Consider the following 47,516-nt stretch of genomic DNA (forward strand, 5'->3'; position numbering starts at 1 on the left):
TCCAGCGTTGGCGGTGTTCGATGGTCATTTCCCGCAGGTGGCCATTCTTCCCGGCGTCGCCCAGTTGCACTGGGCAATCCATTTTGGCCGCCAGGCGTTCGCGCTGCCACCACGATTCCTGCGCCTGGAAGCATTGAAGTTCCAGCGGGTGGCGCATGCCGGTGATACCGTGCAGTTGCACCTTGAGTACCAGCCGGCGCGGCAGAGCCTGGGCTTTCGCTATGTCTCCGAACATGGTCCGCATGCCAGCGGCCGGGTGGTGTTTGCCGAGCATGGCTGAGCCACACGCCAGTGCTGCGACTGCGGTGATCGCGGTCATTCCGGTGTTCGATCACGAGCATGCGATCGCTGCGATGGTCGACGGCGTGCTGGCTGCCGGCTTGAACTGCATCGTGGTCGACGATGGTTCCGGACCGGCCTGCGCACAGGTGCTAGATGCGTTGGCGGCGCGGCATGCCGGGCGGGTCCGACTGCTGCGCCTGGCCCGCAACAGCGGCAAGGGCGGGGCGGTGCTGGCCGGCTTCCGCAAGGCCGGCGAACTCGGTGTCCGCCACGTGCTGCAGATCGATGCCGACGGCCAGCACCGGACCGCCGATATCCCACGCTTCCTGCAGGCATCGGTGACGCATCCGCACAAAGTGATCTGCGGGACCCCGGTCTACGATGACAGCGTGCCCAAGGGCCGGCTTTATGGCCGTTACCTGACCCATGTCTGGGTCTGGATCAATACACTTTCCCTGCAGATCCGCGATTCGATGTGCGGGTTCCGCATCTACCCACTGGCACCGGTGCTGGCCCTGATCGAACAGGAGCCCATCGGCCAGCGCATGGATTTCGATGTCGAAATCATCGTCCGTCTGCACTGGCGAGGTGTTGGCGTACTCAACCTGCCGACGCGGGTGACGTATCCCAGCGATGGTGTGTCGCATTTCGACGTGTGGGCCGACAACGTCCGCATCAGCTGGATGCACACCCGGCTGTTTTTCGGCATGTTGCGGCGACTGCCACGGTTGCTGGCGCGTCGGGTCGCGGACCGGGTGGATGCATGAAGTCCAACCAGGCCAGGAGCAGTCCGTTGAAGAGCAGCCCGGTGGGGAGCAGCCAGGGCGAGCACTGGGCGGAAATCTCCGAATCGACATCGGTCTGGGGCATTCACCTGCTTGGCGCGATCCATCGCTGGTTCGGGCGCTGGCCGTTCCGCCTGTGCGTATACCCGGTGGTGCTGTTCTACTGGATCAGCAACCGGCGCGCGCGGGCGTCATCGCTGCAGTACCTGCGTCGCCTGCATGCCGCCGAGCCGCGGGCGTTGCCGCGTGCCCCCGGCCACTGGCTGAGCTATCGGCATCTGTGCGTGTTCGCCGAAACCCTGCTCGACAAGATCCTGGCCTTGTCGAAACGCTATCCGGAACAGCACATCCAGGTCGAACGCGACGTGATGCTGGCTCGGGTGGCCGAAGGCAAGGGCGGGGTCATCATCACCGCCCATATCGGTTGCCTGGAACTATGCCAGGCACTGGCTGACCGGGTGCCCGGTTTCCGCCTGACCGCGCTGGTCCATACCGTGCATGCCGAACGTTTCAACCAGGTCCTGCAGCGCTGCGATCCGGAAGGCAAGGTCACCCTGTTGCAGGTGACCGAGCTCGGCCCGGCCCAGGCGATCATGCTCGGTGAGCGGGTGGCCGCTGGCGAGTTCATCGCCATTGCCGGCGACCGGGTGCCCTTGCGCGGCGGTCGCAACACCTGGGCGCGTTTTCTTGGTCATCGCGCCCCCTTCCCGATTGGCCCCTACGTGCTGGCGTCGACATTGGGCTGTCCGATGTACACCATGGCCTGTCTGCATCGTGGCGATGGCTACCACGTGCGCTTCGACCCGTTCCTGGACAAGCTCAAGCTGCCACGCGCCGATCGCGAGCAGGCGCTGGCCGGGTACGCGCAGGCATTCGCCGACTGGTTGCAGCAGCAGGTCGCCCAGGCCCCGCTGGACTGGTTCAATTTCTTCCCATTCTGGGATCAGGTTTCCGATGACAGATCCAACCACTGAAATCCCGGTCGTCCGCTTTGGCGACGTGCCGCTGACCATCGAAGATGTCGGCAGGCTGTCGCGCAGGCAGGCGCAGGCCGTACTGCACGATGACTCCGGCTTCCGCCAGCGCATCCGCCGCGGGGCTGATTTCCTCGACCGCCTGTTGCGCGAGGACGGCGTCATCTACGGTGTCACCACCGGCTATGGCGATTCGTGCACCGTCAATATCCCACCCTCATTGGTCGCCGAACTGCCGCAGCATCTGTACACCTACCACGGCTGCGGCATGGGCCGGCTGCTGGATCCTGAAGAGACCCGTAGCGTGCTGTCCGCGCGGTTGGCGTCGCTGAGCCGAGGCATGTCCGGGGTCAGCGTCGAGTTGCTGGAGGGCCTGGCGACACTGCTGCGACACGATGTGTTGCCGCTGATTCCGGCCGAAGGTTCGGTTGGCGCCAGCGGCGATCTGACCCCGCTGTCGTATGTGGCGGCGGTGCTGTGTGGCGAACGCGAGGTGCTGTACCAGGGGCGGCAGCGTGCCGCCGCCGAAGTGCTGGCCGGGATCGGCATGCAGCCGTTGCGGCTGCGACCGAAGGAAGGTCTGGCGATCATGAATGGCACCGCGGTGATGACCGGGCTGGCCTGCCTGGCCTATGAGCGCGCGGCATACCTGGCGCGCGTGGCGACCCGGCTGACCGCGTTCAACGTGCTGGCCAGTGACGGCAACGCCCATCATTTCGATGAAATCCTGTTCGCGGCCAAGCCGCATCCTGGCCAGAGCCGGGTCGCCGCACGCCTGCGCCAGGACCTGCACAGTGACCGGCCACCACGCAACGAGCAGCGGCTGCAGGACCGCTATTCGCTGCGCTGTGCGCCGCATGTGATCGGGGTACTGGAAGACGCATTGCCATTCCTGCGCCAGTTCATCGAAACCGAGCTCAACAGCGCCAACGACAACCCGCTGATCGATCCGGATCGCGAGCAGATCCTGCACGGTGGCCATTTCTATGGCGGCCATATCGCCTTCGCGATGGATGCATTGAAGACCGCGGTTGCCAATGTCGCCGATCTGCTGGATCGGCAACTGGCGCTGCTGGTGGATGCCCGCTTCAACCACGGTCTGCCGGCCAACCTGTCAGCCGCGCAGGGGCCGCGCGCGGCAATCAACCACGGTCTGAAGGCGCTGCAGATCAGCGTCTCGGCGTGGACCGCCGAAGCACTCAAGCAGACCATGCCAGCGTCGGTATTCTCGCGTTCGACCGAATGCCACAACCAGGACAAGGTCAGCATGGGCACGATTGCCGCGCGCGACTGCCTGCGCGTGCTGACCCTGACCGAACAGGTCGCCGCGGCGATGCTGATCGCCGCCCGCCAGGGCATCGAACTGCGCCAACGCCAGCAGCACGCCGCGCTGCTGGGCGACACCGCCCGGCAGATGTTCGAAGATCTGCGTGACCGCATCGCACTGATTGAAGAAGACCGCGCCCTCGACGGCGAGCTGCATGCGCTGGTGGCCGCGCTGCGCCGGCGCGACTGGAGTCTGTATGAGCAGTAATCCTGCCGCCTGCTGGGAGTTCAGCCCGGCATTCCACGACTGCGATCCGATGAACGTGGTCTGGCATGGCAATTATTTCCGCTATCTGGAAAACGCCCGCTGCCATCTACTGCGCCAGCATGACTACGACTATCCGCAGATGCTCGAAGGCGGGCACCTGTGGCCGGTGGTCGATGCGCGGATCAAGTACATCCGCCCGCTGCGTTATGGCCAGTCCCTGCAGGTGGATGCGGAAGTGGTCGAGTGGGAGAACCGGCTGAAGATCAATTACCGCATCAGTGACCGCGACAGCGGTGAGCTGTTGACCCGCGCCCATACCATCCAGGTGGCGGTGGACGTGGCTTCAGGCGAGATGCTGTATGTGTGCCCCTCGATCCTGTGGCAACGATTGGGAGTGCAACGACAATGAGTCTTTCCACACGCGTGTTTGCAGCCTTGCTGTGGCTTGGCCTGGCGGGCCCGGCGCTGGCTTCCGGCGCCGATAATCCGGTCGCCGTCGATCTGCAGCAGGTACAGCAGCGCATCGCCCAGGTCGCAGTGTTGAAGGGCAACTTCAGCCAGCGCAAGCAGGTCAGCGGGTTCTCGCAGGCATTGCGCTCGCAGGGACATTTCCTGCTGGCGCGCGACAAGGGCGTGATCTGGACCACCACCGAGCCGTTTGCCTCGGAGATGGTGGTTACCCCGGATCAGATTTTCACACGCCGCGCCGATGGCAGCCGGCAACTGGAAGTGTACGCGCGCCAGCAACCGGCACTGCGTTCGATCAACGATCTGGTATTCGCGCTGGTGGCCGGTGACGTCTCGCAGCTGTCTTCCCGCTTCGAGGTGCAGGCCCGGTTGGGCCAGGGCAATGCCTGGGAACTGCGGTTGACGCCACGTGCCGCGCGGTTGAAGCAGGTGTTCCGCAGCATCGCCCTGAGTGGTGACCGCCACGTGCGCAGCGTGCTGCTGGAAGAGGCAGGTGGCGACAGCACCGCCATCGAGTTCAGTGACATGGACGACAGCCAGCAGGCGCTGGATGCGGACGAGGCGGCACGCTTTGAATGAAATGAGCGGCGCGTCGAGCGGGCTTGGCTGGCGCTGGTTGCCGGCGCTCTGGCTGTTGCTGGTGCTTGCGGTGGGCTGGCATCAGTGGAAGTTCTGGCAGGCGCCGCGCATCGACAGCAATATCCTGGCGATGTTGCCGCAGGATGCCGACGACCGCCTGTTGTCGGACATCACCGCCCGCATCGCCGATGCCAGCGCACGCCAGGTGGTGGTATTGCTGGGCGCACCGACGGCGGCGCAGGCGCTGCAGGCCCAGCGAGCGTTTTTGGCGGATCTGGATGCGTCGGATTCGCCGCTGCAGGCCAGCGGCCCGGACGCCGATTGGCTTGCCGAAGCAGAGGCGCTGTACACGCCGCACCGCCGCCAGTTGCTGACCGGTGCCCAGCGGCAACGGCTTGAGCAGACGCCGCCGGAAGTGCTGGCGGAAACCTCGATGGCGGTGTTGTTCAGTCCGGTTGCCGGCAACCGGATGACCGAATGGTTGGATGATCCGCTGGCATTGTGGCCGCAATGGTGGCAGCAGCGCGCCAGCGTATCGGGCATGCGGGTTGGCGAGGATGGCCTGCTGCTGGCCCGGGATCAGCACTGGGCGGTGTTGCAGTTCGAGACCCCTGGTCCTGCGTTCCGGCTCGATGGCCAGCCGCGCATCGGCCAGGCACTGGATCATGCGTTTGCCGCCGCCCACAAGCAGGCGCCAACGCTGACGATGCTGCGTGCCGGCGTGCCATTGCATGCCGAAGCGGCGGCCAGCCAGGCCAACCGCGAAATCAACACCATCGGCTGGGGCTCGCTGGCGGCAGTGCTGCTGCTGGTTTTCCTGGCCTTCCGCAGCCTGCGCCCGATCCTGCTGGTGGCGATGTCGCTGCTGCTCGGTTGTGCGATCGCACTGTCGGTGACCGCGCTGGTGTTCGGCCAGGTCCATCTGCTGACCCTGATATTCGGTGCCAGTCTGGTCGGCGTGGCCGAAGACTACGGCATCCACTGGTTTGCCTCGCGCCAGTCGGCGCCCGCCCAGCCGCGACTGCGGTTGATGCGCAGCCTGCTGCCGGGCCTGCTGCTGGCGTTGTTGACCAGTTCGGTTGCGTACCTGGCGCTGGGCCTGCCGCCGTTTCCCGGCCTGCGGCAGATGGCGTTGTTCTCGGTGGTCGGCCTGGCCGGCGCCTTCCTGACCGTGGTCTGCTGGTTCCCGTGGCTGGATACCGGCATTGCGCGGCAGACACGGTTTGCCGACGTCATCGGTCGTTCGCTGGCGCGTTGGCCACGCATCGGCAGCGGCCGCGGCTGGAAGATTGGCATCGTCGCGGTGTTGCTGCTGGCGGTGGCCGGCCTGGCGCAGCTGCGTTTCAACGATGACTTACGCAGCCTGCAATCGTCACCGCCGCAGTTGCTGCGCGAACAGGCGGACATCGGACAGTTGCTGGGCATGCCCAGTCCGGCCCAGTTCTATCTGGTCCGTGGCCACAGCGCCGAACAGGTGCTGCAACGCGAAGAAGCCCTGACCGCGCGCCTGCAGACGCTGCAGGCCGAAGGCAAGATGGGCGGCTACCGGGCGATCAGCGACTGGTTGCCGTCGGCGCAGCGGCAGCAGTCCAGCCTGGCCTTGAGCCAGCGGGTTGAAGGGCAGGTGATTGAACAGGTCGCCGCGGCGTTGGACGAAAAGCTGCAGGCACCGGCCAGGCAGGTGCCGCCGCTGGATCTCCCGACGTGGTTGCAGGACCCGGTCTCGCAACCGTTCCGGTCATTGTGGCTGGGCACACTGGAAGATGATCAAGGCGGCCAGGCCATGGCGTCGGTGGTGATGGTCGATGACCTCGGCGAGCCGGGAACCCTGCAGCAACTGGCGCAGCTGGGCGACGATCTCGCTGGCGTGCGCTGGGTCGACCGTACCGCCGACTTCTCCCTGCTGCTGGGCAAGTACCGGCACCGGATGAGCCTGCTGTTGCTGCTGGGCGTGGCATTGGTGGCGGCAGTGCTGTGGTGGCGCTACCGGCGCCAGGCATGGCGGGCACTGCTGCCGACCCTGCTGGCGATGCTGCTGACGGTGGCAGCGCTGGGCTGGCTGGGCCAGCCATTGCAGTTGTTCAATGTGCTGGCACTGATGCTGCTGCTCGGTATGGGTATCGACTACGGCATTTTCCTCAGCGAACATCGCGGCGACCCGTCGGCCTGGCTGGCGGTCTGCGTCGGCGCTGCCAGCACCTGGCTGTCGTTCGGGCTGCTGGCGCTGTCGGCGACGCCGGCGTTGCGTGCATTCGGGTTGACGCTGTTGCTGGGCATCGGCCTGGTCTGGCTGCTTTCGCCGCTGTTGCGGCCCCTTTCCGTGCAGGAGGCACACACCCCATGATCATCCATCCACATTGCGCGAAGACGGACCGCCGACCATGACAGTGCGCACTGAGTCCACCGAGGTCGTGATCATCGGCGCCGGCCCGGCCGGCGCGGTCGCCGCCGCGCTGCTGCGCAAGCAGGGACGCAAGGTGCTGATCCTGGAACGCGAGCAGTTCCCGCGTTTCTCGATCGGCGAAAGCCTGTTGCCGCAGAGCATGGAATACCTGGAAGCCGCCGGCCTGCTGCGTGACGTGGTCGAAGCAGGTTTCCAGTACAAGAACGGCGCCGCCTTCGCCTGCGGCGACAAGCGCACCGAGTTCGACTTCCGGCAGAAGTTCTCGCCCGGCTGGGGCACCACCTACCAGGTCGAGCGGGCCAAGTTCGATCAGGTGCTGGCCACGGCGGTGCAACGGATGGGTGCCGAGGTCCGCTACCGGCACGAGGTGCTGGCGGTGGAGCCGGGCCAGCGGCCACGGCTGCAGGTGCGTGCCGCCGATGGCGAGGAATATCAGGTTGAAGCCGACTTCCTGCTCGATGCCAGCGGTTTTGGCCGGCTGTTGCCACGCCTGCTGAAGCTGGAATCACCGTCCAACTTTCCGGTCCGCGGTGCCTTGTTCACCCATGTGCAGGACAATTTTCCGGCTGGGGAATTCGACCGCGACAAGATCCTGATCACCACCCACCCGCATCATGTCGACGTGTGGTTTTGGACGATCCCGTTTTCCCACGGGCGCTGTTCGCTGGGCGTGGTCGCCGAGCCGGCCTTCCTTGACCGCTATCCGGGCGACGATCTGCACAAGCTGCAGGCGATCGTCGGCGAAGACGCGCATCTGTCGCATCTGCTGGCCAATGCGCGCTGGGATCTTCTACCCGTGCGCCGGATCACCGGCTATTCGGCCAATGTCAGTGCATTGTGCGGCCCGGGTTACGCGCTGCTCGGCAATGCTGGCGAGTTTCTGGATCCGGTGTTCTCATCCGGCGTCACCATCGCCTTCAAATCGGCGCAACTGGCCAGCGAGTGCCTGCGTCGCCACTATGCCGGCGAGACCGTGGACTGGCAGCAGGACTATGCGCTGCCGCTGCAGAAGGGGGTCAGGACCTTCCGCCGTTTCGTCGAAGCCTGGTACGAGGGCGGCTTCCAGAAGATCATCTACCACCCCAACGCGCAGCCGGATATCCGCGACATGATCTGTTCGATCCTCGCTGGCTACGCCTGGGACGAACACAATCCCTACGTCGCCGACAATGGCCGGCGGTTGAAAGTGCTGGAGGAAATTTGTTCCGCTTGAGTTTCTGCCTGTGCGTGTTGCTGGTCGGGTGTGCCACGCAGGCGCCACCGGCGCCGGTCGCCGCCGCCGATACGCTGCCACCGTTGCGGCTGTCACCGGCGTCGCTGGGCCGCAGCCTGTCGCTGCAACAACGGTTGACCTTCCTGGCCGATGGCAGGCAGCGCAGTGTCGAGGCCCTGCTGGAAGCCGATCCGCAACAGGTGCAGCTGCTGGTGCTGGCGATGGGGCAGACCGGTTCGCGCCTGCGCTGGGACGGGCAGACGCTGCAGGAACAGCGCGCAGCCTGGCTGCCGCCCCAGGTGCAGGGTGCGCGGGTGCTGGATGATCTGCAGCTGAGCCTGTGGCCGGCCCCCGCGATACAGGCAGCGTTGCCGGCCGGCTGGCAACTGCAGGCCGATGGCGACCACCGCGTCCTCAGCCATGACGGCCAGCCGCGCTGGACCATGCAGCGGCTGGCGGCGGACACCATCCGTCTCGACAACCTGGTGCAGGGCTATCAGTTGACCATCGAAACCGCCGCCGAAGCGGTGCCCAGCGACGTGCCAGCGCAATGAATCGTCCTGCCGTGCATCTCAATGAACTTGGTATCGTCTGTGCGCTGGGCGAAGGTCGACAAACGGTCAGTAAGGCGTTGTTTGCCGATGATGCCCCGCGCGGGGTCAGCGTCAGCGACGTGCTGACGCCCGGCCGGCCGTTGGCACTGGGGCGGTACAGCGGCGCAGTGCCGTCGCTGCAGGATTGCCCACTGCCGCTGCGCAGCCGCAACAACGGATTGCTGCGACTGGCGCTGGCGCAGATCCGGCCACAGGTCGATGCGGCCATCGCGCAATATGGAGCAGACCGTGTCGCCGTCATCGTCGGTACCAGTACCTCCGGTATCGGCGAATCCGAAACGGCGCTGGCCCAGCTGCGCCAGCGCGGGCAGTGGCCGGAAACCTTCCATTACGGACAACAGGAAATGGGCTCGCCGGCGCGCTTCGTCGCCGCTGAAGCCGGCATCCACGGACCGGCGTGGACCATCTCGACCGCCTGTTCGTCCAGCGCCAAGGCGCTGACCTCGGCCGCGCGACTGCTGCGCGCGGGGATTGTCGATGCGGTCATCGCCGGTGGCGCCGATTCGTTGTGCCGGTTCACCATCCAGGGTTTCAGCGCACTGGAATCGGTATCGGCCGAGCGCTGCAATCCGTTTTCCCGCCATCGCGCCGGCATCAACATCGGCGAGGGCGCGGCGCTGTTCCTGATGACCCGCGAGCCGGGCCGGGTGCGGCTGTCCGGCTGGGGCGAAAGCGCCGATGCCCATCATATTTCCGCGCCGGAGCCCGAGGGCAGGGGCGCGATTGTCGCCATCAGCCAGGCGCTGCAGCGGGCGGGGCTGGCGGCGGCCGACATCGACTACGTCAACCTGCACGGCACCGCCACGCCGCAGAACGATGCGATGGAAAGCCATGCACTCGCGCGGACGCTGGGGCTGTCGGTGGCCGCCAGTTCGACCAAGCCGCTGACCGGCCACAGCCTGGGAGCAGCCGGTGCGATCGAAGCCGGACTGTGCTGGCTGACCCTGGTCGACAATCCCCACCAGCATTTACCGCCACACTGGTGGGATGGCCAGCGCGATCCGGATTTGCCGGCTTTGCAGCTGGTCAGTCCCGGTCAACGGGCGACCTCGCCGATCCGGCATGTGCTGAGCCAGTCATTCGCTTTTGGCGGCAGCAATGCCGCGTTGTTGCTGTCCGCCGCCTGAGATGGAACCGATGCACGAAATTTCCCACTACCTGCCGCATCGCGGCACCATGCTGCTGATTGATCGACTGCTCGAATGGCAGGAGGATCACGTGGTAGCGGAACTGCGGGTGCCCGCCAGCGGTCCGTTCCATGAAGACGAGGGCGTACCGGCCTGGGTCGGCATCGAATACATGGCGCAGACCATCGCCGCCTGGTCGGGCAACCGCGCGCGCAACGCCGGCGATGTGCCAGGCATCGGTTTTCTGCTCGGCAGCCGCCGTTATCTGGCTCACGTCCAGTATTTCCGGGCGGGGGCGGTGTTGACGGTGGAGGCCAGGCGCGAGCTTATGGGGGACAATGGGCTGGGGATGTTTGCCTGCCGCATACTGGAACAGGGCACGGAAATTGCATCGGCCAACGTCTCGGTATTCGAGCCGCCGGATCCGATGGCGTATCTGGAAAACAGCAAGCAGCCGGCGCAGCCGCATCAGGGCTACCGGATTTGAACAGCCGGCAGGCAAGCCGCCGGTCACGATCAATGCATGTGCTGATCGTGAGTGAATGAATGGAGCAGTATCGAGTGGAGCAGTATCGAGTGGAGCGGGATTGAGTGGAGCAGGCATTGGAATCAGTGGGAATCAACAATCAAGGTGCAGCGGCGGCTGAAGCCCGCACGGTGCTGGTCACCGGAGCCAGTCGTGGCATCGGCCGTGCGATCGCCTTGCGCGCCGCCGCCGATGGTTTTGATGTGGTGGTGCATTGCCGCAGCCGCCGGCAGGACGCGGAAGCAGTCGCCAGCCAGATACGTTCGCTGGGACGCCAGTGCCGGGTGCTGGTGTTCGACGTGGCCGACCGCCAGGCCTGCGCCGATGCGCTGCTGGCCGATGTCGAAACCCACGGTGCCTACTACGGTGTGGTCTGCAACGCCGGCATCGCCCGCGACACCGCGTTTCCGGCGATGAGCGGGCAGGACTGGGATGAGGTCATCCACACCAACCTCGATGCCTTCTACAACGTGCTCAATCCGCTGGTGATGCCGCTGGTGCGGCGGCGCAAGCCCGGCCGCATCGTCACCTTGTCGTCGGTGTCCGGACTGGTCGGCAACCGTGGCCAGACCAACTACAGCGCGGCCAAGGCCGGCATCATCGGCGCGAGCAAGGCGTTGGCGCTGGAACTGGCCAGTCGCCAGATCACCGTCAACTGCGTGGCGCCGGGTCTGATTGATACCGAAATGGTCAATGAAGAAGTGTTGCAGGAAGCGCTGAAGCTGATCCCGGCCAAGCGCATGGGCACGCCTGACGAAGTAGCCGCCACCGTGGCGTTCCTGCTGTCGGCACAGGCCGGTTACATCACCCGTCAGGTGATTTCGGTGAACGGGGGGCTGGTCGGATGAGCCAGACCCAACGACGCGTGGTCGTCACCGGTGGCGGTGCGATCAGTCCGCTTGGCCACGACTGGCCCAGCGTGCACCTGCGCCTGCGCGAGTGCCGCAACGCGGTACGACGGATGGACCAGTGGGACATCTACGAAGGATTGAACACACGTCTGGCCGCGCCCGCCGAAGATTTCGAGCTGCCGGCGCATTACAACCGCAAGACCACCCGCAGCATGGGCCGGGTCGCGATGATGTCGGTACGGGCCAGCGAAATGGCGCTGGAGCAGGCCGGCCTGCTCGGCGATCCGCTGCTGCGCAGTGGCGGGGTCGGGGTGTCGTACGGATCTTCGGCTGGCAGCCATGATGCGGTCGCCGAGTTCGGACGCATGCTCAACGAGCACACCACCGAAGGCATCAGCGCCACCACGTACCTGAAGATGATGAGCCATACCGCGCCGGTCAACATTGGCGTGTTCTTCGGTCTGGCCGGGCGCGTCATCACCACTTCCAGCGCCTGCACTTCGGGCAGCCAGGGCATCGGTTCGGCCTACGAGGTCATCCGCGCCGGCAAGCAGGTAGCGATGCTGGCCGGTGGCGCCGAGCAACTGGACGCCACCGCCGCGGCGGTGTTCGACACCCTGTTCGCGACCAGTGTGCGCAACGACCAGCCGCAGACCACGCCGCGGCCGTTCGACAGCCAGCGCGATGGCCTGGTCACCGGCGAGGGCGCCTGCACCCTGGTGCTGGAAGAGTACGAACACGCACGTGCCCGCGGCGCCAGCATCCTTGCCGAAATGGTCGGCTATGGCAGCAACAGTGATGGCCAGCACGTGACCCAGCCGAGCGCGGCGACGATGGCCCAGGCCATGCGCCTGGCCTTGGACGATGCCGGCCTGTCAGCGCAGCAGATTGATTACGTCAACGCCCACGGCACCGCCACCGACCATGGCGACATCGCCGAAAGCCACGCGACCGCGCAGGTGTTTGGCGCGCGGATTCCGATCAGCTCGATGAAAAGCTACATCGGCCATACCCTGGGCGCATGCGGCGCACTGGAGGCATGGGCCAGCATCGGCATGATGCGTGAAGGCTGGTTCGCGCCGACCCTGAATCTTGAACAGCGTGATCCACGCTGTGCCGAACTCGACTACATCGTCGGCGAAGGCCGCGAACTGCAGGCCGAGTACGTCATGAGCAACAACTTCGCCTTCGGCGGCATCAATACCTCGATGATTTTCCGCCGCTGGCACGACTGATTTTTCCAACCCAAGGAGCAACACCATGAAACGAATTCTGACCACCACGCTGCTGATCCTGCTGCTGGCCAGCCCGCTGGCACAGGCCCGCGATACCCGCTTGGAGCTGTCGCTGCAGGAACTGGTGGATTCGCCGCAGGCCAAGGAAGTGGGCATTGATGGCAGCGTCAAGTTCTACCTGGCCGGCCAGTCGCACCCGGCGGTGGCATCGCGGATGAGCGAGGACATGGCCAACCGCAAGACCAATGCCGCCAACAAGTCCGATGAGGAAGCCTGCCGCTGGGTCACCTTGGGCATCCTCAAGGCGTTCCAGGACAAGGCCAAGGCACAGGGCGCCAACGCGGTCATCGACATGTACAGCTATTACAGGCAGAAGGAATTCAAGAGCCCGACCAGCTACGAATGCTACGCGGGCACCTTCGTCGCCGGTGTCGCCCTGAAGGGTACATACGCCAGGATCGGCAAGTAAATCCCTGCGCCGCGATTGCGGCCAGCGTCTCCAGCAGCCGTCGCGTCGAGCGCGACGGCTGTCTTGTTTCCGGCACTTGCCGGCGAGCTCGGTCGTCGTCACCCGCATTGCCGACAGTTGAGCAGGGGGTTCGGCGGCGGTCAGGTTTCCAGCAGCGGTTTCGATTATCCTGCCCGGCATGCGCGCGTCCCGTCCCTGGCTGTCCCTGTTGCTGGTCCTGATGCTGGTCTTCAACGGCATCGCGGTGGCCGGCGCATCGGTGTCGCCGCATGCCAGCGCCGGTGCTGCGGTCGCCACTGCCACCGCGATCGATCACGCGGGCATGGACAGGGCGATGGCGGATTGCCATGAGCAAGCGTCCGCGAAAAAGCCGCTGCCGGCTGCGACTGCTGGCGGCGATTGCTGCCAACCACAGGACTGCGATTGCGCCTGCGCCCAGCATGTCCCGCTGAGCCATAGCGGCATTGCCTGGCAGCTGGCTTCACCTGGCCACGCCGGTCCGGTGCATCCGCTGCACAACGGCCTGGCACCGCCCGCGCGGCTGGCCATCATCCGGCCTCCGATCGGCTGACATCCTTCGCGCCATCACGGCGCGTCGTTGCTTCACGTCCGTCCGTGCATGCAGCAGCCTGCGCGCGGTCGTGGTCTGATTGATGTCATCCATGGAGTCTCACATGTCTTCTCTTCCTACTGGCGGCCGTTACGGTGCCGCCAGCTGTTCACGTCGCCGATTCGTGCAGGGCCTGGCCGCTGGTGGCGTGATCGCCGGCCTTGGGCTGGCTCCCGGCAGTGCCTGGTCTGGTGCGCGCGCGCCGCGCATGCAGCAACTCAGCGGCGATCAGTTCGATCTGGTCATTGGCGAAACCCCGGTGGACTTCACCGGTCGCAGCCGCACCGCGATCACCGTCAATGGCTCGCTGCCGGCGCCGTTGCTGCGATGGCGCGAAGGCAGCCAGGTCGAACTGCGGGTCAGCAACGCCTTGCCGGCCGGATCCATCCATGGCCATTCGACCTCGATCCACTGGCACGGCATGATCCTGCCGGCCAACATGGATGGCGTGCCGGGCCTGAGTTTCGACGGCATCCACCGTGGCGAAACCTGGCGCTACCGGTTCGATGTCAACCAGAATGGCACCTACTGGTACCACAGCCACTCCGGTTTCCAGGAGCAGGCCGGCCTGTACGGCGCCATCATCATCGACGCCGCCGAGCCGGAACCCTTCAGTTATGACCGAGAACACGTGGTGCTGTTGTCGGACTGGACCGATCTCGATGGCGCCGCGCTGTTCAACCGGCTGAAGAAGATGGCGGCCTATGATAATCATTCGATGCGCACACTGGCCGATTTCGCCGCCGATGTCGGCCGCTCCGGATGGACGTCCACGCTGCGGGATCGCGGCGCGTGGGGGCGGATGCGGATGACCCCGACCGACCTGTCCGACGTCAACGCCAACACCTATACCTACCTGATCAATGGCACCACCGGCCTGGGCAACTGGACCGGGCTGTTCCGCAGTGGCGAGAAGGTCCGGCTGCGCTTCATCAACGGCTCGGCGATGACCTATTTCGACGTCCGCATCCCCGGTCTGAAGATGACCGTGGTCGCCGCCGATGGCCAGTACGTGCATCCGGTCAGCGTCGACGAGTTCCGGATTGCGGTCGCCGAGACCTTCGATGTCATCGTCGAGCCCAGCGGCCAGGACGCCTTCACCATCTTTGCCCAGGACATGGGCCGCACCGGCTATGTCAGCGCCACGCTGGCAGTACGCGAGGGCTTGCGGGCGCCGGTCCCGGCGCTGGATCCGCGACCGATCCTGAGCATGGACGACATGGGCCATGGCGGCCATGCCGGTCACGCTGACATGCAACACGCCGCCGGTCACGACATGGCATCGATGAAAGGCATGGAAGGCAGCTGCGGTGGCCACATGCAGATGCCGATGCCATCGGCTGCGATGCAGACGCATCCGGCCAGCGAACAAGGCAATCCACTGGTCGACATGCAGACAATGTCACCGACGCCGCGGCTGGACGATCCCGGCATCGGCCTGCGCGACAACGGCCGCAGGGTGCTGAGCTATGCCGATCTGAAGAGCACTTTCGACGATCCCGATGGTCGCGAACCCGGCCGCGAAATCGAACTGCACCTGACCGGGCACATGGAAAAATTCGCCTGGTCGTTCGACGGCATCAAGTTCGCCAGCGCCGCTCCGCTGCGCCTCAACTATGGCGAGCGCATGCGCATCGTGCTGGTCAACGACACCATGATGACCCATCCGATCCATCTGCACGGGCTGTGGAGCGATCTGGAGGACGAGAACGGCCGCTTCCAGGTGCGCAAGCACACCGTTGACATGCCACCGGGGACCCGCCGCAGCTACCGGGTCCGTGCCGACGCACTGGGGCGCTGGGCCTATCACTGCCATCTGCTGTACCACATGGAATCGGGGATGATGCGGACGGTGGAGGTGCGCGAATGAGCCTGCCTCCATATCCGCGGCTGGTTGCGGGTGTACTGCCGCTGCTGGCGGCATTGTCGGTGCCGGCCTGGGCCCAGCAACACACAGAGCATCAAGCGCATCAGTCCAGCTCCACGCCTGCCGAGGCAGCGGCCCACGATCACGCAGCGCATGCGCAGCCAACCTTATCGTTGTCCACGGATCCGGGCGAAAGCCATGCCGGTCACGGTGGACAGGAAGCAGCCAAACCACTGACGCCGATCCCGTTGCCCAGTGACGCTGATCGTGCTGCCGCATTCGCACCGCTGGCGCCGATGCATATGCACGGTGACGGCCTGCACAGCTACTGGCTGACCGATCGGCTGGAAGTCTGGGATGCCGATGAAGGCCGCGGTTGGGGCTGGGAAACCAGCGCCTGGGCCGGTTCCGACCTCAACCGTGTGTGGCTGCGCAGCGAAGGCGAAAGCGTCGATGGCAAGCTCGAGTCGGGCAACCTCGAACTGCTGTACGGACGCAGCGTGTCGGCCTGGTGGGACGTGGTCGCCGGCATCCGCCATGACTTTGGTGAAGCCGCCTCGCAGGACTTCCTGGCCATTGGCGTGCAGGGCCTGGCGCCGTACAAATTCGAGGTCCAGGCCACTGCCTACATTGGGGAAGACGGGCAGGGCGCGTTCAATTTCGAGATCGAATACGACACGCTGCTCAGCAACCGCTGGATCCTGCAGTGGCAGGCGGAAGTCGAACTGTACGCCAAGGATGATGCGGCTCGCGGTATTGGCCAGGGCCTGGCCAGCAGCGAAGCCGGTGTGCGCCTGCGTTATGAAATCAGCCGCCAGTTCGCCCCGTACATCGGCGTGTCGTGGGAGCGCCAGTACGGCAACACCGCTGACTTCAGTCGTAGCGAAGGCGCCGACCGCGATGCAGTCCACTGGGTTGCCGGGGTCCGGTTCTGGTTCTAAAGCGGTTGCAGGCAACACCCTGCGGCGGAGCACGGTGCCTGGCACCGTGTTCTGGACCTGCGGAACCGCCACTACTACGACGACAAGAGCCCAGCCGGCGGCGTTGCGCGGGGCAGGGGGAGCCGCAGGATCCGGATAGCTGAGCTCACCGGTGTGGCGGCCCCGCCGCGATACCGGGTGGTCGATACGGTCGATTCGCGCGGGTGCGGGCAGGCCTTGCGCAGGGGGTGTCCGCAGTGGGTGCGTGTTTACGGTAACCAGTCGCCGCCACAGAGCCGCCGACAACTTGTACTATCGCAGCGGGGGGCGCCTGCATGCGGGGAAAGCAGCGGCATGCCGCGCACCTGATCATTGATCCTCGTTTCCCACCTTCATTCGCTGAGAAGCATCCATCCATGCCAAGCGCACCTATTCCGCAAGCTGCCCGTCCATCGTCATCCCTGCCCGAGGTCACACCCCGTGCGGCGCTGGCGGTGGTCACCACCATCTTCTTCATGTGGGGCTTCCTGACCTGCCTCAACGACATCCTGATTCCGCACCTGAAAGCGGTGTTCGAACTCAACTTCGCCCGCGCGATGCTGGTCCAGTTCACCTTTTTCGGTGCCTACTTCCTGATGTCGCTGCCGGCCGGTTGGCTGGTGGCGCGGCTGGGCTACAAGAAGGGCATCATCGCCGGACTGGTGATCGCCGGCATCGGCGCACTGGGCTTCTGGCCGGCGGCCGAACTGCGCATCTACGAGGCCTTCCTGGCGGCGTTGTTCGTGCTGGCGACCGGCATCACCGTGCTGCAGGTGGCGGCCAATCCGTATGTGGCGCTGCTGGGACCGGAGCAGACCAGCTCCAGCCGGCTGACCCTGGCCCAGGCACTCAATTCGCTCGGCACCGCAATCGCGCCGTGGATTGGCGGCATGCTGATCCTCGGCAACACCGTGCAGAGCGCCGACCAGATCGCGGCGATGCCGGCGGCCGAGCAACTGGCCTACCGCGCCCAGGAAGCGCATTCGGTGCAGGGGCCATATATCGGCCTGGCGGTGGTGCTGTTCCTGCTGGCGGCGTTCGTATACCTGTTCCGGCTGCCGGCGCTGCGCGGCACCACCGAGCAGGCCGACCCGGTCAAGCACACCCTCGGCGATGCACTGCGCCATCGCCACGTGCGCTTTGGCGTGCTGGCAATCTTCTTCTACGTCGGTGCCGAAGTCGCCATCGGCAGCTTCCTGGTCAACTACCTGTCGCTGCCGTCGATCGGCAATTTCAGTGAGCAGCAAGCCTCGCGCTACGTCTCGATCTACTGGACCCTGGCGATGGTCGGCCGCTTTGCCGGCTCGGCGATCATGGTCCGCTTCTCGCCGCGCAAACTGCTGGCGCTGTTCGCGACAGCCAACATCGTGCTGCTGGCGGTGACCCTGCTCGGCAGCGGCGCGGTGGCGATGTACAGCGTGATTGGCGTCGGCCTGTTCAACTCGATCATGTTCCCGACCATCTTCGCCCTCAGCATCGAACGCCTCGGCCCGCTGACCAGCAAAGCCTCCAGCCTGCTGATCATGGCCATCGTCGGCGGCGCCATCGTGCCGTACCTGCAAGGCGTACTGGCCGACCGCATCGGCCTGCACGCCTCGTTCCTGCTGCCGCTGCTGTGCTACGGCTACATCGTCTTCTACGGCATCTCCGGCTCACGCCTGGACCCGGCCACGCTGCCGCAACCGCAAGTGGAACCGGAACCGGAAGCGCAGACGGTCTGAAAGAAAAACCCCCAACCGTTGCCGGTTGGGGGTTTTGAACCGGAACCACAGACCGACAGAAACACAAAGGGCCTGGAGGCTATCCAGGCCCTTTGTGTTGGTGGCGGGTCAGCACCCCGCACCAAACGACTATTGAAAGTACGGAATTGAAACGCTGCGGGCTGCTGCGAATCCGTGCAAACCGGGCCAAAAGCCTGCCGATGTGCTATTCGGCACCGGACGTTCGAACAGGTTTTTCGCTCTGATGGGTCACCGAAAAGGCTGCTCAACCTCATCCGCTCTCCGAAGCCAGTTCAAATCCGGAAGCGGGAATCGAAGCCGCGTCCGATGCCACTACCAATAATCCCCCTACTTACACCCATCCCTAGGACAAGGTGATCCGCGATGCGGCGAATAGTGTCCACATTCACCGCACAAGCTGCGGAGATTGACTTGCGCATGCGGAGATTGCGCCCCATAATCTCCGCATGAATAGCGGCGATTACAAATACATCTGGCAGGCCAGCGACTGGCCGGCTTGGCGCTTCGACCTGGCGGTACTGGCTGGACCCATGGCCGAGGTCAGTCGTGCCCAGGGTCTATTGATGGGGCGTCTGGCCGACGTCGGCCTGGCATTACGTGACCAGGCGATCCTCGCGGCGCTCACCGAGGACGTAGTCAAGACCAGTGAGATCGAGGGCGAGCAACTCAACGTCGAATCCGTGCGTTCGTCCATTGCCCGCAGGCTGGGCGTGGACATCGGCGCGCTCGCTCCGGTAGATCGCCACGTCGAGGGCGTGGTCGAGATGGTGCTCGACGCCACCGTCAACTGTCATGCACCGGTGTCGCGTGAACGTCTGTTCGGCTGGCATGCCGCACTGTTTCCCACCGGCTACTCAGGTCTTTCCAAGCTCAAGGTCGGCGGCTGGCGTGACGATACCAGTGGCCCGATGCAGGTGCTGTCTGGCCGGATTGGCCGACAGCGTGTGCATTTCGAGGCACCGCCAGCTGACCGTTTGGAAGTCGAAACCAGCCGTTTCCTCGACTGGCTGAATGGCACATCGAACGAACCGCCGCTGCTCAGGGCCGGCCTCGGCCACCTGTGGTTCGTCACCTTGCACCCGTTCGATGACGGCAATGGTCGTATCGCCCGGGCTATTGGCGACCTGCTGCTGGCGCGTGCCGACGGTAGCCCGCAGCGCTTCTACAGTTTGTCGGCGCAGATCCAGCGCGAGCGCAAGGCGTACTACGACATCCTGGAGCGGACGCAGAAGCGTTCGATGGACGTCACCGAGTGGCTTGCGTGGTTCCTCGATACCCTCCATCGCGCCGTCGACCAGGCACAGCACACGCTCGATGCCGTGCTGACCAAGGCGCGGTTCTGGCAGCGCTGGGCGACCACGCCTTTGAACGAGCGACAGGTGAAGTTGCTCAACAAACTGCTCGACGGCTTCGAAGGCAAGCTCACCAGCAGCAAGTGGGCGGCCATTGCCAAGTGTTCGCCGGACACGGCTCTGCGTGACATCAACAATCTACTGATGCGGGGCGTGCTGCGCAAATCGGATGCGGGTGGGCGCAGTACCAGCTACGAACTGAACGATCTGCCGGAGTAGCTGCGTTCCCAAGAATTACCTTGGCTCGTCGGCGGAACAGCGCCTTCATGGACTCCTGCCAACTCATTCGGAAGGGGACCAAGATGGAAGTCGTATACATCAACCAAAAACAACTGACCGCACCCGCTCCTGGATCAGACGATCCAGCGCCTTATGGACCTGCGGCCGAGCCCAGCGAACACGGCATCCTTCAGTTCCTCGACCTCCGCCGCGAAGTTCTCCAGCAGGTATTTCCTAAGCAAAGGGTGCTTAGTCATGTCCGGTGAGCCACGGTAATCGTCGCCCTTGACGAACACCGGATAGCGCAGAAGGGAGGTGGTCTGCACCAGTTGTCGCGAGCTGGAGAACATGCCGAATCGCTCAGGCCGAGCCACTTGTGAAAGCCGCAATGGTTGAGCTGATTGATCAGGTTGCTCCGCAACGGATCGCCACTGAAGGCGCCGACGCTCTTGGCAGCCTGGATCGCTTCCGTGCTGGACTTGCCCGCCTGAAGTGCGCGCCGCGCCTCGTTGCTGGCATTGACCATCTGGGTGGGGCCCGGCGTGATCCCGACCAGAACGTCCTTGCACCGGGGTTGATTACGCGAATGGCAAATGCATATCCGCACCACGATCCATACAAAGACAAAGGCCGCCATAAAGGCGGCCTAAGTTGCTGATTTAACAGCGTTTGTTGGTGGAGGTGGGCGGAATCGAACCGCCGTCCGAAGGTACTCCATCCCCGGCACTACATGCTTAGCGTTCCGTTAGATCTCGTCGCCGGGCAGCACGGCACGCAAAGCGCACCCGGAAACCAGCCTGTTTCGGTTAAGCCATGACTGACAGGCAGCCGTCACAGCCGGTTCCGTGATAATGACCCTACATCCACGAGCACGGGCACAAGTGGGTTCGGGGCTTACGCCTTAAGCGGCGAGAGCGTAGTTGTCGTCGTTGGCAACTAAAAGTTTGCTACTGGATTAACGAGGAAAGTCGCCCCCTCGGCATGCGCCAAGCAATTTCGCAACCCCCGTCGAAGCCAGTGCACCCCCGGGAATCAGATTTCGCTGACCGACACAGTGTAGGGGCGGGGATGGCTGCTCACAAGTGTGCGGGCGGTACCGGTCACGGCGGCTTCACCTGATCCACCATGGCCTGCGACGGTTGGCCGATACGTTGGCCTGGACGACAGCAGCAGGAGCGACCCCCATGGCAGCCAGGAAGACCCCCTCCAAGAACGCCCGCAAACGCACGCCCAGCAAGGCTGGCACGTCCGCTGGCGGCACCACCGGCGCGGCGGACAAGCGCGCAGGGCCGCGCACGCCGGCGGCCAGGCCAGGGCGCAAGACGGTGGACAAGCCCGCCGCGAAAACGCGTCGCCGTGGCGGCAGCACCAAGGCCAGCGCAGAAGCCGTCGACGCCAGCACCTCGCCAGCAGCCTTGATGACGATGGCGCAAGGGCAGGCCCGCACCGTCATCTATGTGCACGGTATCGGCAACAAGCCCCCGGCCGAAGTGCTGCGGCGACAGTGGGACAACGCCTTGTTCGGTCGCGGCATGGGCGAACGCACGCGCATGGCTTACTGGGTCAACCGGGTCCGCTACCCGACCCCGGAACCGGGCACGGCGGGTGAGCGCGATGAGGGACCAATCCTCAACCAGGCCGAAGCACGCGTGCTGACCGCGTTGGGGCTGGACCCGGCCCAGCGCAATCTGGACGAGCTGGCCGACGAGATCGCCGACAGCGAGCGGGAACGCCTGTTGCTGCAGCAGATGCTGGCCGAGCTGGAGGTATCGGCGCCACTGCCGGGTTCGCCAGCAGCCAAGGGCGTGGCCGGCTTCCTCAACCGTGCCCTGTTGAAGATGATTTCGGCGGCGTTGTTGCAGGACGTGCACGACTTCTTTTTCGTCAAGGCGCGACGCGAGGCAATGCGACAAAGTTTGAAGGAACGGATGAATGCGGGTGGCGGGCCATTCGTGGTGGTCGCGCACAGCCAGGGCTCGATGATCGCCTATGACGTGTTGCGCGAACTGGCGGCCGAGCAGTACGAGGTGGCGTTGTTCGTCACCCTGGGCTCGCCGCTGGGGCTGCCCAGCGTGCGCAGCATGTTCAAGCAGTGGAGCGGCAAGCGGAAGCTGCAGTTTCCCGCCTGCGTGCGGCGCTGGGTCAACGTCGCCGATCATCTGGATCCGGTGGCGCTGGACGAGGATCTGGGCAACGACATCGCCGGCGCCAACGGGCGCTTTGTCAACGTCGATGGCGCACGCATCAATCCGGACTGGCAGCAGAATCCGCATTCCGGTTCCGGCTATCTGTCGATCCCGCAGGTGCGCAAGGAAGTGCGTGACGTGGTCGGCGTCGGCTTCGATCAGCCGGTCTCCAACACGGTGTTGCTGAAGGACCTTTCCGACCGGCTGGAAGCGATGGGCCCGGCGCACCGCCATGATGTGTTGATCGAACTCGACAAGCTGGCGCTGGATGGCGAGGTCGACCAGGTACGCGCGGCATTGCTGGCGCGGATCCGGCAACTGGCGCGGCAGACCACCGGCCTGTCCGGCGAGCAGCTGGACGATGTGATCGAACTGGAAGACAGCCTGCATCGCTTCGTGTCGGCGCGGTTGACCCGCTTTGAAGTCGAAACCCTGCGCAATGACTACCAGCAACTGAGTTTCAAGCGGCTGTGGCGTGATGCGGCCAAGAGCGCTCTGCTCAACCAGTCGCGCAGCGTCATCCATGCCGATGCCGCTCAGGCGTCGTACCACGCGCTGGGACAGAAGATTGGCTGGGCGGTACTGGACACCGGCATTGCCGCCGATCATCCGCACTTCCATTCCGCCGGCCAGCATGATGTGGTCCTCGCGCAGTGGGACTGCACCCGCCGCGGCAAAGCAAAAAAACTGCAGCGCGGCGATGGCGAGGTGTTCGCGCGAATGGATCGCAATGGCCATGGCACCCACGTCGCCGGGATCATCGCCGGCCAGTGCATCGCGCCGATACCCGGCCAGCCGGATCCGCTGCAGTTCTGCGGCATTGCCCCGCAGGCCAGCCTGTACGGGTTCAAGGTGCTGGACGACAACGGCAATGGTCGCGATTCGTGGATCATCAAGGCGGTGCAGCAGGTCGCCGAGATCAACGAGCAGGCCGGGCAACTGGTCATCCACGGCATCAACCTGAGCCTGGGCGGCTACTTCGATGTCGAAAGCTATGGTTGCGGATTCACCCCGTTGTGCAACGAGCTGCGCCGGCTATGGCGACAGGGCGTGGTGGTGGTGCTGGCGGCCGGCAACGAGGGACTGGCGTGGCTGGTGCAGAGTGATGGCCAGCCGTATCCGCTGAATGTCGATCTGAGCATCGGTGATCCGGCCAACCTGGAAGAAGCCATCGCGGTTGGCTCGGTGCACAAGAGCAACCCGCACTCGTACGGGGTGTCCTATTTCTCCTCGCGCGGTCCGACCGCCGATGGCCGTGGCAAGCCGGACGTGGTCGCGCCGGGCGAGAAGATCATCTCGGCGCATTACGATTTCCGCGCCGACGATCCGGGCACCTGGGTGGTCGAGATGAGCGGCACCAGCATGGCGGCGCCGCATGTGTCGGGACTGGTGGCCGGGTTCCTGTCGGTGCGGCGCGAGTTCATTGGTTTCCCCGACCGGGTCAAGCAGTTGCTGCTGCAACACGCCACCGATATCGGCCGCGACGCTTACGCGCAGGGCAGGGGCGTGCCCAACCTGATGCAGATGCTGGCGGCGACCTGAGTTACCGCCGCCGGACTCAGGCGTCGCGGTTGTGGCGACGCATGACCCGTGATTTCTCGCGTTCCCAGTCGCGGTCCTTGCTGGCCGCGCGTTTGTCATGCGACTGCTTGCCCTTGGCCAGCGCCAGCTCGGCTTTGACCTTGTTGCCTTTCCAGTACAGCGCCGTGGGGATGACGGTATAGCCATCGCGCTCGACCTTGCCGACCAGAACGTCGATTTCACGCCGGTGCAGCAACAATTTGCGGGTGCGCCGGTCGTCGGCCACCACGTGGGTGCTGGCTTGCAGCAGCGGGGTAATCTGCGCACCGAACAGGAAAATTTCACCGTTGCGGATGGTTGCGTAGCTCTCGCCGATGTTGGCCCGCCCGGCGCGAATCGCCTTGAGCTCCCAGCCCTGCAACGCCAGTCCGGCCTCGAAACGTTCCTCGAGGTGGTATTCGTGGCGGGCGCGTTTGTTCAACGCGATGGTGCCGGTTGCTTTATTCTTGTCAGGTTTCTTGGCCATCCGTCCATTGTCGCCGAAGGCGTAAATACAAGCGAGTCCAATGCCCATCATTCGCAGAAGTGCACTGGTCGAACATGCCGCCAGCCGGATGTTCGACCTGGTCAACGACGTTTCCGCCTATCCGCGCCGGTTTGACTGGTGCAAGCAGGCGCAGGTCCAGGAATCCTCCGACAAGCACATGGTGGCACGGCTGGACCTGGGCCTGGGCGCGCTGAGCACCTGGTTCACCACCCGCAACACCCTGGACCGCCCGCATCGCATCGACATGCAGCTGGTCGACGGACCGTTCCGCAAGCTGCACGGGCAATGGGATTTCCATGCGCTCGACGAAAGCGCCTGCAAAGTGCTGCTGACGCTGGAGTTCGAGCCCGGCAGCCGGCTGCTGTTGCCGGCGATGACATTGGGTTTCCAGGCGCTGGCCGACCGGATGGTCGATGATTTCGTCCGCGTGGCCGACCGCGCCGACGACGAATGAGCGCTCGTGCTGGAGATTGAAGTCATCCGCGCCTGGCCGCACCGGCATGAGGCGCGGCAACTGCGGTTGCCAGCCGGCACTACCGTGGCCCAGGCACTGGCCGCCTGCGGCTGGGCTGATGACCCGGAAATCAGCGGTTACGCGGTGTTCGGGGTAGCGGTCGATGCCGACAGGGTGCTTCAGGCTGGCGATCGTCTGGAACTACTGCGACCGCTGCAGCTGGACCCGAAGGAAGCGCGCCGGCGCCGCGCCAGCAAGCCGCGCTGAGTAACGCGCCGGCTATTGGCAGGGCTGCTTGCGGATGGGGTTGCTGGCACTGGCAGCGGCGTGGCCGGACCACGGCGCCGCGGCCCGGTCAGACCGCGCAGTCGGGTCATGCATGCATTCGATGGAACAGAAGGCCGGCCAGTACGACCGGCAGCACGGTCAGCCGCCGCGACCCTTCTTTTTATCCTTGGCCAGGTTGGGGCCGAACTTGCGCACGTCCCTGCTCAACTCCAGGTCGTTTTCCGGGAAGTATTCGCCTTCCCAGTTGCTGACCACGTCATTCTCGAAGAACACCGTGAGGTTCTTGACCTCGGTGGTGCCGCGGCGATTGGTGCGCTCGCTGGCGGTGTAATCCCAGCGCTGGGCGTGGAACGGATCGGCCACCGACGGCGTCCCCAGCAATGCCTGCACCTGCTGCTTGCTCTGGCCTTTCTGCAACTGGGCCACGTTGCTTTCTTCGAGCAGATTGCCCTGGTAGATCGGTTGTTTGTACAGGATGCCGCAGCCGGAAGTGGCGGTAGCTAGGACGGCGACCAGCAGGAATTTGCGCATGAGAGGCATACAGAATGAAATCACACCGATGATACACTTCCCGCGACCGCCGCAACCAAATGACAGGCAGCTGGCGCTAAACCGACTATGAACGGAGACGCCAATGGAATCTCAAGACCTACGCAAGGTTGGCCTGAAGGTCACCCACCCGCGGATGCGCATCCTGGAGCTGCTGGAAGCCAAGGCCTCGCGGCACCTGACCGCCGAGGACATCTACCGCCAGTTGCTGGATCACGGTGATGAAATCGGCCTCGCCACGGTCTACCGGGTACTGACCCAGTTCGAAGCGGCGGGTCTGGTGCTCAAGCACAATTTCGAGGGCGGCCAGGCGGTTTACGAGCTGGACCGCGGCCATCACCACGACCACATGGTCGATGTCGACACCGGCAAGATCATCGAGTTCGAAAGCGTCGAAATCGAGAAGCTGCAGCAGGAGATCGCCGACAGGCATGGCTACATCCTGGAAGAGCATTCACTGGTGCTGTACGTACGCAAGAAGCGCTGACCCGCCCCGTAGAGCGGAGCTTGCTCCGCTGCTTTTTGACGCTTCTTGAACAGGGTTCCGGTATTCCGCCAACGGCAGCGGAGCAAGCGGCGTTTTTGCGCGACGTTGCAGCAGCGGAGCGAGCTCTGTTTTCCGTGATTCTGCGCTAGCGGAGCAAGCTCCGCTCTACGTGATCCTGCGGTAGCGGAGCAAGCTCTGCTCTAGGTGATCCTGCGCTAGCGGAGCAAGCTCCGCTCTACGTGTCCTACGCTAGCGGAGCGAGCTCCGCTCTACGGCGGGGAGTGGGCTCAGGTGGCTGCCGCCAGCAGTTTGCGGGCCGCGGCGTGGGCTTCCTTGCTGACTTCGACGCCGCCGAGCATCCGCGCCAGCTCCTCTTCGCGCTGCTTGCTCGACAGCGCTTCAACCGCACTCTGGGTCATGCCTTCGACTGGTGCCTTGCTGACCCGGTAATGGGCGTGGCCCTGGGCGGCGACCTGCGGCAGGTGGGTCACGCACAGCACCTGGCGCTTGGCGCCGAGGGCGCGCAGCTTCTGGCCGACGATCTCGGCGACACCGCCGCCGATGCCGGAATCGACTTCGTCGAACACCATCGTCGGCACTGCATCCAGCCCCAGCGCGGCCACTTCGATGGCCAGCGAAATGCGTGACAGTTCACCGCCGGAGGCGACCTTGCGCAGCGCCCGCGGCGGCTGCCCGGCGTTGGCGGCGACCAGGAATTCCACCCGCTCGGCGCCGTTGGCATCGGGGCGCTCGCCCTCTATCGGCTCCAGCTGGATCTCGAACCGGCCACCGCCCATGCCGAGCTCGGCAATCAGCGCGGTGGTATCGGTGGACAGCGATTTGGCCGCGGCCTTGCGCGACTTGCCGAGCTTGTCGGCGGCCGCGCGCCATTGCTGCTTGGCTGCTTCGATCTCACCGTTGAGCTTGTCCAGCCGCTCACCTGCGCCGCGCAGGCTTTCCAGCTCGGCGGCAATGCCATCGCGGTGCGCCGCCAGCTCGTGCAGGGTGATGCGGTGCTTGCGCGCCAGATCATGGACCCGGCCCAGCTTGCGTTCCATCGACGCCAGTTGCGCCGGATCGCTGTCCAGATCGTCGCGGACCTGCGCCAGCAGGGCCAGCGCCTCATCGAGCTGGATGTTGGCGTTTTCCAGCAGTCCGTCGACATCGCTGAGCCGGCGATCGTGTTCGACCAGCCGCGCCAGCTCGTTGCGGGTCTGCTGCAGTTGCTGGCCCAGCGAAGGTTCCTCTTCACCGGACAGCCGCGCGTAGGCCAGGTCGCAGGCTTCGATCAGGGTGCTGGCATGCGCCTGCCGTTTGTGGCTGGCGACCAGCGCGTCGATCGCGGCCGGCTCCAGTTCCTCGCGTGCCAGCTCGGCCAGCTGGTGTTCCAGATAGTTGATGCGGTCGGAGACATCGCCCTGGCCGGACAACTGGTCGCGTTCGCGCAGCAGCTCCGACCACTGGCGCGCGGCCTGGGCCACCGCCACCCGCAGTTTGTCGTTGCGGGCATAGGCGTCGAGCAGCTGCAACTGGCTGGGCTTGGCCAGCAGCGCCTGATGCTCGTGCTGGCCGTGGATTTCGACCAGGGTGGCGGCCAGTTCCGAGAGCTGGGTCAGGGTCACGCTGCGGCCGTTGATCCAGGCCCGCGAACCGCCATCGGCGCGGATCACCCGCCGCAACTGGCAATGGCCGTCCTCGTCCAGCTCGTTGTCGCGCAGCCAGCGCAGGGCAGGGGAGGCGTCGGCCGGACTGAACTCGGCCGACAACTCGGCGCGTTCGGCGCCATGGCGGACCACGCCGCTGTCGGCGCGCAGGCCGGACAGAAAGCCCAGGGCGTCCACCAGCAACGACTTGCCGGCACCGGTTTCACCGGAGATGACCGTCATCCCGGCGCCGAACTCCAGTTCGGCGGCACGGACCACGGCAAAATCCTTGATCGCTAGATGAGTAAGCATGGGGCGCGATTGTACGGCCTGCCGGCGCATTTGCTGAGACTGGCGGTGAGGGTCAACTGGCGGATCGCGGGCAGCAGCCCTTTCTTGCAAAGCGTCGCCGGCGGCGTTATCTAGAGGACATGAACGATGCCCACGCCCGCCTGGACCCACGCGCCCGCCAGCTGCTGCGCACGCTGATTGGCCGCTACATCCATGATGGCGAACCGGTCGGCTCGCAGACCCTGCTGCGGCATGCCGGGCTGGACGTCAGCGCCGCGACCATCCGCAACATCCTCGCCGAGCTGGAGGAAGTAGGGCTGCTGAGCTCGCCGCACGCCTCGGCCGGGCGCATCCCGACCGCGCAGGGCTACCGGGTCTTCGTCGACAGCCTGTTGCAGGTCAAGTCACTGGGCAACAGCGAAGTGGCACGGCTGCGTTCGGAGCTGCCTGCCGGCGCCGGCACCCAGGCGCTGCTGGGCAGCGCGTCGGAGCTGCTGTCGGCGATGACCCATTTCGTCGGCGTGGTCAGTGCGCCCAAGCGCGAGCAGTTCGCCTTCAAGCACATCGATTTCGTGGCGCTGGATGGGCGCCGGGTGCTGACCATCCTGGTATTTGCCGACAACGAAGTGCAGAACCGGGTCATCGAAACCCGCGAGGTCTACGAGCGTTCGCAGCTGGAACGGATTGCCAACTACCTCAATGCCCATTTCGCCGGCCGCCCGCTGACCGACATCCGCGCCAGCCTGCTGCATGACCTGCGCGCCACCCGCGCCGAGATGGAAGGGCTGCTGGCGCAGACCCTGGACCTGGCCGAGCAGACCCTGGCCCCGGCCGGCGATGACATGGTCATGGCCGGGCAGACCAAGCTGATGGGGGTGCAGGATCTGTCGGACATGGACCGCCTGCGCGAGCTGTTTGAAGCCTTCGCCCGCAAGCGTGACATCCTGCAGCTGCTGGAGCGCACCATCCAGGCACCGGGCGTGCGCATCTTCATTGGCGAAGAGACCGGACTGGCGCCACTTGAGAACGTCTCGCTGGTGACCGCGCCGTATGGTTCCGGCGGCCAGGTACTCGGCGTCCTCGGTGTCATCGGGCCAACCCGGATGGCTTACCAGCGGGTCATCCCGGTGGTCGAAGCCGCCGCCAATATCCTTGGCGCAGCCTTGAAACCGGAAACCACGGCCCCATAGGTGGTTACATCACGCGGCAGGAGTCGCTGCGATGGAACCTGACATGAGCCAAAACGAACACGATTCAGACCTTGATCCGACCACCGGCGAGCCGGCCACCGACAATCCGCTGCAGTCGGAGCTGGAGACGCTGCGCAACGAACTGGACCAGTTGCGGGCTTCGTTCCTGCTGGAACGCGCCGACCTGGAGAACCAGCGCAAGCGGCTGGCCCGCGATGTCGAGATGGCGCGCAAGTTCGCCAACGAACGCCTGCTCGGCGAACTGCTGCCGGTCTTCGACAGCCTGGATGCCGGGCTGACCGCTGCCGGCAGCGAAGCCAGTCCACTGCGTGATGGCCTCGACCTGACCTACAAGCAACTGCTGAAGGTGGCGGCCGACAACGGCCTGAGCGTGATCGATCCGACCGGCCAGCCGTTCAATCCGGAACAGCACCAGGCCATCAGCCAGACCGATGCCGCCGGCGTGGCGCCGGGCAGCGTGGTGCAGGTATTCCAGAAGGGATATGTGCTCAACGACCGGCTGCTGCGGCCGGCGCTGGTCGTGGTCGCCAAACACGACTGACGCGTCAGCGGCGACAGGCTGGTTTTTTTGACCGGCCCTGAATCACCCGCCGCACGACGCTGCCATCGCCATACAAAAGGGCAGCGCCGGCTTGAATGTTCCACGCCGGCCCCCACATAGCTTCCATCAGCCGGGTTGTACCGGCCACAGACAGACATCACGGAGTCATTCACATGGGTAAGATCATCGGTATCGACCTGGGCACCACCAACTCGTGCGTGGCCATCATGGACGGCGGCAAAGCCCGCGTCATCGAAAATTCGGAAGGCGATCGCACCACGCCCTCCATCGTCGCCTACACCAAGGACGGCGAAGTGCTGGTGGGTGCCTCGGCCAAGCGCCAGGCGGTCACCAATCCCAAGAACACCTTCTACGCGGTGAAGCGCCTGATCGGCCGCAAGTTCACCGACGCCGAAGTCAAGAAGGACCTGGACCTGGTCCCGTACAGCATCCTCGCCCATGACAATGGCGATGCCTGGGTGGCGACCAGCGAAGGCCGCAAGATGGCACCGCAGGAAATCTCCGCCAAGGTGCTGGAGAAGATGAAGAAGACCGCCGAAGCCTATCTTGGCGAGACCGTCACCGAGGCCGTGATCACCGTGCCGGCCTACTTCAACGACAGCCAGCGCCAGGCGACCAAGGATGCCGGCAAGATTGCCGGTCTCGACGTCAAGCGCATCATCAACGAGCCGACCGCCGCGGCACTGGCCTACGGCCTGGACAAGGGTGACACCCAGGATCGCAAGATCGTGGTGTACGACCTGGGCGGCGGTACCTTTGACGTTTCGATCATCGAAATCGCCAACATCGACGGCGAGAAGCAGTTTGAAGTGCTGGCCACCAACGGCGACACCTTCCTCGGTGGTGAAGACTTCGACGCCCGCGTCATCGATTACCTGGTCGAGGAATTCCAGAAGGACCAGGGCATCGATCTGCGCAAGGATCCGTTGGCCCTGCAGCGCCTGAAGGATGCTGCCGAGCGCGCCAAGATCGAGCTGTCCAGCTCGCAGCAGACCGAAGTCAACCTGCCGTACGTCACCGCTGACGCCTCCGGTCCCAAGCACCTCAACATCAAGCTGACCCGGGCCAAGCTGGAAGCGCTGGTCGAAGACCTGATCAAGAAGTCGATCGAGCCGTGCAAGACCGCGTTGAACGACGCCGGCCTGCGCGCCAGCGAGATCAACGAAGTGATCCTGGTCGGTGGCCAGACCCGCATGCCGAAGGTGCAGCAGGCGGTCGCCGAGTTCTTCGGCCGCGAGCCGCGCAAGGACGTCAATCCGGACGAAGCCGTGGCACTGGGTGCGGCCATCCAAGGCGGCGTGCTGGCCGGCGACGTCAAGGACGTGCTGCTGCTGGACGTGACCCCGCTGAGCCTGGGCATCGAGACCCTGGGCGGTGTGTTCACCAAGATCATCGAAAAGAACACCACCATCCCGACCAAGGCCTCGCAGACCTTCTCGACCGCCGAGGACAACCAGTCCGCGGTGACCGTGCATGTGCTGCAGGGTGAGCGCGAGCAGGCCCGCTTCAACAAGTCGCTGGCCAAGTTCGACCTGTCCGGCATCGACCCGGCGCCGCGCGGCATGCCGCAGGTGGAAGTGTCGTTCGACATCGACGCCAACGGCATCGTCCACGTGACCGCCAAGGACAAGAAGACCGGCAAGGAACAGAAGGTCGAAATCAAGGCCGGTTCGGGCCTGTCCGAGGAAGAAATCCAGCGCATGGTCCAGGACGCCGAAGCCAACCGTGAGGAAGACAAGAAGTTCCACGAGCTGGTGCAGGCACGCAACCACGCCGATGGTCTGATCCATGCCACCCGCAGCGCCATCACCGAGCACGGCAGCAAGGTCGACGGTGCGGTGATTGGTCCGGTCGAATCGGCCATCGCGGATCTGGAAACCGCGATGAAGGGCGATGACAAGGCGCAGATTGAAGCCAAGTCCAAGGCCCTGGAAGAAGCCGGCCAGGCCCTGTTTGCCGCCGCCGCGGCAGCCGACCAGCCCGCCGCTGATGGCCAGCCGTCTGGCAACGCGCAGGCCGAAGACGTGGTGGACGCCGAGTTCACCGAGGTCAAGGACGAAGAAAAGAAGTCCTAAGCGTCTGAAGTGGAAGCAGGGCCGGGGACCGAGGGTTCCCGGACCTGCTGTCCGTCTGTGTGGCCCCTGTTTTTTTTGAGTAAACCGACATGACGCAAGTCGCCCCGACTACTGCCGGTCCCCGATCCCCGGTCCCTGGTCCCTGCCCATGAGCAAGCGCGATTACTACGAAGTCCTTGGCGTTGCCCGCAGTGCCAGCGACGAAGAGCTGAAGAAGGCCTATCGTCGTTGCGCGATGAAGCATCACCCGGATCGCAATCCCGGTGACGCCGCTGCCGAAGTGGCATTCAAGGAATGCAAGGAAGCCTACGAAGTCCTGTCCGATGCCTCCCGCCGACGTGCCTATGACGCCCACGGCCATGCCGCGTTCGAACACGGCATGGGCGGTGGCCCCGGCGGACCCGGTGGTCCAGACATGGGCGATATCTTTGGCGACATCTTCGGCAACATCTTTGGTGGCGGTGGCGCCCGTGCCGCCCGTCGCGGTGCCGATATCGGCTACGTGATGGAGCTGGATCTCGAGGAAGCCGTGGTCGGCATCGAGAAGCGCATCGAGATTCCGACCCTGGCGACCTGCGAACCCTGCGACGGTTCCGGTTCGGAAGACGGCAAGACCGAAAAATGCAGCACCTGCAATGGCCATGGCCAGGTCCGCATGCAACGCGGCATCTTCGCCATGCAGCAGCCGTGTCCCAACTGCGGCGGCCGCGGCCAGATCATCCGCAATCCCTGCAAGACCTGCCATGGCGCCGGTCGGGTAGAGGAAGAAAAAGTGTTGTCGGTGAAGATTCCGGCCGGTGTCGACAGCGGCGATCGGGTGCGCCTGACCGGCGAAGGCGAAGCTGGCCCGCCGGGCACGCCAGCGGGCGATCTGTACGTGGAAGTGCGGGTGCGCGAGCACGCCATCTTCCAGCGCGATGGCGACGACCTGCATTGCGAAGTGCCGATCCGTATTTCGCAGGCGGCACTCGGCGACACCATCGCGGTGCCGACGCTGAAGGGTGAGACCGAGATCCGGATTCCGGCCGAAACCCAGACCGGCAAGCTGTTCCGCCTGCGTGGCAAGGGCGTCAAGTCGGTGCGCAGCCGCAGCGAGGGCGACCTGTACTGCCGCGTGGTGGTGGAAACCCCGGTCAACCTGACCGCCGAGCAACGCGAACTGCTGGAGAAGTTCGAAGCCAGTTTCTCCGGGGAGGACGCGCGCAAGCATTCGCCCAAGTCGGCGACGTTCCTGGATGGGGTCAAGGGCTTCTGGGATCGGATGACTTCCTGATCCCAGCGATGTCGATGCCTGCGGGGCAACCGGAAAAAGCGGCCAACGGCCGCTTTTTTCATGCCTGCCGTTGGCGCACTACAATGCCCAGGACGCAGGGGAGCCCAACGCATGGCAGCACAACTGGTTATCGGCATCGTCGGCATCCATGGCGCTTATGGCCGCTGGCTGGCGCAGTTCTTCCGGCAGCGGATGGGCTTGCAGGTCATCGGCCGCGATCCGGCGCTGGCCGATAATCCGTCCGAGCGCGAGTTGATTGAACGCGCCGACGTACTGCTGTTTTCCGCACCGATCCGGCACACGGTGGCGTTGATCCGCCAGTACGCCAGCCAGGCCGACGGCCGCGAAGCCGGCCATTTGTGGCTGGACGTGACCTCGCTCAAATCGGGGCCGATGCAGGCGATGCTGGAAAGCCAGGCCGAGGTGGTCGGCCTGCATCCGATGACCGCGCCACCCAAGGCACCGACCCTGAAAGGCCGGCCGACGGTGGTCTGCGAAGGCCGGCTGCAGCACTGGCGGCCGTGGTTCGAGCACTTCCTGCAGGCACTGCAGGGCGAATACGTGCGTGCCGATCCCGAGCAGCATGACCGGGTCATGGCGCGGGTACAGGCGATGGTGCACGCCAGTCATCTGGCCCAGGCCGGCGTGCTGCGCGAAGGCATGCCGACGTTGGGGCCGCTGCAGGAGCTGATGCCGCTGCGCTCGGCCTCGTTCGAGATGGATGTCGCCATCGCCGCGCGGATACTGGCGCTGAACCCGGCCATCTACGAGGACATCCAGTTCGACAATCCACACGTGCCGGCAATGCTGGATCAACTGTTGCGCCAGTTGCAACGGCTGCGCGATCTGATCGGGCAGGGCGATGACGCCGCCCGCGCCAGCTTCCGCCGCGAGTTCCTGCAATCCAACCTGGCCGCCTTTGGCGAGGATCTGCTGCAACGGAGCAACTATCGTTTCGAGCAGTTGGGTTACCTGCTGGCGGACTTGACCGAAGTGCAGTCGCTCAGCGTGCATCTGCCGGAAGACGCACCCGGTTCGCTGCGGCGCTTGTTGCAGGTATTCGAGGATCTGGACATCAGCCTAACCTCACTGCATTCCTCGCGCACGCCGCAGGGCGAGGTGCATTTCCGGATTGGTTTCGCGCCGGATTGCCGCGGCGAACAGCTGGCGCTGGCAGCCGAGCGGATTGTCGATGACGGTATCGGCCGCATCGTCACGCTGGCCTGAGCCAACAGGCAGGCGGACCGGGCGATGGCTGAACGGGCGTGCCATCGGCAGCATCGTCCTGGAATCACCGACAGCCGCGGCATCGGCGCGAAGAACCGCTAAACTAGGCCCATGACTACCCATATCACCATCTCCAAGCGTGCGCAGGCGCTGACCAGTTCAGCGATCCGCGAAATCCTCAAAGTCACCGAGCGGCCGGAAGTCATTTCCTTCGCCGGCGGTCTGCCGTCGCCGGCGACATTCCCGATCGAGCGGATGAAGCAGGCCACCGACAAGGTGTTTGCCGAGTGCCCGCACGCGGCGCTGCAGTACGGACCCACCGAAGGCTTCACCCCGTTGCGCGAATGGATTGCCGCCCGCCACAGCAAGAATGGCGTGACCATCCGCCCCAGCCAGGTGCTGGTGGTGACCGGCTCGCAGCAGGCGTTGGACCTGCTGGGCAAGGTGCTGATTGACGAAGGCAGCAAGGTGCTGGTCGAGACCCCCAGCTACCTGGGCGCGCTGCAGGCGTATTCGCTGTTCCAGCCGGCGTTCTCGGCAATGGAAACTGACGAACAGGGCATCGTCACCGACGCGTTGACGCCGGAGAAGCTGGCCGGTGCACGCTTCATGTACTGCCTGCCCAACTTCCAGAACCCGACCGGCCGGCGGATGCCGCTGGAACGCCGCCAGGAGCTGGTGCGCAAGGCCACCGAAGCCGGCGTGCTGGTGGTTGAGGACGACCCGTACGGCGAATTGAGCTACCAGGGCGAGCAACTGCCCAGCCTGCTGTCGATGAACCCGGACAACGTGGTCTACATGGGTTCGTTCTCCAAGGTGCTGGCCCCGGGCCTGCGACTGGGCTACATCATTGCCCCGGAAGCATTGCTCGGCAAACTGGTGCAGGCCAAGCAGGCCGCCGATCTGCACACCCCGTCGTTCTCGCAGCGGATTGTCTACGAGGCGTTGCAGGACAACTTCCTCGACCAGCACATCCCCAAGATCCGCGAGCTGTATTCGCAGCAGTGCAATCTGATGCTGGACGCGCTGGACAAGTACTTCCCGGCCCAGGCCAAGTGGAACCGGCCGGCGGGCGGCATGTTCATCTGGGTGACGTTGCCGGCCGGCATCGATACCGGCGTGCTGCTGCAGCAGGCCATCGAGCAGCACGTGGCGTTCGTGCCGGGGGCGCCGTTCTACGCCACCGCGCCGCAGACCAATACCCTGCGTCTGTCGTTCGTTACCGTGCCCGCCGAGAAGATTGAAAGCGGCATGAAGACGCTGGGTGCACTGGTCACCGCGGCCGTGGCCGCCAACAGTGCCGAGACGACCACTGCCTGAAGCAGGCGTTTGCGCGGCGGGCGGGCGCATTGCCCGCCTGTCGTTGTTTACCGTGCGGCTGCCGTGATCGGTACCGCCAACCGATGGATGGACGCACAGCCATGACTTCTCCCGTACGACTGCTGATTCATGGTGCTTCCGGCCGCATGGGCCAGACCCTGCTGCGGCTGGCCGCCGAGCAGGCGGATGTATCGGTGGTGGCGGCGGTCGATCGCAAATCGCCGGCACAGCGCGTCATCGAAGGCGTGCCGTTCTTCGCCGCCAGCGAGCTGTCGGGCGTGCCGCCGTTTGACGTGGCCATCGACTTCAGCCTGCCGGAAGGCCTGTCGCCGATCATCTCGCTGTGCGTGGCGCGCAAGGCCGCGCTGGTATCGGGCACCACCGGCATCAGCGAGCAGCAGCACCAGCAGCTCAGTGAAGCCGCAACCGGTATTGCAGTGGTATGGGCGTCGAACTACAGCCTGGGCGTGGCGGTGCTGACCGATCTGGTCGAACGCGCCGCCCAGGTCCTGCAGGGCTGGGATTGCGACGTGGTCGAGTCGCACCACACCCAGAAGAAGGACGCGCCGTCGGGGACTGCATTGACCCTGGGCGAAGCCGCGCAGAGCGCCGGCGGGCAGGTCAGTTACGCCAGTCTGCGCGCCGGTGACATCGTCGGCGAGCACACCGTCCAGTTCACGACCCTGGGCGAGCGCATTGAACTGATTCATCGCGCCAGCAACCGCGACATATTCGCCCGTGGCGCGCTGCATGCCGCCAGCCGCATCAGCCAGCGTGGGCCGGGGCTTTACCGGGTGCGCGATCTGATTGACTGAGGCACTGGCGCCGCACCGCGGGTAGCTGCCGCTCGTCTGAATCGAGCATATCGGCGCCTGTTCAGGGTGCGATAAACGGCTGGCACAAAGCAGCACTCGCCGGTACAATTCATCCTCGCCTGTTACCTACCGCCCCGGACCGGAGAAATACCGCGTTCGCGGTTTCTTGCAGCCGCAAGTCTGGAGGGGCAGGGTTCCTTCACCCCAAGGCGACCCCCGTGACCCAACCCGCAATTCTTGTACTCGAAGACGGCACCGTGTTCGAGGGCCTATCCGTAGGCGCAGCCGGCCTGTCGGTCGGCGAAGTGGTATTCAATACCGCCATGACCGGTTACCAGGAAGTCCTGACCGACCCGTCCTATGCGCGGCAACTGGTCACCCTGACCTATCCGCACATCGGCAACACCGGTTGTACCGATCAGGACGACGAAGCCGGCAAGGTCTGGTGTTCCGGCTTGATCGTGCGCGACGTGCCGCGCCGTCCCAGCAGCTGGCGCAGCCAGGTCTCGCTGCAGGACTGGCTGCTGGTCCGCGGCATCGTCGCCATCTCCGATATCGATACCCGCAAGCTGACCCGCATCCTGTGCGCGAAGGGCGCGCAGAATGGTGCATTGATGGCCGGCGATGACATCAATGTCGAAACCGCGCTGGAAGCGGCGCGCAAGTTCCCCGGCCTGAAGGGCATGGATCTGGCCAAGGTGGTCAGCACCCAGAAAACCTACGACTGGCAGGATGGCCAGCTGGATCTGGACAGCAACCAGTTCGTCCAGGCCGAGCCGAAATTCAACGTCGTCGCCTACGACTACGGGGTCAAGTACAACATCCTGCGGATGCTGGCCGAGCGTGGCTGCAAGGTCACCGTGGTGCCGGCGCAGACCAGCGCCGCCGATGTGCTGGCGCTGAAACCGGATGGCGTGTTCCTGTCCAACGGTCCTGGTGACCCGGAACCATGCGACTACGCCATCGAGGCGATCAGGACATTCGTTGAAAAGAAGATCCCGACCTTCGGCATCTGCCTTGGCCATCAACTGCTGGCGCTGGCCACCGGTGCCAGCACGGTGAAGATGGGTCACGGCCACCACGGTGCCAATCACCCGGTCCAGGACCTGGCGACCGGCCGGGTCATGATCACCTCGCAGAACCACGGTTTCGCGGTCGATGAAACCAGCCTGCCGGCCAACGTCAAGGTCACCCATCGCTCACTGTTTGATGGCAGCAACCAGGGCATCGCCCTGACCGATGCCCCCGCGTTCTCCTTCCAGGGTCACCCGGAAGCCTCGCCGGGCCCCCACGATGTCGCGCCGCTGTTTGATGGCTTCGTCGCCATGATGCGGGACCGGGGACTGGGGACTGGGGACCAGGGGACGTCCCGTTGAGTCCAAGTCATTTCCGCGAGCTGGATGTGTGGCGACTGTCGATGGACCTCGCCGCGGCGGTCTATTCATTGGCGGTTGAGTTGCCTCGTGAAGAACGCTACGGACTGACGTCACAGCTGCAACGCGCTGCTGTTTCGATTCCTTCCAATATCGCTGAAGGTAATGCCCGCGATTCGACCCGGGACTACGCCCGTTTCATCTCCATCGCCAGCGGCTCGGTAGCCGAGTTGCAGACTCAGCTGCTGCTGGTACACAAGTTATCCCTGCTTTCTCCTGCGGCCGTGGACCCTGTAATGGACACCGCCGAGCGGGTCAGCAAGATGCTGCATAAGCTGCATCGTTCACTCAAGCAACGACTGGAGACCGGGTCCCTGGTCCCAGGTCCCCAGTCCCGGAGTTGATATGCCTAAGCGTTCAGACCTCAAGACCATCCTCATCATCGGCGCCGGCCCGATTGTCATCGGCCAGGCCTGCGAATTCGATTATTCCGGCGCACAGGCCTGCAAGGCGCTGCGCGAAGAGGGTTACCGGGTGGTGCTGGTCAACAGCAACCCGGCCACCATCATGACCGACCCGGAAATGGCCGATGCGGTCTACATCGAGCCGATCAACTGGCAGACGGTCGAGAAGATCATCGCCAAGGAAAAGCCCGACGCATTGTTGCCGACGATGGGTGGCCAGACCGCGCTCAACTGCGCCCTGGACCTGGCCGACAACGGCGTGCTGGACAAATACAACGTCGAGCTGATTGGGGCCAAGCGCGAAGCCATCATGATGGCCGAAGACCGCGAACTGTTCCGGGTGGCGATGCAGGACATCGGTCTGGAATGCCCGAAGGCCGAAGTCGCCAGGACTTTCGAGCAGGCGGTCGAGATCCAGGCCAAGGTTGGCTATCCGACCATCATCCGTCCCAGCTTCACCCTGGGCGGCAGCGGCGGCGGCATTGCCTACAACAAGGAAGAATTCGAGGACATCGTCAAGCGCGGCCTCGAGCTGTCGCCGGTGACCGAAGTGCTGGTCGAGGAATCGGTGCTCGGCTGGAAGGAATTCGAGATGGAAGTGGTCCGCGATACCGCTGACAACTGCATCATCGTCTGCTCGATTGAGAACCTCGATCCGATGGGCGTGCACACGGGTGACTCGATCACGGTGGCGCCGGCACAGACCCTGACCGACAAGGAATACCAGCGCCTGCGTGATGCATCGATTGCGGTGCTGCGCAAGATTGGTGTCGATACCGGCGGTTCCAACGTCCAGTTCGGCATCAATGCCCAGACCGGCCGGGTGGTGGTGATCGAGATGAATCCGCGCGTGTCGCGATCCTCGGCGCTGGCCTCCAAGGCCACCGGCTTCCCGATCGCCAAGGTCGCGGCCAAGCTGGCGGTCGGCTACACCCTGGACGAATTGAAGAACGAAATCACCGGCGGCCTTACCCCGGCCTCGTTCGAACCGTCGATCGATTACGTGGTCACCAAGATTCCGCGCTTTGCCTTCGAGAAGTTCCCGCAGGCCGATGCCCGCCTGACCACCCAGATGAAGTCGGTGGGCGAGGTGATGGCGATGGGCCGCACCTTCCAGGAATCACTGCAGAAAGCCCTGCGTGGGCTGGAAACCGGCAAGGTCGGCCTTGACCCCACCGGCCTGGACCTGGCCGATGAAGACGACATGGCCGCGCTGCGCCGTGAATTGAAGGCACCGGGTCCGGAACGTCTGTTCTACGTCGCCGACGCGTTCCGTGCCGGCATGGATGTCGAACAGGTGCATGCGCTTTCGTTCATCGACCCGTGGTTCCTCGACCAGATGGAGGAGATCGTCGCCCAGGAAAACCAGGTGGCCAGCGATGGTCTGGCCGCGCTGGATGCCAAGCGCCTGCGCAAGCTCAAGCGCATGGGGTTCTCCGATGCCCGCCTGGCCCAGTTGCTGTCCACCGATGAAGCCGCGGTGCGCGCATTGCGCAAGGCGCACAAGGTCACCCCGGTCTACAAGCGGGTCGACTCCTGCGCCGCCGAGTTCGCCACCACCACCGCCTATCTGTATTCGACCTACGAGGATGAATGCGAAGCGCAGCCGAGCGGTCGCGACAAGATCATGATCCTCGGTGGCGGTCCCAACCGCATCGGCCAGGGTATCGAGTTCGATTACTGCTGCGTGCACGCGGCGCTGGCGCTGCGCGAAGACGGCTATGAAACGATCATGGTCAACTGCAATCCGGAGACCGTGTCGACCGATTTCGATACCTCGGACCGGCTGTACTTCGAACCGCTGACGCTGGAAGACGTGCTGGCCATCGTCGAACTGGAACAACCGAAGGGCGTGATCGTCCAGTACGGTGGCCAGACCCCGCTGAAACTGGCCCGTGCACTGGAAGCCAATGGCGTGCCGGTGATCGGCACCTCGCCGGATTCGATTGATCTGGCCGAGGATCGCGAGCGCTTCCAGCAGCTGGTCGACAAGCTAGCGCTCAAGCAGCCACCCAACCGCATCGCCCGCAATGACGACGAAGCGCTGGTGCTGGCACGCGAGATCGGCTATCCGCTGGTAGTGCGTCCGTCGTATGTGCTCGGCGGCCGGGCGATGGAAATCGTCTATGGCGAATCCGACCTGGCCCGCTACGTGCGCGATGCGGTCAAGGTGTCGAATGATTCACCGGTGCTGCTGGATCGCTTCCTCGACAACGCGGTCGAAGTGGACGTCGACATCATCGCCGACGCCGCCGGCAACGTGCTGATTGGCGGGGTGATGGAGCACATCGAAGAGGCCGGCGTGCATTCCGGCGACTCGTCGTGCTCGTTGCCGCCATACTCGGTCAGCGCCCAGACCCAGGCCGAAATGCGTCGCCAGGTCGGTGAGTTGGCCAAGGCGCTGGGCGTGGTCGGGCTGATGAATACCCAGTTCGCGATCCAGACCGACGAAGACGGCAACGACAGTGTGTACCTGTTGGAAGTGAACCCGCGTGCCTCGCGCACCGTGCCGTTCGTGTCCAAGGCCACCGGCATGCCGCTGGCCAAGATTGCCGCCCGCTGCATGGCCGGCAAGAGCCTGGCCGAGCAGGGCGCGACCGCGGAAATCGTGCCGGACTACTACTCGGTCAAGGAAGCCATCTTCCCGTTCGCCAAGTTCCAGGGCGTCGACCCGATCCTCGGCCCGGAAATGCGTTCCACTGGCGAGGTGATGGGCGTGGGCCGCAACTTCGGCGCGGCCATGGCGCGTGCGCAGGAAGCCGGTGGCATTAAGGCACCGCAGCCGGGCAAGGCATTCCTGTCGGTGCGTGACCCGGACAAGAAGCGTGTGTTGCCGGTGGCCCAGGGCTTGCTGGAGCGCGGTTTCAGCATCGTCGCCACCGCCGGCACCGCCGCCTGGTTGCGTGAAAACGGCATCGACTGCGAACTGATCAACAAGGTGGTGGAAGGACGCCCGCACATCGTCGATCTGATCAAGAACGGCGAGATCGTCTACATCGTCAATACCACCGAAGGCCGCCAGGCGATTTCGGATTCTTTTTCCATCCGACGCGAAGCGTTGCAGCACCGCGTCACCTATTCGACCACGATTGCCGGGGCCCGTGCGCTGGTCAATTCGCTGGAGTTCCGCGGCAAGGGCCCGGTCTGGGCCCTGCAGGAATTGCACAAGGAGTTACAAGCTTGAGAGCACCCATCACCACCAAGGGCGCCCAGCGCCTGCGCCAGGAGCTGGATAATCTGAAGTCGGTGAAGCGGCCGGAAGTGATTGCCGCCATCGCCGAGGCCCGCGCCCACGGCGATCTCAAGGAGAACGCCGAATACCATGCCGCGCGCGAGCAGCAGGGCTTCATCGAAGGCCGCATCAAGCAGCTGGAAAGCGAACTTTCGCATTCGGAAGTGATCGACATCAGCAAGCTCAATGCCGGTTCGCGGATCGTGTTCGGCGCGACCGTCGAACTGGCCGACGTCGAAACCGACGAGAGCAAGCGTTACCAGATCGTCGGTGACCTGGAAGCGGACATCAAGCTGGGCCTGATCGCGATTTCCTCGCCGCTGGCGCGGGCCCTGATCGGCAAGCACGAGGGCGATTCGGTGACCATCGACGCCCCGGCCGGCCAGCGCGAGTACGAAATCGTCTCGGTCAGCTATCAGGACTGAGCCGACCATGGCGTCGGCCACCTTGCTGCTGCCCGCGCAGTCCCGCCTGTCCGGGCAGGGATTGCCGGCCGACATCGGCAAGGTGCTTGCGCGTGCCGACATCGACCAGCGCGAAGCCGGCGAGCAGGCACAGCTGCGTCGTCATTTCAGTGTGCCGGCCAGCCACTGGCCGGTGGCGGCACTGACCCGGCAACAGGATGCCGGCGATGCCGCCGGCGCGTCGTGGCTGCGGGCGGATCCAGCGCGGATCGTGCCGGACATGAGCGGCGCGCGGATGATGGCCTACGGCGCCTCGCTGGAATTGGACGCGGACGATGCGAACCAGCTGTTGCCGGCGTTGCGTCCGTTGTTCGGCGATGCCGGTTTGATCCTCGATGCCCCGCATCCGGCGCGCTGGTACCTGCGCTTGCCGGCCGGATCGCCGGTGCCGGTGTTCGCGCCGATCGACCAGGTACTGGGCGACGATCTGTTCGAGCATCTGCCGGAAGGCGCGCAGGGCGCCCGTTGGCGTGCGCTGTTGACCGAGGCCCAGATCGTCCTCCATAACCACCCGCACAATGCGCGGCGGCTGGAGGCCGGCAAGCAACCGATCAACTCATTGTGGTTCTGGGGTGGCGGGGTGTTGCCGGAGCAGGTGACAACGACATATCGACAAGTGCGCAGCAACGACGTGCTGCTGCAGGCATTGGCGGCGGCCGCTGGCTTGGATCGCGGGAATGATCCAGTGCAGCAGCTGCAGTCGCTGGTCGACGTGCGCCAGCTGCGACAGTTGCAGGTGCTGTGCGATGACGCACTGCGACCCTTGCTGCAGGCCTTGCACAAAGGCGAGCTCCAGCAACTGGACCTGGACTTCGAGGACGGCGTGCTGTTGCAGCTGCGTGCGGCGCAGCGCTGGCGTTTCTGGCGCAAGCCGTTGTCGCGGCTGGATCTGGCACCAGCCGCGCCGACCCGCGCATGAGCCAGGGACCGCGCATCGTCAGGCGCGCCAGTACGCCGAGCAGCGGCTGGCCGGCGCAGGTGCCGCCGTTGCTGCAACGCATCTACAGCAACCGCGGTGCGCTCGATATCGACGCCGCGCAGCCCCGCCTGGCCGGACTGCTGGCCCCGGACCTGCTGTCCGGCATCGATACCGCGGTGACGCTGTTGCTGGACGCGATCCAGCAGGACCTGCGCATCGTGGTGGTCGGCGATTTCGATTGCGATGGCGCGACTGCCTGCGCGGTCGGTGTGCGCGGCCTGCGCATGCTCGGCGCACGCCAGGTCAGTGCCGCGGTGCCCAACCGCCTGTTGCACGGTTACGGCCTGTCACCCGGCCTGGTTGAGGAACTGGCGGCGCTGCAGCCGCAGTTGCTGGTGACCGTCGATCACGGCATCGCCTGCCACGCCGGTATTGCCGCAGCCAAGGCCAAGGGCTGGCAGGTGCTGGTCACCGATCATCATTTGCCGGGGGACGCACTGCCGCCAGCCGACGCCATCGTCAATCCCAACCAGCATGGCGACCTGTTTCCCAGCAAGGTGCTGGCCGGTGTCGGGGTGATGTTCTACGTATTGCTGGCGTTGCGCGCGCGCCTGCGCAGGGATGGCCTGCTGCAGGATCCGGCGCCGGATCTGGCGCAACTGCTGGATCTGGTCGCGGTCGGCACGGTCGCGGATCTGGTCCCGCTGGACGTCAACAACCGTGCCCTGGTCTCGGCCGGCCTGCGTCGCCTGCGCGGCGGGCAGGGCAACCCCGGATTGCAGGCACTGATCCAGATAGCAGGACGCCAGGCACAACAGCTTACCGCCAGCGATATCGGCTACGCGGTCGCGCCGCGGTTGAATGCCGCCGGTCGTCTGGAGGACATGGCGCTGGGCATCGAATGCCTGCTGACCGACGATGCCACGCAGGCGATGGAGATGGCCGAGCTGCTGAATGGCATCAACGCCGAAAGACGTGGCGTGCAGCAGCAGATGGTCGATGAGGCCGAGGCCGCGCTGGCCATATTGGCACTGCAGGACAATGCCGAGGTGGCGCTGGCCATCTGCCTGTTCGATCCGGACTGGCACCCGGGCGTGGTCGGTCTGGTGGCCTCGAAGATCAAGGAAAAAATGCATCGGCCGGTGGTCGCGTTTGCGCCCTCGGAGCCGGGCAGTCAGAGCCTGCGCGGCTCGGCGCGTTCGATTCCCGGTTTCCACATTCGTGATGCGCTGGCAGCAGTGGACAGCCGTCATCCGGGTCTGATCGATAAATTCGGTGGCCATGCGATGGCGGCCGGCCTCAGCCTGCCGCTGCACCATCGGGCATTGTTCGAGCAGGCATTCATCGAAGTGGTCGGGCAGATGCTGCAGCCCGAGCAACTGCAGCAACAGCTGCTCAGTGATGGTGAACTGGCTGCCGACGAACTCGATTTCGTCCACGCCCAGAGCCTGCGCTCGGCCGGTCCGTGGGGCCAGGGCTTTCCGGAACCCTTGTTCGACGGCATCTTCCAGGTACTACGCTGGAACGTACTGAAGGAACGTCATCTCAAGCTCAGTCTGCGTCATCCGGACTGCGGCGAGCCGATCAACGCGATTCATTTCGGTGGCTGGACCGGCGATGCGCCCGCGAGCCGGGTCCATATTGCGTACCGGCTGGTGACCGATGACTACCGCGGCGGCTCGGCCATCCAGTTGATCGTCGAGCATTGCAGCAACGCGTGATTGCTGGACGCTGGCGGGAACCCAGGCGCGCTGACCTGATCGTCACGAAGCGCGCAGCAGATTGCAAGGGGAAAAAAAAGGCCCGTCAATGCTGACGGGCCTTTCTCGACGTGGTGCCGATGCCTACCTCTGTGGTGCCTCGCTGACTGCTTCTTCGACCCAGCCTGGGAGCAGGTTATAGATCGCCTGGATGGCGCCCTTGCCGCCATTCAACTGGTAATGCTCGTCCATGTAGTCGATGTTTGGGGTCTGCAACCAGACCTGGCCGCTGTCGTCTTCCCAGACAATGGTCTTGATCGGCAGCTGTTCGAGCACCTTGATGTTGGTGCTGAGCAGGCTGCCGACCAGCTTGCTGTTCTGGAAATACACGGTCTCGGCCGGACGGATGTCGAACCCGGAGATTCTGGCGACGGCTTTCTGATCGATACGGTCGTACTTCAGGACTTCCGGATAGCGGTCAACGACCTTGAGCAGGCGATCGACGGTGACCTGCACGCTGTGCGGGCTTTTCCACCGCCATTGGTTGACCTGCGCGCGTTTGACGATCTCGGCTTGTTCAACAGCTGGTCTGGTCATCGAATTCTCCGCTGCTGATGCGTGAAAAGGTAATAGCAGGCATGAGGCCAGCAGTGCCGGTTTCAGTAGGTTGGCCCTGATCATTCGTTCTCCTTGAATATGTTGAACAGATCCCTTGGGCATGCCTCGGACGCACGCCAGTCACAGGCACAGCCGTCAGATGATGGTGGTGTCTTTCGGATCCCACAGTTCAATGACGAAGTAGGAGGCCTCGTCGTCACCGGCGTTGCGGATGTTGACCTGGCCGGCATTGATCAGGTTGGCTGCCTCCTTGGCGTTCAATTTGCTGACCTCGTTGGCACCGAGCTGGCTGACTTCGATCTTGCCCTCGAAGTTCATGATGTAGGTCGGCCGGTTGGCGTAGTCCTGCACCCCCACCGAGGCTGACGGCGCCAGCGTCACCTTGCGCACGCGCAGGCTGCGCTCGGCCAAAGGCGACTTGCCAGCCGGGATCTTGATGTCCTGCAGCAGGGTACGGAAGTACTCATGGTTGACTTCGTCTTCCTCCAGCGTCTGCGGCGCATTGGCGTAGAACGGGTGATTTTCCTTGACCAGTCCGTCCATCAGCGGCGTGTACTGCGGATAGGTCTTGCCGTTGCATTCGGTGCCGTCGTCCAGCAGATCCGAGGTCATGATCGACAGGGTTTCGGTCTGCGAAAGATTGACGGCGTAATGGACGATGTCGTTGTAGCCTTTGTACGAGCCACCAAACGGCACATCCACTGGCGCATAGTTGTAGGCGTGCACGGTCATGCCCTCGCCACCGGCGATGCTCAATGCGCCTGGACGATTCTCGTGGCTGTGGATGCCAACTTCCTTGCCCGGTTTGAGATCGAGGATACGTACGCGGAACTTGCGGCATTCCAGTGGTTTGTTGCCCGCGGGGAACTTGATGTCGGGGATTTTCAGTTCGACCAGAATCTGGTTGTCGACGCCAGGCTTGCTGGTGGCTGCTTCGTTGGCGCTGCTGCTGGCGGCGAATGCGCTCAGCGCTGCCAGTGGCACCAGGCTGCGGATGATGCTGCGTTGCTTGTGCATGGAGTGCTCCTTCCCTTGGTGAATGGACGGGCAGGGCGCGCATTCGCGAGTTCGGACATTGGCCCGTGGCACGGCATGAGTGTCTGCCGGAGATTGGCTGACGATGACTGGCGCGGCTGCCGGATGGATGCAAAGAACGTTTTAGATGGTTCAGGTGCGATCAAGCATTGCCAGTCGATTCGATCGAGTCAACGTTCCAGCCTTATTTGTGATTTTCTTATCATTTTTAGCTGGGCCAGCATTTGTCGCTCCGGCCTCGCTGGCAATGGCTGGCGCTGATATTGGCCATCACAATCGCGTCGACCTCGCTAATGTGCAGTCGCTCCGATTGAAGCGCCCCTTCCCGCACTGCGACAACGATGACCGACCGGTTGTCCGGAGTGGTGGCCGGCCGCTGGCTGTTCGCCGGTTTCATGTCCCGCATTGTTTGCCGCACGGATGTCCCCGTCGTCCGCCTGGCCAATGGGAAGATGGCCTCCATCTCGCATACTTCATTGACCGACTTCGTCAGTGCGCCGGCGTGGACAACCATGCCCGCTGTTCCAACCTGATGGCGATGGGGAAGGGCGCCGCAGGCTACGGGCACGGCTTGTGTGGCCGGCTGCCTCCGCCGCCGCCGACGGTGCTGGGCGGCCCCGGCCAAGCGCCTGCTTCTGTTAGAATTGAGGGTCAAATTTCCGACCCGATCTGTCCGCCATGATTGAACTCAATCCGATCCGCCAGCGCATTGCCGACCTGCAGGAACGGCTGCTCTCGCTACGGGGGTATCTTTGACTACGATGCCAAGCGCGAGCGCCTGGAAGAAGTCAGCCGGGAGCTTGAAAACCCGGATATCTGGAACACGCCGGAGGTAGCCCAGGCGCTGGGCCGCGAGCGTTCCTTGCTGGACAAGACCGTCAACGGCATCAAGGACATCGATGAAGGCCTGAGTGGCGCCCTGGAGCTGCTGGAACTGGCCGAGATGGAGGACGACGAGGAAACCGCGCTGGCCGTGGTCGAAGACGTCGAGCGCCATGCCAGCCATGTCGACAAGCTGGAATTCCAGCGCATGTTCTCCGGCAAGATGGATGCCTCCAGCGCGTTTGTCGACATCCAGGCCGGCGCGGGCGGCACCGAAGCCCAGGACTGGGCCGAAATCCTGCTGCGGATGTACCTGCGCTGGTGTGAATCGCGTGGCTGGAAGACCGAGCTCATGGAAGCCAGCGGCGGCGATGTCGCCGGCATCAAGTCGGCCACCATCCGGGTCGAAGGCGATTTTGCCTATGGCTGGCTGAAGACCGAAACCGGCGTGCACCGGCTGGTGCGCAAGTCGCCATTCGATTCGGACAATCGCCGCCACACTAGCTTCACCTCGGTGTTCGTGTCGCCGGAGGTGGATGACAATATCGACATCGAGATCAATCCGGCCGATCTGAAGACCGACGTCTACCGCTCGTCCGGCGCCGGTGGCCAGCACGTCAACAAGACCGA

The 47,516-nt window shown here is 64.5% G+C and carries 44 protein-coding genes, 1 other RNA gene and 1 pseudogene (1 of these 46 cut by a window edge); 39 read left to right on the forward strand and 7 right to left on the reverse strand.

The genetic code is table 11. The features are described 5' to 3' along the window. From ABB29_RS04940 to ABB29_RS05030, 19 genes are all read left to right on the forward strand, one after another. A protein-coding gene (locus ABB29_RS04940; protein WP_057657484.1) for an ApeI family dehydratase crosses the window boundary here: on the forward strand, positions 1-280 show its 3' end. Its footprint begins 1,415 nt before the window's first position; 280 of the gene's 1,695 nt are visible here — the last part of the coding sequence; the start codon falls outside the window, past its left edge; its stop codon occupies positions 278-280. Next, entirely contained in the window at positions 273-1,049 is a 777-nt protein-coding gene (locus ABB29_RS04945) for a glycosyltransferase family 2 protein (RefSeq protein WP_057657485.1), read from the forward strand. The genes ABB29_RS04940 and ABB29_RS04945 overlap by 8 nt, the downstream gene beginning before the upstream one ends. Beyond that, complete coding sequence (locus tag ABB29_RS04950; protein WP_245622528.1) at positions 1,046-2,041, forward strand: lysophospholipid acyltransferase family protein; 996 nt, start codon at positions 1,046-1,048, stop codon at positions 2,039-2,041. The genes ABB29_RS04945 and ABB29_RS04950 overlap by 4 nt, the downstream gene beginning before the upstream one ends. Continuing rightward, positions 2,022-3,575 carry an HAL/PAL/TAL family ammonia-lyase gene (locus tag ABB29_RS04955; protein ID WP_057657486.1) on the forward strand — a complete coding sequence of 518 codons (1,554 nt, stop codon included), beginning with the start codon at positions 2,022-2,024 and terminating at the stop codon, positions 3,573-3,575. Before ABB29_RS04950 ends, ABB29_RS04955 begins: the two co-directional genes overlap by 20 nt. After that, the gene (locus tag ABB29_RS04960) at positions 3,565-3,984 is read left to right on the forward strand and encodes an acyl-CoA thioesterase (protein WP_057657487.1); all 420 of its coding nucleotides are present in this window, start codon (positions 3,565-3,567) and stop codon (positions 3,982-3,984) included. Before ABB29_RS04955 ends, ABB29_RS04960 begins: the two co-directional genes overlap by 11 nt. Further along, positions 3,981-4,622, forward strand: coding sequence for an outer membrane lipoprotein carrier protein LolA (locus tag ABB29_RS04965; RefSeq protein ID WP_057657488.1), 642 nt, complete (start codon positions 3,981-3,983; stop codon positions 4,620-4,622). Before ABB29_RS04960 ends, ABB29_RS04965 begins: the two co-directional genes overlap by 4 nt. Position 4,623: 1 nt before the next feature. Next, a complete protein-coding gene (locus ABB29_RS04970) occupies positions 4,624-6,966 on the forward strand; it encodes an MMPL family transporter (RefSeq protein ID WP_157062494.1) in 2,343 nt (780 codons plus the stop codon). Between the two features lie 37 nt (positions 6,967-7,003). Beyond that, on the forward strand, positions 7,004-8,239 hold the full coding sequence (locus ABB29_RS04975) for an NAD(P)/FAD-dependent oxidoreductase (protein ID WP_057657548.1): 1,236 nt from the start codon (positions 7,004-7,006) through the stop codon (positions 8,237-8,239). Further along, the gene (locus ABB29_RS04980; RefSeq protein WP_245622529.1) at positions 8,236-8,793 is read left to right on the forward strand and encodes a DUF3261 domain-containing protein; all 558 of its coding nucleotides are present in this window, start codon (positions 8,236-8,238) and stop codon (positions 8,791-8,793) included. The genes ABB29_RS04975 and ABB29_RS04980 overlap by 4 nt, the downstream gene beginning before the upstream one ends. Then, the gene (locus ABB29_RS04985) at positions 8,790-9,980 is read left to right on the forward strand and encodes a beta-ketoacyl-[acyl-carrier-protein] synthase family protein (protein WP_057657491.1); all 1,191 of its coding nucleotides are present in this window, start codon (positions 8,790-8,792) and stop codon (positions 9,978-9,980) included. The genes ABB29_RS04980 and ABB29_RS04985 overlap by 4 nt, the downstream gene beginning before the upstream one ends. Positions 9,981-9,990: 10 nt before the next feature. Further along, complete coding sequence (locus ABB29_RS04990) at positions 9,991-10,467, forward strand: hotdog family protein (RefSeq protein ID WP_245622530.1); 477 nt, start codon at positions 9,991-9,993, stop codon at positions 10,465-10,467. Between the two features lie 170 nt (positions 10,468-10,637). Continuing rightward, positions 10,638-11,354: a 3-oxoacyl-ACP reductase FabG gene (gene fabG / locus ABB29_RS04995; protein WP_057657549.1), complete on the forward strand. Its 717-nt coding sequence runs from the start codon at positions 10,638-10,640 to the stop codon at positions 11,352-11,354. Next, positions 11,351-12,592 (forward strand): beta-ketoacyl-ACP synthase, encoded by a 1,242-nt coding sequence (locus ABB29_RS05000; protein ID WP_057657493.1) that lies wholly within the window; start codon positions 11,351-11,353, stop codon positions 12,590-12,592. Before fabG ends, ABB29_RS05000 begins: the two co-directional genes overlap by 4 nt. Before the next feature lie 25 nt (positions 12,593-12,617). Next, on the forward strand, positions 12,618-13,061 hold the full coding sequence (locus tag ABB29_RS05005) for a hypothetical protein (protein WP_057657494.1): 444 nt from the start codon (positions 12,618-12,620) through the stop codon (positions 13,059-13,061). A 178-nt stretch (positions 13,062-13,239) separates the two neighbouring features. Then, entirely contained in the window at positions 13,240-13,632 is a 393-nt protein-coding gene (locus ABB29_RS05010; protein ID WP_057657495.1) for a CopL family metal-binding regulatory protein, read from the forward strand. A gap of 103 nt (positions 13,633-13,735) precedes the next feature. Next, complete coding sequence (locus tag ABB29_RS05015) at positions 13,736-15,541, forward strand: copper resistance system multicopper oxidase (RefSeq protein ID WP_057657496.1); 1,806 nt, start codon at positions 13,736-13,738, stop codon at positions 15,539-15,541. Next, positions 15,538-16,479 (forward strand): copper resistance protein B, encoded by a 942-nt coding sequence (locus ABB29_RS05020; protein WP_083487483.1) that lies wholly within the window; start codon positions 15,538-15,540, stop codon positions 16,477-16,479. Before ABB29_RS05015 ends, ABB29_RS05020 begins: the two co-directional genes overlap by 4 nt. 395 nt (positions 16,480-16,874) lie before the next feature. Beyond that, a complete protein-coding gene (gene fucP / locus ABB29_RS05025) occupies positions 16,875-18,218 on the forward strand; it encodes an L-fucose:H+ symporter permease (protein ID WP_057657497.1) in 1,344 nt (447 codons plus the stop codon). 467 nt (positions 18,219-18,685) lie between these two features. After that, entirely contained in the window at positions 18,686-19,810 is a 1,125-nt protein-coding gene (locus ABB29_RS05030) for a Fic family protein (RefSeq protein ID WP_057657498.1), read from the forward strand. A 134-nt stretch (positions 19,811-19,944) separates the two neighbouring features. On the opposite strand, the gene ABB29_RS16550 is transcribed toward ABB29_RS05030, so the two are convergent. Further along, positions 19,945-20,160 (reverse strand): hypothetical protein, encoded by a 216-nt coding sequence (locus ABB29_RS16550; RefSeq protein WP_211260676.1) that lies wholly within the window; start codon positions 20,158-20,160, stop codon positions 19,945-19,947. 38 nt (positions 20,161-20,198) lie between these two features. Between ABB29_RS16550 and ABB29_RS16555 the strand changes: the two genes are divergently transcribed. Then, complete coding sequence (locus tag ABB29_RS16555; RefSeq protein WP_211260677.1) at positions 20,199-20,468, forward strand: hypothetical protein; 270 nt, start codon at positions 20,199-20,201, stop codon at positions 20,466-20,468. Between the two features lie 15 nt (positions 20,469-20,483). Here ABB29_RS16555 and ssrA read toward each other — a convergent pair. Next, positions 20,484-20,837: a transfer-messenger RNA gene (ssrA, locus tag ABB29_RS16055) on the reverse strand. A 157-nt stretch (positions 20,838-20,994) separates the two neighbouring features. Here ssrA and ABB29_RS05040 point away from each other — a divergent pair. Further along, the gene (locus ABB29_RS05040; protein WP_083487485.1) at positions 20,995-23,538 is read left to right on the forward strand and encodes a S8 family peptidase; all 2,544 of its coding nucleotides are present in this window, start codon (positions 20,995-20,997) and stop codon (positions 23,536-23,538) included. A 16-nt stretch (positions 23,539-23,554) separates the two neighbouring features. Here ABB29_RS05040 and smpB read toward each other — a convergent pair whose 3' ends face one another. Next, positions 23,555-24,043 carry an SsrA-binding protein SmpB gene (gene smpB, locus ABB29_RS05045; RefSeq protein WP_057657499.1) on the reverse strand — a complete coding sequence of 163 codons (489 nt, stop codon included), beginning with the start codon at positions 24,041-24,043 and terminating at the stop codon, positions 23,555-23,557. A gap of 40 nt (positions 24,044-24,083) precedes the next feature. Between smpB and ABB29_RS05050 the strand changes: the two genes are divergently transcribed. Then, the gene (locus tag ABB29_RS05050) at positions 24,084-24,518 is read left to right on the forward strand and encodes a type II toxin-antitoxin system RatA family toxin (RefSeq protein WP_057657500.1); all 435 of its coding nucleotides are present in this window, start codon (positions 24,084-24,086) and stop codon (positions 24,516-24,518) included. Positions 24,519-24,527: 9 nt separating this feature from the next. Continuing rightward, positions 24,528-24,785 (forward strand): RnfH family protein, encoded by a 258-nt coding sequence (locus tag ABB29_RS05055; RefSeq protein ID WP_057657552.1) that lies wholly within the window; start codon positions 24,528-24,530, stop codon positions 24,783-24,785. A gap of 159 nt (positions 24,786-24,944) precedes the next feature. On the opposite strand, the gene ABB29_RS05060 is transcribed toward ABB29_RS05055, so the two are convergent. Next, positions 24,945-25,337, reverse strand: coding sequence for an outer membrane protein assembly factor BamE (locus ABB29_RS05060; RefSeq protein ID WP_057657501.1), 393 nt, complete (start codon positions 25,335-25,337; stop codon positions 24,945-24,947). 103 nt (positions 25,338-25,440) lie between these two features. Between ABB29_RS05060 and fur the strand changes: the two genes are divergently transcribed. Continuing rightward, a complete protein-coding gene (gene fur, locus ABB29_RS05065; protein ID WP_057657502.1) occupies positions 25,441-25,842 on the forward strand; it encodes a ferric iron uptake transcriptional regulator in 402 nt (133 codons plus the stop codon). A gap of 287 nt (positions 25,843-26,129) precedes the next feature. Here the strand turns inward: fur and recN are convergent, their stop codons facing one another. After that, entirely contained in the window at positions 26,130-27,797 is a 1,668-nt protein-coding gene (recN, locus tag ABB29_RS05070; protein WP_057657503.1) for a DNA repair protein RecN, read from the reverse strand. A 119-nt stretch (positions 27,798-27,916) separates the two neighbouring features. On the opposite strand from recN, the gene hrcA reads away from it, so the two are divergent. The 13 genes from hrcA to recJ all read left to right on the forward strand — a co-directional run bounded on the left by hrcA (position 27,917) and on the right by recJ (position 44,432). Next, on the forward strand, positions 27,917-28,966 hold the full coding sequence (gene hrcA, locus ABB29_RS05075; RefSeq protein WP_057657504.1) for a heat-inducible transcriptional repressor HrcA: 1,050 nt from the start codon (positions 27,917-27,919) through the stop codon (positions 28,964-28,966). A gap of 43 nt (positions 28,967-29,009) precedes the next feature. Beyond that, positions 29,010-29,528 (forward strand): nucleotide exchange factor GrpE, encoded by a 519-nt coding sequence (grpE, locus tag ABB29_RS05080; RefSeq protein ID WP_057657505.1) that lies wholly within the window; start codon positions 29,010-29,012, stop codon positions 29,526-29,528. 173 nt (positions 29,529-29,701) lie between these two features. Then, the gene (gene dnaK / locus ABB29_RS05085; RefSeq protein WP_057657506.1) at positions 29,702-31,624 is read left to right on the forward strand and encodes a molecular chaperone DnaK; all 1,923 of its coding nucleotides are present in this window, start codon (positions 29,702-29,704) and stop codon (positions 31,622-31,624) included. 148 nt (positions 31,625-31,772) lie between these two features. Continuing rightward, positions 31,773-32,897, forward strand: coding sequence for a molecular chaperone DnaJ (gene dnaJ, locus ABB29_RS05090; protein ID WP_057657507.1), 1,125 nt, complete (start codon positions 31,773-31,775; stop codon positions 32,895-32,897). Positions 32,898-33,008: 111 nt separating this feature from the next. Continuing rightward, positions 33,009-34,124, forward strand: coding sequence for a prephenate dehydrogenase (locus ABB29_RS05095; protein WP_057657508.1), 1,116 nt, complete (start codon positions 33,009-33,011; stop codon positions 34,122-34,124). A gap of 111 nt (positions 34,125-34,235) precedes the next feature. Next, positions 34,236-35,444 carry an aminotransferase-like domain-containing protein gene (locus ABB29_RS05100; RefSeq protein WP_057657509.1) on the forward strand — a complete coding sequence of 403 codons (1,209 nt, stop codon included), beginning with the start codon at positions 34,236-34,238 and terminating at the stop codon, positions 35,442-35,444. Between the two features lie 101 nt (positions 35,445-35,545). After that, entirely contained in the window at positions 35,546-36,259 is a 714-nt protein-coding gene (gene dapB / locus ABB29_RS05105; protein WP_083487488.1) for a 4-hydroxy-tetrahydrodipicolinate reductase, read from the forward strand. A 218-nt stretch (positions 36,260-36,477) separates the two neighbouring features. After that, positions 36,478-37,635, forward strand: a complete 1,158-nt coding sequence (gene carA / locus ABB29_RS05110; RefSeq protein ID WP_057657511.1) for a glutamine-hydrolyzing carbamoyl-phosphate synthase small subunit — start codon at positions 36,478-36,480, stop codon at positions 37,633-37,635. A 26-nt stretch (positions 37,636-37,661) separates the two neighbouring features. Next, positions 37,662-38,036, forward strand: coding sequence for a four helix bundle protein (locus tag ABB29_RS05115; RefSeq protein WP_483826434.1), 375 nt, complete (start codon positions 37,662-37,664; stop codon positions 38,034-38,036). A 1-nt stretch (position 38,037) separates the two neighbouring features. Next, on the forward strand, positions 38,038-41,280 hold the full coding sequence (gene carB, locus ABB29_RS05120) for a carbamoyl-phosphate synthase large subunit (protein WP_057657513.1): 3,243 nt from the start codon (positions 38,038-38,040) through the stop codon (positions 41,278-41,280). Between the two features lie 8 nt (positions 41,281-41,288). Then, positions 41,289-41,753: a transcription elongation factor GreA gene (gene greA / locus ABB29_RS05125; protein WP_211260681.1), complete on the forward strand. Its 465-nt coding sequence runs from the start codon at positions 41,289-41,291 to the stop codon at positions 41,751-41,753. A gap of 7 nt (positions 41,754-41,760) precedes the next feature. Continuing rightward, positions 41,761-42,711, forward strand: coding sequence for a hypothetical protein (locus ABB29_RS05130; RefSeq protein ID WP_057657515.1), 951 nt, complete (start codon positions 41,761-41,763; stop codon positions 42,709-42,711). Continuing rightward, on the forward strand, positions 42,708-44,432 hold the full coding sequence (gene recJ / locus ABB29_RS05135) for a single-stranded-DNA-specific exonuclease RecJ (protein WP_083487493.1): 1,725 nt from the start codon (positions 42,708-42,710) through the stop codon (positions 44,430-44,432). Before ABB29_RS05130 ends, recJ begins: the two co-directional genes overlap by 4 nt. Before the next feature lie 123 nt (positions 44,433-44,555). Here recJ and ABB29_RS05140 read toward each other — a convergent pair whose 3' ends face one another. Together ABB29_RS05140 and ABB29_RS05145 are read right to left on the reverse strand one after the other, a co-directional pair. Further along, on the reverse strand, positions 44,556-45,008 hold the full coding sequence (locus tag ABB29_RS05140) for a DUF302 domain-containing protein (RefSeq protein WP_057657516.1): 453 nt from the start codon (positions 45,006-45,008) through the stop codon (positions 44,556-44,558). Positions 45,009-45,164: 156 nt separating this feature from the next. Next, positions 45,165-46,046, reverse strand: coding sequence for a hypothetical protein (locus ABB29_RS05145; RefSeq protein WP_057657517.1), 882 nt, complete (start codon positions 46,044-46,046; stop codon positions 45,165-45,167). Positions 46,047-46,405: 359 nt separating this feature from the next. Here ABB29_RS05145 and ABB29_RS16305 point away from each other — a divergent pair, with 359 nt between their 5' ends. Together ABB29_RS16305 and ABB29_RS05155 are read left to right on the forward strand one after the other, a co-directional pair. Beyond that, positions 46,406-46,597 carry a hypothetical protein gene (locus ABB29_RS16305; protein ID WP_157062496.1) on the forward strand — a complete coding sequence of 64 codons (192 nt, stop codon included), beginning with the start codon at positions 46,406-46,408 and terminating at the stop codon, positions 46,595-46,597. A gap of 145 nt (positions 46,598-46,742) precedes the next feature. Next, positions 46,743-47,516: pseudogene (locus ABB29_RS05155) on the forward strand (PCRF domain-containing protein); the annotation flags it as partial.

The sequence above is a fragment of the Pseudoxanthomonas dokdonensis genome, assembly GCF_001431405.1.
In the GTDB taxonomy this organism is placed as follows: domain Bacteria; phylum Pseudomonadota; class Gammaproteobacteria; order Xanthomonadales; family Xanthomonadaceae; genus Pseudoxanthomonas_A; species Pseudoxanthomonas_A dokdonensis.

Bases quoted from the DNA above. Each gene is read 5' to 3' on its own strand.
- ABB29_RS04945 (WP_057657485.1), top strand. From the start codon at position 273: ATGGCTGAGCCACACGCCAGTGCTGCGACTGCGGTGATCGCGGTCATT.
- ABB29_RS04950 (WP_245622528.1), top strand. From the start codon at position 1,046: ATGAAGTCCAACCAGGCCAGGAGCAGTCCGTTGAAGAGCAGCCCGGTG.
- ABB29_RS04955 (WP_057657486.1), top strand. From the start codon at position 2,022: ATGACAGATCCAACCACTGAAATCCCGGTCGTCCGCTTTGGCGACGTG.
- ABB29_RS04960 (WP_057657487.1), top strand. From the start codon at position 3,565: ATGAGCAGTAATCCTGCCGCCTGCTGGGAGTTCAGCCCGGCATTCCAC.
- ABB29_RS04965 (WP_057657488.1), top strand. From the start codon at position 3,981: ATGAGTCTTTCCACACGCGTGTTTGCAGCCTTGCTGTGGCTTGGCCTG.
- ABB29_RS04970 (WP_157062494.1), top strand. From the start codon at position 4,624: ATGAGCGGCGCGTCGAGCGGGCTTGGCTGGCGCTGGTTGCCGGCGCTC.
- ABB29_RS04975 (WP_057657548.1), top strand. From the start codon at position 7,004: ATGACAGTGCGCACTGAGTCCACCGAGGTCGTGATCATCGGCGCCGGC.
- ABB29_RS04985 (WP_057657491.1), top strand. From the start codon at position 8,790: ATGAATCGTCCTGCCGTGCATCTCAATGAACTTGGTATCGTCTGTGCG.
- ABB29_RS04990 (WP_245622530.1), top strand. From the start codon at position 9,991: ATGCACGAAATTTCCCACTACCTGCCGCATCGCGGCACCATGCTGCTG.
- ABB29_RS05000 (WP_057657493.1), top strand. From the start codon at position 11,351: ATGAGCCAGACCCAACGACGCGTGGTCGTCACCGGTGGCGGTGCGATC.
- ABB29_RS05005 (WP_057657494.1), top strand. From the start codon at position 12,618: ATGAAACGAATTCTGACCACCACGCTGCTGATCCTGCTGCTGGCCAGC.
- ABB29_RS05010 (WP_057657495.1), top strand. From the start codon at position 13,240: ATGCGCGCGTCCCGTCCCTGGCTGTCCCTGTTGCTGGTCCTGATGCTG.
- ABB29_RS05015 (WP_057657496.1), top strand. From the start codon at position 13,736: ATGTCTTCTCTTCCTACTGGCGGCCGTTACGGTGCCGCCAGCTGTTCA.
- ABB29_RS05020 (WP_083487483.1), top strand. From the start codon at position 15,538: ATGAGCCTGCCTCCATATCCGCGGCTGGTTGCGGGTGTACTGCCGCTG.
- fucP (WP_057657497.1), top strand. From the start codon at position 16,875: ATGCCAAGCGCACCTATTCCGCAAGCTGCCCGTCCATCGTCATCCCTG.
- ABB29_RS05030 (WP_057657498.1), top strand. From the start codon at position 18,686: ATGAATAGCGGCGATTACAAATACATCTGGCAGGCCAGCGACTGGCCG.
- ABB29_RS16550 (WP_211260676.1), bottom strand. From the start codon at position 20,160: ATGTTCTCCAGCTCGCGACAACTGGTGCAGACCACCTCCCTTCTGCGC.
- ABB29_RS16555 (WP_211260677.1), top strand. From the start codon at position 20,199: ATGGTTGAGCTGATTGATCAGGTTGCTCCGCAACGGATCGCCACTGAA.
- ABB29_RS05040 (WP_083487485.1), top strand. From the start codon at position 20,995: ATGGCAGCCAGGAAGACCCCCTCCAAGAACGCCCGCAAACGCACGCCC.
- smpB (WP_057657499.1), bottom strand. From the start codon at position 24,043: ATGGCCAAGAAACCTGACAAGAATAAAGCAACCGGCACCATCGCGTTG.
- ABB29_RS05050 (WP_057657500.1), top strand. From the start codon at position 24,084: ATGCCCATCATTCGCAGAAGTGCACTGGTCGAACATGCCGCCAGCCGG.
- ABB29_RS05060 (WP_057657501.1), bottom strand. From the start codon at position 25,337: ATGCGCAAATTCCTGCTGGTCGCCGTCCTAGCTACCGCCACTTCCGGC.
- fur (WP_057657502.1), top strand. From the start codon at position 25,441: ATGGAATCTCAAGACCTACGCAAGGTTGGCCTGAAGGTCACCCACCCG.
- recN (WP_057657503.1), bottom strand. From the start codon at position 27,797: ATGCTTACTCATCTAGCGATCAAGGATTTTGCCGTGGTCCGTGCCGCC.
- hrcA (WP_057657504.1), top strand. From the start codon at position 27,917: ATGAACGATGCCCACGCCCGCCTGGACCCACGCGCCCGCCAGCTGCTG.
- grpE (WP_057657505.1), top strand. From the start codon at position 29,010: ATGAGCCAAAACGAACACGATTCAGACCTTGATCCGACCACCGGCGAG.
- dnaK (WP_057657506.1), top strand. From the start codon at position 29,702: ATGGGTAAGATCATCGGTATCGACCTGGGCACCACCAACTCGTGCGTG.
- dnaJ (WP_057657507.1), top strand. From the start codon at position 31,773: ATGAGCAAGCGCGATTACTACGAAGTCCTTGGCGTTGCCCGCAGTGCC.
- ABB29_RS05095 (WP_057657508.1), top strand. From the start codon at position 33,009: ATGGCAGCACAACTGGTTATCGGCATCGTCGGCATCCATGGCGCTTAT.
- ABB29_RS05100 (WP_057657509.1), top strand. From the start codon at position 34,236: ATGACTACCCATATCACCATCTCCAAGCGTGCGCAGGCGCTGACCAGT.
- dapB (WP_083487488.1), top strand. From the start codon at position 35,546: ATGACTTCTCCCGTACGACTGCTGATTCATGGTGCTTCCGGCCGCATG.
- carB (WP_057657513.1), top strand. From the start codon at position 38,038: ATGCCTAAGCGTTCAGACCTCAAGACCATCCTCATCATCGGCGCCGGC.
- ABB29_RS05130 (WP_057657515.1), top strand. From the start codon at position 41,761: ATGGCGTCGGCCACCTTGCTGCTGCCCGCGCAGTCCCGCCTGTCCGGG.
- recJ (WP_083487493.1), top strand. From the start codon at position 42,708: ATGAGCCAGGGACCGCGCATCGTCAGGCGCGCCAGTACGCCGAGCAGC.
- ABB29_RS05140 (WP_057657516.1), bottom strand. From the start codon at position 45,008: ATGACCAGACCAGCTGTTGAACAAGCCGAGATCGTCAAACGCGCGCAG.
- ABB29_RS05145 (WP_057657517.1), bottom strand. From the start codon at position 46,046: ATGCACAAGCAACGCAGCATCATCCGCAGCCTGGTGCCACTGGCAGCG.
- ABB29_RS16305 (WP_157062496.1), top strand. From the start codon at position 46,406: ATGACCGACCGGTTGTCCGGAGTGGTGGCCGGCCGCTGGCTGTTCGCC.